The 57,671-nt window shown below is 72.3% G+C and carries 49 protein-coding genes (1 of these 49 running past the window's edge); 33 read left to right on the top strand and 16 right to left on the bottom strand.

Annotation, left to right across the window (positions count from 1 at the left end; translation table 11 throughout):
• The 16 genes from IEX37_RS07750 to IEX37_RS16060 form a co-directional block, all read left to right on the top strand.
• Positions 1-1,340, top strand: partial view of an Ig-like domain-containing protein gene (locus IEX37_RS07750; RefSeq protein WP_188755695.1) — the 3' end only. It extends 4,660 nt beyond the left edge of the window; the window shows 1,340 of its 6,000 coding nt (coding positions 4,661-6,000); the start codon falls outside the window, past its left edge; its stop codon occupies positions 1,338-1,340.
• A 15-nt stretch (positions 1,341-1,355) separates the two neighbouring features.
• Positions 1,356-2,327 (top strand): AAA family ATPase, encoded by a 972-nt coding sequence (locus IEX37_RS07745; RefSeq protein WP_188755694.1) that lies wholly within the window; start codon positions 1,356-1,358, stop codon positions 2,325-2,327.
• The gene (locus tag IEX37_RS07740; protein ID WP_188755693.1) at positions 2,324-3,538 is read left to right on the top strand and encodes a DUF58 domain-containing protein; all 1,215 of its coding nucleotides are present in this window, start codon (positions 2,324-2,326) and stop codon (positions 3,536-3,538) included. The genes IEX37_RS07745 and IEX37_RS07740 overlap by 4 nt, the downstream gene beginning before the upstream one ends.
• Positions 3,539-3,570: 32 nt before the next feature.
• Positions 3,571-5,844 carry a transglutaminase-like domain-containing protein gene (locus IEX37_RS07735; RefSeq protein WP_188755692.1) on the top strand — a complete coding sequence of 758 codons (2,274 nt, stop codon included), beginning with the start codon at positions 3,571-3,573 and terminating at the stop codon, positions 5,842-5,844.
• Entirely contained in the window at positions 5,841-6,653 is an 813-nt protein-coding gene (locus IEX37_RS07730; protein ID WP_188755691.1) for a PP2C family protein-serine/threonine phosphatase, read from the top strand. Before IEX37_RS07735 ends, IEX37_RS07730 begins: the two co-directional genes overlap by 4 nt.
• Entirely contained in the window at positions 6,640-8,142 is a 1,503-nt protein-coding gene (locus IEX37_RS07725; RefSeq protein WP_188755690.1) for an FHA domain-containing protein, read from the top strand. The genes IEX37_RS07730 and IEX37_RS07725 overlap by 14 nt, the downstream gene beginning before the upstream one ends.
• A complete protein-coding gene (locus IEX37_RS07720; RefSeq protein ID WP_188755689.1) occupies positions 8,139-9,716 on the top strand; it encodes a serine/threonine-protein kinase in 1,578 nt (525 codons plus the stop codon). Before IEX37_RS07725 ends, IEX37_RS07720 begins: the two co-directional genes overlap by 4 nt.
• Complete coding sequence (locus IEX37_RS07715) at positions 9,713-10,447, top strand: FHA domain-containing protein (RefSeq protein ID WP_188755688.1); 735 nt, start codon at positions 9,713-9,715, stop codon at positions 10,445-10,447. The genes IEX37_RS07720 and IEX37_RS07715 overlap by 4 nt, the downstream gene beginning before the upstream one ends.
• Entirely contained in the window at positions 10,444-14,868 is a 4,425-nt protein-coding gene (locus IEX37_RS07710; RefSeq protein WP_188755687.1) for a type VII secretion EssC family protein, read from the top strand. Before IEX37_RS07715 ends, IEX37_RS07710 begins: the two co-directional genes overlap by 4 nt.
• A 201-nt stretch (positions 14,869-15,069) precedes the next feature.
• The gene (locus tag IEX37_RS07705) at positions 15,070-15,336 is read left to right on the top strand and encodes a hypothetical protein (protein WP_188755686.1); all 267 of its coding nucleotides are present in this window, start codon (positions 15,070-15,072) and stop codon (positions 15,334-15,336) included.
• Between the two features lie 65 nt (positions 15,337-15,401).
• On the top strand, positions 15,402-16,202 hold the full coding sequence (locus IEX37_RS07700) for a hypothetical protein (RefSeq protein WP_188755685.1): 801 nt from the start codon (positions 15,402-15,404) through the stop codon (positions 16,200-16,202).
• Between the two features lie 57 nt (positions 16,203-16,259).
• The gene (locus IEX37_RS07695; RefSeq protein ID WP_188755684.1) at positions 16,260-16,853 is read left to right on the top strand and encodes a hypothetical protein; all 594 of its coding nucleotides are present in this window, start codon (positions 16,260-16,262) and stop codon (positions 16,851-16,853) included.
• A gap of 50 nt (positions 16,854-16,903) precedes the next feature.
• Positions 16,904-18,082 carry an FHA domain-containing protein gene (locus IEX37_RS07690; protein WP_188755683.1) on the top strand — a complete coding sequence of 393 codons (1,179 nt, stop codon included), beginning with the start codon at positions 16,904-16,906 and terminating at the stop codon, positions 18,080-18,082.
• A gap of 1 nt (position 18,083) precedes the next feature.
• Complete coding sequence (locus IEX37_RS07685; RefSeq protein WP_188755682.1) at positions 18,084-18,680, top strand: variant leucine-rich repeat-containing protein; 597 nt, start codon at positions 18,084-18,086, stop codon at positions 18,678-18,680.
• A gap of 68 nt (positions 18,681-18,748) precedes the next feature.
• A complete protein-coding gene (locus IEX37_RS07680) occupies positions 18,749-20,209 on the top strand; it encodes a variant leucine-rich repeat-containing protein (protein ID WP_188755681.1) in 1,461 nt (486 codons plus the stop codon).
• Positions 20,176-20,310, top strand: coding sequence for a hypothetical protein (locus IEX37_RS16060; protein WP_268236527.1), 135 nt, complete (start codon positions 20,176-20,178; stop codon positions 20,308-20,310). The genes IEX37_RS07680 and IEX37_RS16060 overlap by 34 nt, the downstream gene beginning before the upstream one ends.
• 3 nt (positions 20,311-20,313) lie before the next feature.
• Here IEX37_RS16060 and IEX37_RS07675 read toward each other — a convergent pair whose 3' ends face one another.
• Positions 20,314-21,666: a uracil-xanthine permease family protein gene (locus tag IEX37_RS07675; RefSeq protein WP_188755680.1), complete on the bottom strand. Its 1,353-nt coding sequence runs from the start codon at positions 21,664-21,666 to the stop codon at positions 20,314-20,316.
• A 175-nt stretch (positions 21,667-21,841) separates the two neighbouring features.
• Between IEX37_RS07675 and IEX37_RS07670 the strand changes: the two genes are divergently transcribed.
• Entirely contained in the window at positions 21,842-23,791 is a 1,950-nt protein-coding gene (locus IEX37_RS07670) for a BCCT family transporter (protein WP_188755679.1), read from the top strand.
• A 33-nt stretch (positions 23,792-23,824) separates the two neighbouring features.
• Here the strand turns inward: IEX37_RS07670 and IEX37_RS07665 are convergent, their stop codons facing one another.
• The 4 genes from IEX37_RS07665 to purD form a co-directional block, all read right to left on the bottom strand.
• A complete protein-coding gene (locus IEX37_RS07665) occupies positions 23,825-24,706 on the bottom strand; it encodes a phosphoribosylaminoimidazolesuccinocarboxamide synthase (RefSeq protein ID WP_188755678.1) in 882 nt (293 codons plus the stop codon).
• An 80-nt stretch (positions 24,707-24,786) separates the two neighbouring features.
• Positions 24,787-25,125 (bottom strand): type II toxin-antitoxin system PemK/MazF family toxin, encoded by a 339-nt coding sequence (locus tag IEX37_RS07660; RefSeq protein WP_188755677.1) that lies wholly within the window; start codon positions 25,123-25,125, stop codon positions 24,787-24,789.
• Positions 25,122-25,361 carry a ribbon-helix-helix protein gene (locus IEX37_RS07655; protein ID WP_188755676.1) on the bottom strand — a complete coding sequence of 80 codons (240 nt, stop codon included), beginning with the start codon at positions 25,359-25,361 and terminating at the stop codon, positions 25,122-25,124. The genes IEX37_RS07660 and IEX37_RS07655 overlap by 4 nt, the downstream gene beginning before the upstream one ends.
• A 149-nt stretch (positions 25,362-25,510) precedes the next feature.
• Positions 25,511-26,779: a phosphoribosylamine--glycine ligase gene (gene purD / locus IEX37_RS07650; protein ID WP_188755675.1), complete on the bottom strand. Its 1,269-nt coding sequence runs from the start codon at positions 26,777-26,779 to the stop codon at positions 25,511-25,513.
• A gap of 100 nt (positions 26,780-26,879) precedes the next feature.
• On the opposite strand from purD, the gene IEX37_RS07645 reads away from it, so the two are divergent.
• Entirely contained in the window at positions 26,880-27,251 is a 372-nt protein-coding gene (locus tag IEX37_RS07645; RefSeq protein ID WP_188755674.1) for a sterol carrier family protein, read from the top strand.
• 117 nt (positions 27,252-27,368) lie between these two features.
• Complete coding sequence (locus IEX37_RS07640; RefSeq protein ID WP_188755673.1) at positions 27,369-27,692, top strand: potassium transporter Trk; 324 nt, start codon at positions 27,369-27,371, stop codon at positions 27,690-27,692.
• Positions 27,693-27,701: 9 nt separating this feature from the next.
• Here the strand turns inward: IEX37_RS07640 and IEX37_RS07635 are convergent, their stop codons facing one another.
• A complete protein-coding gene (locus tag IEX37_RS07635; RefSeq protein WP_188755672.1) occupies positions 27,702-28,271 on the bottom strand; it encodes a zinc-binding alcohol dehydrogenase in 570 nt (189 codons plus the stop codon).
• Between the two features lie 93 nt (positions 28,272-28,364).
• On the opposite strand from IEX37_RS07635, the gene purM reads away from it, so the two are divergent.
• Both purM and purF read left to right on the top strand, forming a co-directional pair.
• The gene (purM, locus tag IEX37_RS07630; protein WP_188755671.1) at positions 28,365-29,510 is read left to right on the top strand and encodes a phosphoribosylformylglycinamidine cyclo-ligase; all 1,146 of its coding nucleotides are present in this window, start codon (positions 28,365-28,367) and stop codon (positions 29,508-29,510) included.
• A 24-nt stretch (positions 29,511-29,534) separates the two neighbouring features.
• Entirely contained in the window at positions 29,535-31,025 is a 1,491-nt protein-coding gene (purF, locus tag IEX37_RS07625) for an amidophosphoribosyltransferase (protein WP_188755670.1), read from the top strand.
• Positions 31,026-31,172: 147 nt separating this feature from the next.
• Here the strand turns inward: purF and IEX37_RS07620 are convergent, their stop codons facing one another.
• A complete protein-coding gene (locus IEX37_RS07620) occupies positions 31,173-31,361 on the bottom strand; it encodes a DUF3073 family protein (RefSeq protein ID WP_188755669.1) in 189 nt (62 codons plus the stop codon).
• A 180-nt stretch (positions 31,362-31,541) separates the two neighbouring features.
• On the opposite strand from IEX37_RS07620, the gene IEX37_RS07615 reads away from it, so the two are divergent.
• A complete protein-coding gene (locus IEX37_RS07615) occupies positions 31,542-32,060 on the top strand; it encodes a universal stress protein (protein ID WP_229663158.1) in 519 nt (172 codons plus the stop codon).
• 73 nt (positions 32,061-32,133) lie between these two features.
• Here the strand turns inward: IEX37_RS07615 and IEX37_RS07610 are convergent, their stop codons facing one another.
• A complete protein-coding gene (locus tag IEX37_RS07610) occupies positions 32,134-32,745 on the bottom strand; it encodes a PadR family transcriptional regulator (RefSeq protein ID WP_188755667.1) in 612 nt (203 codons plus the stop codon).
• Positions 32,745-33,623 carry a DUF4097 family beta strand repeat-containing protein gene (locus tag IEX37_RS07605; protein WP_188755666.1) on the bottom strand — a complete coding sequence of 293 codons (879 nt, stop codon included), beginning with the start codon at positions 33,621-33,623 and terminating at the stop codon, positions 32,745-32,747. Before IEX37_RS07605 ends, IEX37_RS07610 begins: the two co-directional genes overlap by 1 nt.
• A gap of 180 nt (positions 33,624-33,803) precedes the next feature.
• Between IEX37_RS07605 and IEX37_RS07600 the strand changes: the two genes are divergently transcribed.
• The 8 genes from IEX37_RS07600 to IEX37_RS07565 all read left to right on the top strand — a co-directional run bounded on the left by IEX37_RS07600 (position 33,804) and on the right by IEX37_RS07565 (position 43,692).
• Entirely contained in the window at positions 33,804-34,562 is a 759-nt protein-coding gene (locus IEX37_RS07600; RefSeq protein WP_188755665.1) for a MerR family transcriptional regulator, read from the top strand.
• Between the two features lie 76 nt (positions 34,563-34,638).
• The gene (locus IEX37_RS07595; protein ID WP_188755664.1) at positions 34,639-35,058 is read left to right on the top strand and encodes a CrcB family protein; all 420 of its coding nucleotides are present in this window, start codon (positions 34,639-34,641) and stop codon (positions 35,056-35,058) included.
• Positions 35,055-35,432: a fluoride efflux transporter FluC gene (locus tag IEX37_RS07590; RefSeq protein ID WP_229663143.1), complete on the top strand. Its 378-nt coding sequence runs from the start codon at positions 35,055-35,057 to the stop codon at positions 35,430-35,432. Before IEX37_RS07595 ends, IEX37_RS07590 begins: the two co-directional genes overlap by 4 nt.
• Before the next feature lie 149 nt (positions 35,433-35,581).
• Positions 35,582-38,878, top strand: a complete 3,297-nt coding sequence (locus tag IEX37_RS07585) for an efflux RND transporter permease subunit (protein WP_188755663.1) — start codon at positions 35,582-35,584, stop codon at positions 38,876-38,878.
• A gap of 10 nt (positions 38,879-38,888) precedes the next feature.
• On the top strand, positions 38,889-39,710 hold the full coding sequence (locus tag IEX37_RS07580; RefSeq protein ID WP_188755662.1) for a glycosyltransferase family 2 protein: 822 nt from the start codon (positions 38,889-38,891) through the stop codon (positions 39,708-39,710).
• A gap of 209 nt (positions 39,711-39,919) precedes the next feature.
• Complete coding sequence (locus IEX37_RS07575; protein WP_188755661.1) at positions 39,920-41,701, top strand: DEAD/DEAH box helicase; 1,782 nt, start codon at positions 39,920-39,922, stop codon at positions 41,699-41,701.
• A 42-nt stretch (positions 41,702-41,743) separates the two neighbouring features.
• Positions 41,744-42,691, top strand: a complete 948-nt coding sequence (locus IEX37_RS07570) for an aldose 1-epimerase family protein (RefSeq protein ID WP_229663142.1) — start codon at positions 41,744-41,746, stop codon at positions 42,689-42,691.
• A gap of 59 nt (positions 42,692-42,750) precedes the next feature.
• The gene (locus IEX37_RS07565) at positions 42,751-43,692 is read left to right on the top strand and encodes a M15 family metallopeptidase (protein ID WP_188755660.1); all 942 of its coding nucleotides are present in this window, start codon (positions 42,751-42,753) and stop codon (positions 43,690-43,692) included.
• 7 nt (positions 43,693-43,699) lie between these two features.
• On the opposite strand, the gene IEX37_RS07560 is transcribed toward IEX37_RS07565, so the two are convergent.
• The 5 genes from IEX37_RS07560 to IEX37_RS07540 form a co-directional block, all read right to left on the bottom strand.
• The gene (locus tag IEX37_RS07560; RefSeq protein ID WP_188755659.1) at positions 43,700-44,776 is read right to left on the bottom strand and encodes an Rv2578c family radical SAM protein; all 1,077 of its coding nucleotides are present in this window, start codon (positions 44,774-44,776) and stop codon (positions 43,700-43,702) included.
• Positions 44,777-44,830: 54 nt separating this feature from the next.
• Positions 44,831-45,394, bottom strand: coding sequence for an ECF transporter S component (locus IEX37_RS07555; RefSeq protein ID WP_188755658.1), 564 nt, complete (start codon positions 45,392-45,394; stop codon positions 44,831-44,833).
• Between the two features lie 76 nt (positions 45,395-45,470).
• The gene (locus tag IEX37_RS07550; RefSeq protein ID WP_188755657.1) at positions 45,471-45,872 is read right to left on the bottom strand and encodes a siderophore-interacting protein; all 402 of its coding nucleotides are present in this window, start codon (positions 45,870-45,872) and stop codon (positions 45,471-45,473) included.
• Between the two features lie 28 nt (positions 45,873-45,900).
• On the bottom strand, positions 45,901-48,477 hold the full coding sequence (locus IEX37_RS16100) for an energy-coupling factor transporter ATPase (RefSeq protein WP_188755656.1): 2,577 nt from the start codon (positions 48,475-48,477) through the stop codon (positions 45,901-45,903).
• A 23-nt stretch (positions 48,478-48,500) separates the two neighbouring features.
• Positions 48,501-49,085 (bottom strand): ECF transporter S component, encoded by a 585-nt coding sequence (locus IEX37_RS07540; protein WP_188755655.1) that lies wholly within the window; start codon positions 49,083-49,085, stop codon positions 48,501-48,503.
• A 207-nt stretch (positions 49,086-49,292) separates the two neighbouring features.
• Here IEX37_RS07540 and IEX37_RS07535 point away from each other — a divergent pair, with 207 nt between their 5' ends.
• A complete protein-coding gene (locus tag IEX37_RS07535) occupies positions 49,293-51,872 on the top strand; it encodes a LamG-like jellyroll fold domain-containing protein (protein WP_229663141.1) in 2,580 nt (859 codons plus the stop codon).
• 93 nt (positions 51,873-51,965) lie between these two features.
• Here IEX37_RS07535 and IEX37_RS07530 read toward each other — a convergent pair whose 3' ends face one another.
• Positions 51,966-52,955 (bottom strand): pirin family protein, encoded by a 990-nt coding sequence (locus IEX37_RS07530; protein ID WP_188755653.1) that lies wholly within the window; start codon positions 52,953-52,955, stop codon positions 51,966-51,968.
• Positions 52,952-53,299 (bottom strand): GNAT family N-acetyltransferase, encoded by a 348-nt coding sequence (locus IEX37_RS07525; protein WP_188755652.1) that lies wholly within the window; start codon positions 53,297-53,299, stop codon positions 52,952-52,954. The genes IEX37_RS07530 and IEX37_RS07525 overlap by 4 nt, the downstream gene beginning before the upstream one ends.
• 149 nt (positions 53,300-53,448) lie before the next feature.
• Between IEX37_RS07525 and recQ the strand changes: the two genes are divergently transcribed.
• The gene (recQ, locus tag IEX37_RS07520; protein WP_188755651.1) at positions 53,449-55,497 is read left to right on the top strand and encodes a DNA helicase RecQ; all 2,049 of its coding nucleotides are present in this window, start codon (positions 53,449-53,451) and stop codon (positions 55,495-55,497) included.
• Positions 55,498-55,840: 343 nt separating this feature from the next.
• Positions 55,841-57,671: choice-of-anchor G family protein (locus IEX37_RS07515; protein ID WP_188755650.1), on the top strand; the 1,831-nt coding region annotated here is incomplete at its 3' end.

Here is a 57,671-nt window from a genome sequence, read left to right as displayed (position 1 = left end):
CGCTCGTGTTCGGCGACCGCAGCGTGGCGGTCTCCTGGACGGTCCCCGGTTCCTCCGGCTCGCCGGTGCTCGGCTACAACCTCGAAATCTCGCCCGCGCCCGCGACAGGACCGATCCAGCGCACGGGCGTGAGCGGCACGAGCATGGTGTGGGACGGTCTCGAGAACGGCGTGGCCTACCAGGTGCGCGTGCAGGCGGTGAACCGCGCGCCCGACCCGTCGGACTGGAGCCCCTACTCGGCCGCGGTCGTGCCCGCCGCCCCGCCGGACGCCCCGGGCCAGCCCACGACGGTGCCTGCCAGCCCCGTCGGCGCCCAGGCGCAGATCGCCGTGTCGTGGGCTCCGCCGGCGAACGACAACGGCGACGCCGTGTCGTCGTACACACTCACCGTCAAGCGAGGCGGCGCGGTGGTCAACACGCTCACGGGCCTGACCACGATGAGTCAGAACGTCGTCGTCGACACGAGCGAGACCGACTACGCCTTCTCGGTGACGGCCCACAACAAGGCGGGGACCTCCGCGCCCAGCCCGGACTCCGCGCCGCGTCGCGCCGCGCTGGCCCCGGCCGCACCCGCATCGGTGACCGTGACGCCCGGCGACGGCAGCATCGTCGTCGCGTTCGAACCGGGGCCGCTCAACGGCAATCGCGCGGACGAGGTGACCTATCACTACCGCGTGAACCAGACGGGGGCCCAGGGGACGCTGCCGCGAGAGGGCGGCAGGATCACGGGCCTGGCGAACGGATCACGCTACAGCGTCAACGTCTGGGCCACATCGGCCGTGCAGGGCGTCGCACCGGGCTCCGAGGCCGGGTCCAACGAGGCCGTGCCGTTCGGACGGCCCATCATCACCCTTCAGGGCATCGAACGCCTCGACAACGCCGTGCGTTTCCGCTGGCATGTCAACCCCAACGGGCGATCTCTCACGCACGCGAGCCACGGCGGCGAGGGGAACCACGAGCACACCGTGACCGGTGTGCCGGCGGGTGGGAGCGCGACCCTCGACCTCTCGGTCTCGAACGAGGCCGGCCCCGCCACGGCCCGCTGGGAGGGCCGCGCGAACGATCCGCCGCCGAAGAGCGCGTCTGTACGCAAGACAGGCGCGAACAGCTTCATCCTCACGTACACGAGCTTTCCCCCTGGCACGTACCTGGTGAAGTGCTGGAACCGGGAGGAATACAGGAACGCGACGACACAAGATCCGCGATTCATCGGCACCATCGGTGAGCGCTCGTTTGGGCAGAACGGCAACCTCGAGCTTTCATGCCCCACGACGCCGCCGGGCGGCCCGTTCTCCGTCGAGATCCAGGGCATCTACTGGACTCCGACGATCACCTGGTAGTGCGAAGGAACGATAATGACACTCACGCAAGAGCAGGCGACGTGGTTCGCCGACACGTTCCAGCGACTGGTCGACAACGTCGGCCTGGCGGTGCTGGGCAAGCCGGGGGCGATCCGCCTGGTGCTCACGGCGCTGCTGGCCGAGGGCCACGTGTTGCTCGAGGACGCGCCCGGCACGGGCAAGACGCAGCTCGCGAAAGCGCTCGCCGCGACCGTGCAGGGCACGAACCAGCGCATCCAGTTCACGCCCGATCTGCTGCCGTCAGACGTGACGGGCATCACGATCTACGACCAGCAGGCGCACCGGTTCGAGTTCCACCGCGGTCCGATCTTCGCGTCCATCGTGCTGGCCGACGAGATCAACCGCGCCTCGCCCAAGACGCAGTCGGCGCTGCTGGAGGTGATGGAGGAGGGGCGCGTGACGGTGGACGGCACCTCGCACGAGGTGGGACGGCCCTTCATGGTCATCGCCACGCAGAACCCGATCGAGCAGGCCGGCACCTACAAGCTGCCCGAGGCGCAGCTCGACCGGTTCCTGATCAAGACGAGCATCGGCTACCCGGACCTGCAGGCGGCCGAGGCGATCCTGCTCGGTGACTCGCGCAATCGCGCCGGCGCGCTGTCGCCGGTCATCACGACGTCGGCGGTCGCGGAGATCGCCGAGCTGCTCACGTCCGTGCACGTGGATCCGTCGATCGCGCGCTATGCGGCGCAGCTCGCGGAGGAGACGCGCAGCGACGCGCACACCCGGCTCGGGGTGTCGGTGCGCGGCATGGTCGCCATGATGCGGGCGGCGAAGGTGTGGGCGGCCACGGAGGGGCGCACGTTCGTGCTTCCGGATGACATCAAGGCGCTCGCGCTGTCCGTGTGGGGGCACCGCATCGTGATGGACCCGGAGGCGGAGTTCACGGGCGTCACCGCGACGGCCGTGGTCTCGCGCGTGCTGGCGGACGTGGCCGCCCCGCAGGTCAAGGCCCTCGTCGGATGAGCCGTACCGCCCCTGCCGCACGTCGCGCCCCCGTGACGCCCCGGCACGTCCTCGCGGCGGCGGAGCGGGCGCTGCGCATCGGGTCGCGGCTGGGGTGGGCGGTGGTGGCGGTGGCGGTCGTCGCCGCGGTGGTGGCCGGGGCGCTCGGTTGGGCGGAGTTCCTCGCGATCGCGGTCACCGGAGGCGCGGCGATCGTGCTCGCGGTGGCGTTCGTGATCGGCCGGGCCGTCTACCGCGTCGACGTGGACCTCGCCTCCGCCCGGGTTGTGGTGGGAGAGCAGGCCGTCGGCCGGCTGCGCGTGCGCAACATCGCCCGCCGGGCTTCGCCGGCCACCCGCATCGAGCTGCCGGTCGGCAGGGGCACCGCCCACTTCCGGGTGTCGCGGCTCGCGCCCGACCAGGAGCAGGAGGAGCTCTTCACGATCCCCACCGCCCGCCGCGCCGTGCTGACGGTCGGACCCGTCACGTCGGTGCGGACCGACCCGCTCGGCCTGCTGCGCCGCGAGGTCACGTGGACACGGCCGCGTGACCTTTACGTGCACCCGCGGACCGTCGCGCTCGCCAACGACACGATCGGCCTGCTGCGCGATCTCGAGGGGCTCGAGACGCGCGAGCTCGCGAACGACGACGTCTCGTTCCACGCGCTGCGCGAGTACGCGCCCGGCGATGATCTGCGGCACGTGCACTGGAAGTCGACCGCGCGCACGCAGACGATGATGATCCGTCAGTTCGAGCAGACACGTCGTTCGCACCTCGTCGTCGCGCTGTCGACGTCTGCGGCGGAGTACGCCGGAGAGGACGAGTTCGAGCTCGCGGTCTCGGCGACGGGATCGATCGGGGTCGGGGCGCTGCGGGACGGCACGACGCTGTCGATGCTCGCGGCTGGGGCGGAGCTGCCGTCGCCGACACGCTCCCGCCTGCTCGACGGCCTCTCCGGCATCGAGCAGTCCGGCGCGGGGATCGACGCGGTCGCCCGGTCGGTCGCGACCCTGGCCGCGACGGCGTCCGTCGTCGTGCTCGTGACCGGCTCGGGGGCGAGCTTGGCAGACGTCCGCGGCGCCGCGCTCCGTGTGCCGCCCACGGCGCGCACGGTCTGCGTCCGGGCCGCGGACGGCGGTGAGCTGCGCCGCCGCATGATCGGCGACGTCGTGACCGTGGACGTTCCCGAGCTGTCGGCTCTGCGGGCGGCCATGAGGGCGGTGGCGTCGTGACCGTGGTGAGAGCGGCAGGCAACGCGGCCGCCATGGCTGTGCTGGTCGGCCTGGGCCTCAGTCCTCTGTACGCCGCATATCAGAGCGCCGACTTCTGGGTCGCCGGGATCGGCGGCACCATGTTGGGCACCGCGATCGCGCTGGTCGCGTGGCGGGTCCGGGCGCACCCGCTCACCACGGCTGTCCTGGTCGTCGCGGCGTACTTCGCCTTCGGCGGGGCGCTGGCGCTCCGGTCCGCTTCCCCGCTCGGCTTCGTGCCCACCCTCGAGGTCCTCGCGGCCCTCGCGGTCGGCGCCGTGCACGTATGGAAGCAGGCGCTCACGCTGCCCGACCCGCTCGTGGGCTTCGAGCAGCTCACGATCGCCCCTTTCGCGCTCGGGCTCGTGGGATCGGCGGTCGCGGTCAGCCTCGCGGTGCGCCTGCGCTCCTCCGGCTGGGCGTTGATGACTCCGGGGGCGGTGCTGGCGATCGGTGTCGCGTTCAGCACGTACCTCGGTTTCGTCCCGTCGGCCGTCGGGGCGGCATTCGCGGCCGTGGCGCTCGCGTGGGCCGCCTGGCGCGCCCGCGCGCGGCGGGCGGGCTCCGTTGCCGGACCGGAGACCGGGGCGGTCGACTCCGCACGTGGCCGCGGGCTGAGGGCGGGCGCGATCGCGGCGGCCGGCGTCGTCATCGCCTCGTGCATTGTCGGGGGTGTCACCGCGGCGGCGGCTGGCGGCGCCCTGACGCGGGACGTCCTGCGCGATCGCATCGTGCCGCCGCTGGAGCTGCACGACTTCGCGACACCGTTGACCTCCTTCCGCCGCATGGTCACGCAGGGCGAGGAGGCGAGACTCTTCACCGTCACCGGAGTGCCGGCGGGCACCCGCATCCGCCTGGCCACGCTCGACGCGTACGACGGCACGGTGTACCTCGTCTCCGGCAGCGGGGGAGCGGGATCCGGTGTCTTCTCCCGGGTCGGGCGGCAGATCGACAACGACGTCGCGGGAGAGTCCGTCCGCGCGACCGTCGAGGTGCACGACCTGGAGGGCGTATGGGCTCCCACCGTGGGATACCTCGATGCGATCAGGTTCGAGGGTGGAGGCGCGGCCACACGCGCCGAGGCACTGCACTACAACCGGGCGTCGGGGACCGCGGTGGTGACCACCGGGCTGACGCCGGGCGAGACGTACGTGCTCGACGCCGTGATCCCCGACACCCCGTCCGAGGAGCAGCTCGCGACCGCGGAGCTGGCCGCCGTCCGCACGCCGACGCCCGACCTCGTTCCAGACGGGGTGCTGCTCGCGCTCGATGAGGCGACCACGGATGCGGGCACGCCGATCGAGCAGGTGCGCGCGGTGGAGGCGTATCTGCAGACGAACGGGTTCTTCAGCCACGGCCTCGAAGGACAGGTGGCGTCCCGCTCGGGGCACACGGTCAGCAGGCTCGACGACCTGCTGCGGGGCACCCAGATGATCGGCGACGACGAGCAGTACGCCACGGCGATGGCTCTCATGGTCGCGCAGCTGGGCATCCCGGTGCGGGTCGTGATGGGTTTCATCCCCTCGGCGGAAGCCGGTGAGGGTCCGGTGACGGTGACCGGCGAGGACGCGCACGTGTGGGTGGAGGTGCCGTTCCGGGATCTCGGGTGGGTGCCGTTCTGGCCCACTCCGGCCGAGGACAAGGTGCCCCAGGAACAGACTCCCGAGCAGCGGCAGAAGCCGCGCGTGCAGGTCGCGCAGCCGCCGGATGTGCCGCAGGAGCCCGCCGAGCTGCCGCCCCCTCCGCCCGTGGAGGAGGCCGTGGACGACGAGACGCCTCCGGAGGAGGAATGGCTCTGGTTCGCGCTCAGCATCGCGGGGGCGTCGCTGCTGATCCTGCTGATCCTCCTGGGGCCGTCGATCGCGCTCGGGATCGTGCGCGGCGTCCGTCGCCGCCGCCGGCGGTCCGCGGAACGTCTGGCGGATCGCGTGCACGGGGGATGGGCCGAGCTGCTGGACGAAGCGTCGGACGTCGGAGCGGCCGTCCCGGTCGGCGCGACGCGGCGGGAGCAGGCGCTGGCGCTGGACGCGCAGCACCCGATCGCGCGGGTCGCGGAACTCGCCGCGCGCGCCGACGTGGCCGTGTTCGGTGCGCACGAGCCCACCGCGGAAGAGGTCGAGCGCTACTGGGCCGATGTCGCGACCGCCCGGCGGGGGCTGCGGTCCGGCGTTCCCTGGCATCGGCGCCTGCGCGCCCGCCTGTTTCCCGCGTCCGTGCTGCGCGGCATGCGGCGTCCCGCACGGCGGCCCGCTCGAGCGGAACTGCCTCGGCGGGGAGGAGCAGCATGAGTGAACAGGTGGTGCTCTCGTGGGGAGCCGGGACCGACCGCGGCCTTCGGCGCGCGACGAATCAGGACGCCTACCTGGCCGAGCCGCCGGTGTTCCTTGTCGCCGACGGCATGGGCGGGCACGACGGGGGCGCCGAGGCCAGCCGCGCCGCGATCGACGGCTTCCGGCCGCTCATCGGGCGACGCGCCGTCACGGTAGCGGATGTGGAGGCCGCGTTCGCGAGTGCGCTCGGCGCCGTCGAGGCCGTCGGCGTTGAAGGGCTCGCGGCGGGAACGACACTCGCCGGGGCGGCGATCTGCGAGGAGGCCGGCGCGACGTACTGGCTCATCCTCAACGTGGGCGACTCACGGACCTATCGGCTCGTCGACGGCGTCCTCGAGCAGGTGAGTGTGGACCACTCGGCCGTGCAGGCGCTCGTTGAGCGCGGCGAGATCGATGCGGCAGCGGCGGCGCGGCACCCGCACCGCAACGTCGTCACACGGGCGCTGGGCGCCGGCTCCTCCGCCGTCCCCGACTACTGGCTGCTGCCCGCGGAGGCGGGAGACCGGATCCTCGTGTGCTCGGACGGGCTGACGAAGGACCTCGCAGACGCCCGGATCGAGGAGATCCTGCGTGCGGAGTCGTCGGCGCAGGCGGCGGCGACGCGCCTCGTGCACGAGGCGCTGCTGCACGGCGGGCACGACAACGTCACGGCGGTCGTGGCCGACCTGCACGCGCTGGCGGACGCCGACGAGCATCCGACGAGCCCGGCCGACGCGGACACGGTGCCGCGCGCACCGGAGGAAGGGGAGCGAGTTGCTCAGCTATAGCACCGGCGACTGGCTGGTCGTCGCGACGCCGCGAGGCGTGGCGCTGCTGGCCGCGGACGTCCCCGCGCCGACGGGCGCCGCGGTCTGGGAGGGCATGGCCTCGGGCGACGCGATCGCCGCCGCGATCGAGGGTCTGGTGGGCGAGTTCGGCACGAGCCTGACGGCCCTCCCGGCGTTCGCGGTGCTGTCCTACGACGAGGAGGGCCGCCCCGGCCGGCTGGTCGTGCGCGGACCCGTCCATGCGCGCACGACGGACCGCGACGGCGGCACGGAGCAGATCTCGGGCCTCGGCGTGACCACATGGAACGAGCGCTCGCTCGACAGCGCCGTGGCCGTGGAGCTGTCGGTGGTGTCGGGAGCGGAGACGCTGCCGCTGCGCGACGGCGTCGTGCGCGGCGGTGCGGTCCGGTGGGCCGCCGCCGACGCTCCCGCCTCCGCGGCGAGCGCGTCCCCGGCCGCTCCTGCCGCGGTGCCGCCCTCGGCCGCGGTGCCGCCTCCGGGTCCGGAGGGCGAGCAGGCCGGTATCGCGCAGCCCGAGACCCCGCCGCTCCCACCCCTGCCGCCCCTGCCCGCGGCGCCCGTCGCTGGCGTGCCCGCCGTTGCCGTCCCGTCCCCGCCCGTTCCGCCCGCGCCCGTCCCGTCCGTGGCAGTCCCGCCCGTGCCCCATCCCTCCGTGTCCGATCCCTCCGTGTCCGATCCCTCCGTGCCCGCGGACGCGGCACGCGCGACGCCGGTGCCGGACGAGCCCGCGGGGTCCGCGCCCGGCGCGCCGTCCGGGGCGCACGACACGCGCGTGCCCGACCCGGGCAACACTCTGGCGAGTCCGGACATCGCCGATCCGGAGGGCGACGCCGGGTACGACGACTTCGTGTTCGGCGAGACCCGGATGTCGTCGGTCGAGGACGCGGCGGTGCGCGTGCTCGGCGATGAGGGCGACGGCCTGCCGCCGGTCTCGGCGGGCGCCGTGCCGCGCCCGGGAAGCAGCGAGACCGGACCGGCGGTCGCGATGCCACCGGCCGGCGGCGACCACGACGGAGAGACGATCTCGGCCGAGCAGCTTGCGGCACTGCAGGCGCGGCTCGCGGGAGGGGAGTTCGGGCAGCACCCCGCCCCGGCCGTCCCGCCGCTGCCCGTCGCCGAGGCGCCACGGGCGGTCCCGACGCTGGTGCTGTCCACGGGCGAGCGCATCGCGCTGGACCGCGGCGCGATCGTCGGACGGAGACCGCGCGCCGTCCGGGCCAACGGGGCCCTCCCGCATCTGGTGACCGTGCCGAGCCCCAACCAGGACATCTCCCGCAGCCACGTGGAGATCCGCGTCGAGGGGCGGGACGTGATGGTCGTCGACCTCAACACGATGAACGGCACGCGGCTGCTGCGCGTGGGGGCCGAGCCCGTGCGGCTGCACCCGGGCGTGAGCACGCTCGTCGTGCGCGGCGATCGTCTCGACATCGGCGAGGACGTCATCCTGTCCTTCGAGGCGCTGCTATGAGCGGGCGCACCATCTCCCCGCCCCCGAGCATTCCGGGCCTCGACCATGTCCGGCCGCTGGGGAAGGGCGGGTTCGCGGACGTCTACCTCTACCAGCAGCAGCACCCCCGCCGGGAGGTGGCGGTGAAGGCGCTGCTGAAGGAGCGGCTGGACAGCTCGACGGTCGGACGGTTCGCGGAGGAAGCGAACCTGATGGCGATGCTGGCGAGCCATCCCTCGATCGTGTCGATCTACGGGGCCGGCGTCGCGGACGACGGACGCCCCTACCTCGTGATGGAGTACTGCTCGCGGCCGAACCTGCAGGTGCGGCACCAGCGGGAGCGGTTCTCGGAGGCCGAGACGCTGCGCATCGGTGTGCAGATCGCCGGCGCGGTCGAGACAGCCCACCGGGCGGGCGTGCTGCACCGCGACATCAAGCCGGCGAACATCCTCGTCACCGCGTACGGCACCCCCGCGCTGACGGATTTCGGCATCTCCGCCACGACGGCGGGCGAGCAGAGCGGGCTCAGCGTCCCCTGGGCCCCGCCCGAGGCGTTCCGCGACCCGCCCCAGGGCGATGAGACCTCGGACGTGTACTCGCTGGCCGCGACGCTCTACACGCTGCTGACCAATCGCACCCCGTTCCACATCCCCGGCGCGTCGAACACCGAGTTCGACATCATGTCGCGCATCCAGACCATGGCGCTGCCGCCCACCGGCCGCTCGGACGTGTCGCCGTCGCTGGAGGCGGTGCTGCGGCGCGCGATGACGAAGGCGCCGGCGGAACGGTACGCGAGTGCGATGGAGTTCGCGCGCGCGCTCCAGCGGGTGCAGATCGAGCTCGGCATGCAGGAGACACGGATCGATGTCGTCGAGGACGAGCTGGCGCTGGCCGAGGAGGAGGACGACGACGACGGCCGCACCCGCTTCCGTGCGATCACGAGCATCGACGCCCAGCCTGCGCCCGCCCCCGCCGCGCCTCCCGCTCGCGCTGTGCTGCCCGCATCCTCGGACGCCGCCGCGGCGTCCGGCCTCGACCAGACACAGCGGCGCCCCTCCGCCCGGGTGCCCGTCGCGGGGCCCGTGGCGCCCGAGCCGCCGACGGCTGCCGACACGCTGCTGCGCAGCCCCGCGCGGGAGCCCGACGCGGCTCCGGAGCTCGCGCCCGCGACGCCGCGGGGGCGCCGCTGGGTCGCCTGGGCGAGCGGCATCGCCGTCGGTGTCGTGGCGATCGGCGTCGGGGCGGCGGTGATCCTGGCCCCCCAGGGGGTCGGCGAGGTCACGGCGCCCATCGACCGGCCGGCCGCGCCCGTGGACCCGATCGGCGACACGGAGCTGCCTCCGCAGATCACCGGGCTCGCGGGGCAGCCGGAGGGCGGGGAGGTCGCCTTCACCTGGAGCAATCCCGATCCGCGCGAGGGTGACACGTACCTGTGGCGCCCGGTCGTCGCCGGAGAGTCCCACACGTTCGAAGAGACCGCGGAGCCGACCGCGGTCGTCGCAGCGGACGCCTCGGGACGGGCCTGCATCGAGGTGGTGCTGCGCCGCGCGAACGGAACCTCCGCCCCCGAGGGCGTCGAAGGGTGCGCGCCATGACGGCGATCGCGGCGGCGCAGGGGCCGCGCGACGCGGCGGACGAGCCGGTGCAGGTGGAGTACTGCGGCGAGTCGTTCGGTGTCGCGCCGGACGACCGGTTCACGATCGGCCGCGACGCCGATCTGTCGATCGACGACAACCCGTTCCTGCACCGACGCCTCCTGGAAGTGAGCCGCTTCGAAGGACTGTGGCTGCTCAGCAACGTCGGCAGCCGCCTGGCGGTCACCGTGAGCGACGGAGGCGGACGGCTGCAGTCCTGGCTCGCACCCGGCGCCCGCCTCCCGCTCGTCTTCGGGCGCACCACCGTCGTCTTCACCGCCGGCCCCACGACGTACGAGCTGTCGATCCACGTCGCAGAGCCGCTGTTCACGGAGACCTCCTCCTCGCCGGCGGATGGGGTCACGACCGTCGGCGAAGTCACGCTGATCCACTCCCAGAGGCTCATGATCCTCGCCCTGGCCGAGCCGATGCTGCAGCGCGAGGGCAGCGGCATGGGCGAGATCCCGACCAGCGCGCAGGCGGCGGCCCGGCTCGGATGGGGGATCACCCGGTTCAACCGCAAGCTCGACAACGTCTGCGACAAGCTCGACCGCATCGGCGTCCGCGGTCTGCGCGGCGGGCTGCGGGCCCACGCCACCAACCGCCGGATCCGGCTGGTGGAGTACGCGATCGCCGCGCGGATCGTGACGCGCGACGACCTGCCGCTTCTGGATGAGGGAGGCGACCCGTGAGGATCAAGCTGACGCTGCGACGCGCCGAACGGCCCGTCGATCTCGTCGTCACGGCGGACGCGACTGCCACGGTGGGTGACGTCGCACGTGCGCTGCACGACGCGGACCCGCTCTCGAGCGCGCCGACGGGCGAGGCACTGACGCTGACGGTGTCCGACGCGGGCGCCGGTCCCGCAGCGGCCCGCGTGCTCGACCCGGCCACGACGCTCGCCGAATCCGGGCTGCTGTCCGGAGCGAGTGTGGCCCTGTCGCGGAGCGTCAGCCACATCGCTCGCGGCAGCCGGCCCGCAGTGGCCCAGCTGCGCGTGACCTCCGGGCCCGACGCGGGCCGCGAGTTCGCTCTCCCCGCCGGGGCGACCGTGATCGGTCGGGATCACGACGCCGACGTGCGCCTGTCGGACCCCATGGTGTCCAAGCGCCACGCACGGCTGAACGTCGCCGAGACGATCGAGATCATCGACCTCAACTCCGCCAACGGCGTCATCGTGGGAGGCGACCTCGTCGGGCGGGCGCCGTTGTCGGCCAGCGACATCGTCGTGCTGGGCGACACGTCCCTGTGCGTGGTCCCGCTGCAGCAGCCGCCGCAGAGCGCGAGCACTCCGCAGATCGAGCACGTGCGCTCCCCGCGCGTCGTGCCGCACTACCCCGGCGTCGAGATCCTCGCCCCCACACCGCCGCGCGTGCCGCAGCGGCAGCGGTTCCCGCTGGTGGCGCTGCTGGCGCCGCTCGTGATGGGCGCCGTGCTCTGGGCGCTCATGCAGCAGCTGGTCGGCGTCGTGATGATGGCGATGAGCCCGCTGCTGCTCATCGCCGGCTTCGTGGATCAGGGGCTGACCAGCCGCCGTGAGCTGAAGGCGCAGCGCAAGGTCTTCGCCGAGTCGATGCTGCGCACTCAGGAGTCGCTCGAGAAGGCACGCGACGAGGAGCGGCGCGCGCGGCTCGCCGAGCTGCCGACCTGCGCCGAGCTGCAGGAAGACGCACGACGGCTGGGGTCGCTGCTGTGGACCGAACGACCGGAGCTGCCGGCCTTCCTGGCTCTCAACCTCGGCAACGGCACCGTCGCCTCGCGCAACGAGCTCGTCCTGCCCGCGACCCAGGACACCCTGCCCGAGTACTGGGAGCAGCTCACGGGACTGCAGCAGGCCTACGCGTCGATCGACCGCGTGCCGGTCGTCGTCGAGCTGCGTAGCGTCGGCTCGCTCGGCGTAGCCGGCCCCGCCGCGGCGGCCTGGTCCGTGGCCCGTTCGGCCGTGTTCCAGGTCGCCGCACGGCACTCTCCCGCCGAGGTCGTGCTCGCGGGCATCGTCGGGCCGACGGCCCGGGACGAGTGGGAGTGGCTGAAGTGGCTCCCCCACACCAGCTCGCCGCACAGCCCGCTCGATGCGGCGCACCTCGCCGACAGCCGCGGCGCGGCATCGACCCTTTTGGCGCAGATCGAGGGGCTCATCGACGCCCGGCTCGACGGCGCGCCCGCACCCCGGGGTCCGTTCGACACCCGGTCGAACGAGGACACCCCGGATCCCGTCGTCCCCTCGGTCGTCCTGGTCGTCGACAGCGCGACCGTGGCGGATCGGGCCCGCCTGACGCGTGTGGCCGAGCGAGGACCGGACGCGGGCGTCCACGTGATCTGGTGCGCCCCCCGCGTCGAACAGTTGCCGGGCGCCTGCCGCGCGTTCGTGCTCGCCGACGCCCCCGCGGCGGACGGCGTCGTGGGTCAGGTCCGGCAGGGCGCCAGGACGGCTCCGGTCGCCCTGGAGACGCTCGACGCGGCTACCGCCGAACGACTGGCGCGCCACCTGGCTCCGGTCGTGGACGCGGGGGTGCCCGTCGCTGACGACTCCGACCTGCCCCGCTCCGTGTCCTACCCCTCGCTCGCGGGGCTCGAACTGCTCGAGTCGGCCGAGAGCGTCCTGGAACGGTGGCGTCAGAACAACTCGCTCGCGCCCCGCGACGGGTCCCCGCGTCCGCGTCGCAAGGCGGGAAACCTGCGCGCCGTGGTGGGACACGCGGGAACGGAGCCGTTCACGCTCGACCTGCGCTCGGACGGTCCGCACGCGCTCGTGGGCGGGACCACCGGGTCGGGCAAGTCGGAGTTCCTGCAGTCCTGGGTGCTGGGCATGGCGGCCGCCCACAGCCCCGAGCGCGTCACGTTCCTGTTCGTCGACTACAAGGGCGGCGCGGCGTTCGCCGATTGCGTGGACCTGCCGCACAGCGTCGGCCTGGTCACCGACCTCTCGCCGCATCTCGTGCGCCGCGCCCTCACGTCGCTGCGCGCCGAACTGCGCCACCGTGAGCACCTGCTGAACCAGAAGGGCGCCAAGGATCTCATCACGCTCGAGAAGACGGGGGACCCCGACTGCCCCCCGAGCCTCGTGATCGTCGTCGACGAGTTCGCCGCGCTTGTGCAGGAGGTGCCCGAGTTCGTCGACGGCGTCGTCGACGTCGCGCAGCGGGGGCGCTCCCTGGGCCTGCACCTCGTGCTCGCGACGCAGCGCCCCGCGGGAGTCATCCGCGAGAACCTGCGCGCCAACACCAACCTGCGGATCGCGCTGAGGATGGCCGACGAGGACGACTCCACGGACATCCTCGGCGACCGGATGGCGGCCTACTTCGACTCGTCGGTGCCCGGGCGGGGAGCCGCCAAGCGCGGGCCCGGGCGGATCACATCGTTCCAGACCGGCTACGTCGGAGGCCGCACGACCGGTGAGCCGCCCAAGCCGCGGATCGACATCGCCGAACTCGACTTCGGCGGGCACGCGGCGTGGGAGATCCCCCAGGTGGAGTCGCATGAGGATGCCGACACGGGGCCGAGCGACATCGAGCGGATCGTGTCGACGGTGCGCCGCGCGGCCGGCGACGCGCAGGTCGACGCCCCCCGCAGACCATGGCTCGAGTCCCTCGCGCCCATCTACAACCTGCGCCGGCTTCCGAACCCGCGCACGGACGAGCGTCTGCCGCTCGGAGTGCTCGACGAGCCCGAGCGGCAGGAGCAGCCGACCGCGTTTTACGAGCCCGATCGGGACGGCAACCTGGCCATCTTCGGCACGGGCGGATCCGGCAAGAGCACGGCGCTGCGCTCCCTCGTGGTGGCGGCTGCGGCGACGACCCGCAACGGCGGGCCTACGCACGTCTACGGGCTCGACTTCAGCTCCCGCGGGCTGGCGATGCTGGACGGGCTCCCGCACGTCGGGGCGGTGGTCGCGGGCGACGATGAGGAGCGCGTGATCCGGACCATCCGTATGCTGCGTGACATCGTCGACGAGCGCGCCGTCCGCTACGCCGCCGTGCGGGCCGGCTCGATCGGCGAGTACCGCACGCTGGCGAACGCGCCGGACGAGCCGCGGATCCTGTTGCTCGTGGACGGGATCGGGGCGTTCAAGGAGCAGTACGAGTTCGGCCCGGCCAACCTCTCGCCGTGGTTCACCGCGTTCGCGCAGATCGCGGCGGACGGTCGGCCGCGCGGCGTCCACGTCGTCGTGACCGCGGACCGCCCGAACGCGCTACCCACCTCGATCGCCTCGACTGTCCAGCGCCGGATCGTGCTGCGCATGGCGCACGAGGACGAGTATCTGATGCTCGGTGTCCCGAAGGATGTCCTGGGCCCCGCATCGCCCCCGGGTCGCGGTGTGCTCGACGACAACGAACTGCAGATCGCGATCCTCGGTGAATCGGGGAACGTGGCCGTACAGGCCCGCGAGCTGCAGCAGCTGGGCGCGTCGCTCGAGCGGCGCGGCATCGTCCGCCCGGCACCCGTCCGCCGCCTGCCGGAGCGGGTCGGCCTCGCGGAGCTGCCGGTCGGGGCACCGGGGGCGCCGGTGGTCGGGCTCGACGACGTCACGCTGGGGGCGGCCGTCCTGCGCGCTCGCGGGACACTGCTCGTGGCGGGCCCGCCCCAGAGCGGGCGCACCACGGCGCTCGCCACGATCGCCGGCGCTCTCGAGCGGAGCGACCCGGAGACGCGGCTGGTCCTGCTCGCGGCGCGCCGCTCCACGCTCTCGCGGCTACGGTGGCACGCGGTCGCGGAGGGTCCTGGCGCCGCGCTCGTGCTCGCACAGGAGCTCACCGGCCGGATCGAGGCGGGCGAGGGCGGACGGTACGCGATCCTGATCGACGGCCTCGCCGACTTCTCCGCCACCGAGGCCGAGACCGACCTCGACCGGCTTGTCCGCACAGCGGCCCGGGAGGAGCACTTCGTCGTCGCGGAGAGCGAGACGTCGACGTGGGCGCAGGCCTACCTGCTCTCGCAGCCGTTCCGCGCGGGACGCAGCGGCATCCTGCTTGCTCCCGGCGAGCTGGATGGCGACACGCTGCTGGGCACGCCGCTCGGACGGTTGCGGCGTGCCGACTTCCCGCCGGGACGCGGGTTCCTCATCGGTGGCGGCCGCGCTGTGAAAGCGCAACTGGCGGTGGCGGAATGGTGAGGGAAATGCGAAGCACCGGAAACGTGCGCGCCCGATGGAGATTCATCCCCATCGACGTTAGGCCGGGGGCGCGCATAGCTTTCTCGCAGGGGAATTCCCGCCGGGGATTTCCCCTCCACGACTTGGTCCCGCGAACGAGCGGGACGAAGGGAATCCGGAACGCGGATTCCGATCATCACAAAGAAAAGCAGGGAGAGATAAATGGCCGTTTGGGGTCTTGACGTCCAGCAGGTCCGCCAGCTCAGCGCGCAGCTCAACGCCCGCGCGAGCGATATCGAGAACATCCTCGCGACGCTGACGAGCGCGCTCAATGCGACGCAGTGGGAGGGGCCCGACGCCACGCAGTTCCGCAACGACTGGAGCGGGCAGCACACGGCGGCGCTCCGCAACGTCGCGTCGGCGCTGAAGGATGCCGCCGCCCGGGCGCAGCAGAACGCCGCCCAGCAGGAGCAGACGTCCAACTCCTGAGGGTGAGGGGCGCGTCGCCCCTCACCGGCGGGCCCGGACCGGCGAGCACGTGACCGAGGAGAACCATGAGCGGAATGTACGGGGCGGATGTCGCCCAGTTGCGCCAGTTGGCGGGGCACTTCAGCAGCGCGGCGGACCGGCTGGACGCCGATCGCATGACGGTCGGCAACGCCATCCGCATCCAGGCGTGGTTCGGCCCGGTTGCCGTGCGATTCCGCGCCCAGTGGGACTCGGAGCACAGCGTGAAGCTCAAGGTGGCCGCCGCGAGACTGCGTGACGCGGCGGCCGCCCTGCGCCGCAACGCCGACGAACAGGAACGCGCGAGCGCCGTCGACAGCGGCCGGGGCTTTGCCGGTGCGGGCGGCGGCGGTGGCGGTGGACCTCTCCCGCCCGGTCTTATTGCAACCACACTGCCGGTACCGATCCCATGGCTGCGTCTGTTCGACCTCCCAGGACTGGTCCGGCTTATTCGCGGGGGAACAGTCTTCGGGATACCCGCCTGGGATGCGATCAGCGCCGTGGTCAAGGGCCTGAAATGGGCGGACATCGGCAAGGTCCCCGGCTTCTCGAAGCTCGGCCTGGGAATGAGCATGGTGACATGGCTCGACCGCATCGCGCAGGGGACCTTCAACGGGCACGATGCGGCGGACATCGTCTCCCGCATCCTGAAAAGCACCAAGAACCCTGTGCTCGCGATCGCCGGCGTGGGGGTGAAGGCCGGTTCGGAGGCTGTCGCGGGGTTCATCGCCGCAGACTTCGGCGCGGAGCAGTGGGAGCGCAACATGCGCTATATCCAGCAGAATCCCGGCGCGCTCCTTGAAGAACTCTACAAGGCCGGCGTGAAGGCCATCTCCTGGCTGCCCTGATCCGCCGAGATGACGCGGCGTGGACCATAGCGACAACGAAGAGAGACAGCAGATCTGATGAATGACGTAGTGCGATTGACCGACGACGAGATCATTGCCGCCGCCGTCGAGCTGGGAGGGGAGTGGAAAGGCGTCCTCCCGACGGTCGACGTCGAGGACCGCGGGGAGTTGGAACGTGCCGCTGCGCGCGGCGTGCGGTCGTTCATGGTCAGGCAGCTCATCGACGAGGGACCGGACGGGCTGCCGAGCGAAGACGTGCGCCGGCTCGTACGGCCGGGTGTAGGTGCGGTCGCCCGCGCCGTCCTGTTCCCATCGGAGCAGGAGGACCCCCTCAAGGCTGGGGGGGCGTGGCTCACGGTATTCGCCGCGGACGAGCACTCCCGCGCGGTCGTCGTCACTTCGTCGGCCGGCATCAGCGAACTCCAGCTCGTCGACGCCGACCACGCGCGACGCGTCGTCGCCGGGTTCATCGAGCTTCGAGCACCAGCGGTCACGCTGCTGATGCCCTCCTCGCCCGAGCGCGGGAATTACGCGATCGTGGCGGGAGACCTCACCGACGTAGGCGATTACGCGCACGGGCAGCTGGAACCGCCCCGCGACGCGCGTCGCCCGCTTGGGGACGTCCTGCCGGCCATGCTGGCGGACCTGTGACCCAGTCGCGGACGGATCGCCGCCGGTCCCCGAGAGATTGACCGAGTCCGATGGCTAAGCCGCACAAGTTCGCGTGGAACGGCGTCGACATCGAGACGGCGCTCTCCGTGGAGCAGGTCGCCAATATGGCGCAGCGGGCCGCGCACGAGAGCACCGGCGATCTGTGGAAGGGGAAGCAGCGCATCGTCTCGACGCGCTCGAGCGACCGCGAGATCGAGTTCCGTGTCAACGACTTCCTGATCTCGTTCAAGAAGTACATGGTGTTCCTGCTGACCTTCACGGTGCAGAACGGGCGGACCTACGCGACCACCAGCATCGAGTGGTACCTGACGAGCCAGCCGACCGTGGGCGGGTTCGTGCCGGTGGGCGGCAAGAGCATGGTGGCCCACCACACCTACATGCAGTTCGCCGAGAACCTCGCCGGACAGGTCCGCGCCGCCGACGCGACGGCCCGGATCGGATTGCGCACCGGCGTGCAGACCGGTGCTCCCGCCGCCCCCGCGCCGCCCGTGCCCTCCGTGCCGCCCGTCCATCCCGCGTCCGGGCCGCCGTTCATCGGCGCGCCGCCGTCGCCGCCGCCTCCACTTCCGGATTCGCCTCCGCCTCCGCCTCCGCCTCCGCCCCCGCGTCCGTCGTCTCCGCCGCGGGAGGAGCGTCCTGCGGTGCCTGCGCCCGCGATGGCGCAGTCGGCCGCGCCACCTGGGCCTGCGCTCGCAGGATTGATCACCGGGTTGCCGGGTGCCGAAAGAACGGTCTTACCGCCGGCGGGGCCCACAGCGGTACCGTCGCCGCCCGTGCCGCCGTCGATCCCCGGCGCGACTCCGCTGGCTGCCCAGCAGTTCGCCGAGGACGACGACCTGGAGGCGACCCGCGCGTCGCAGAGCGGGTCGGCCCCGCGCCCCTGGACGCTGCACTTCTCGGACGGCCAGAGGATCGCCGCAGACGCCCCGCTCGTCTTCGGTCGCGCCCCCGTCGCGCCGGAATCGCATCCGCAGGCGCGGGCTCTCCCCGTGAACGACCCGTGGAAGTCGATCTCCAAGACCCACGCCCTGCTCGACGTCCGGGGCGGGATGCTCTGGGTGACCGACCTGCAGTCGACCAACGGGACCTCGGTCACGAACCTCGTGGGTGAGGCGACCGAGTGCCCGGCGGGAGTCGCCATGCCGGTGGGCGACGGCTGGGCCGTCACCGCCGGCCAGATCACGATCACGGCACGACTGGGGACCTGACATGTACTGGAGCTTCTTCGACACGCTCGTGCTGCTGACGGGGATCATCAGCGCGGCGATCGCCGCCATCCCCATATCCACGATCCCCGCGCGGACGAGGATGATCGCCGTGCTCGTGGGCGGGGGGCTCGTCGTGGCGGCCCTCGTGATCGGCAACATGCCGTCATTCCGGTATCCGAGCGTGGTGCTCGCGGGGCCCGTGCTCGCGCTGCTGGCCGCCGGCGCCATCGTCCGGACCGCGCTCAACGAGCAGAAGCGGCAGGCGCTGCAGGGCGGACCGGCGCACACGCAGTACGACGAGTCGTTCCATGGAGCGGCCGGACCCGCCGCCGCTGCAGCGGGGCAGGGGCCCGCAGCCGCACCGTGGGAGCACGCTCAGGGCGCGCCCGCTCCCGCCGAGCCGCACAGCCCCGTGGCCGCGCCCGATCCGCGCCAGGCCGCGTGGGCCGAGGTGCACGACCCGAGCACGTCGGCGTCCCGACTGGCCGAGATCGCGGCCGCGCACCCGGAGTTCGCGGCCGCGATCGCGGCGCACCCGGCGGCCTATCCGGAGCTGCGGGCGTGGGCCCACGCCATCACGGGCGAACCACAGGCCTGACAGCGACCGTGCCGCGGATGCGTGTCGAGAAACGCGGTCGAGATTCGATCCGAGAAGAAGGAGCCACTGTGACCACGTCGCCCGAGCAAGGCGCTTCCCCTCTCCCGCCGACGATGGCGGGAGAGGAACTCGCTCGGCTTGTCGTCGAGCGCCCTGACCTCGGAGCGCAGGTCGCCCTTCATCCTCATGCCTACGAAGGGCTGCTCGATTGGCTCGCGCGCTATGGCGACGCGAGCGCGCAGGAGGCCGTCTCCCGGCGGCGCACTCCACCCCCTCCGCCGCCGGCGCCCGACATCAGCGCCGCCGGACGGGTCCTGCACGAGAACCCGTCGACGGAAGCGCCGGTCGCGCCGCCGCACCATCCGTCGACCTCACGGCGTCCCCGCAGCCTCGTGATCGGCCTCATCGCGGCCGGCGTCGTCTCGGTGCTGATCGGCGGAGCCGCCGTGGTCTGGGTCGCCATGCGCCCTTCGGGGGCATCGTCGCCCACGGCCGCCGTCGAGAGAACGCTCGACGCGGTGGCGGCGCGGGACATGCTCGACCTGTTCGCGTCACTCGCCCCGAGTGAGACCACCGGTCTCATCGACGTCTACCACTCGGTCAGGGAGGCGTCGTTGGGCGAGGCGAACTACGGCGATCTGCTGGATGCCCTGGCCGCCAGCGTGACGATCACGACGACCGCGCTCGAGTTCGAGGAGCGCGAACTGGCGGACGGCGTCGTCAGGGTGAGCGTCGTCGCCGGCGCGGTCACCGTCGCTGCCGACGCGGAAGAGCTGGCCGATGCTCTGCGCGCCTTCTCCGACCCTCTCACCGCATCAGGTATGGAGGCTTCGGGATACCGCAGCGACGACATCGCCGCGACTCTGGACGGCACCCGCGCCGCGCTCGCCTCCGGGATTGCGGAGATGCTCCCGCAGACGTGGGACATCGGCACCCTCCGACAGGAGTGGGCAGGAGGTGTCGGGGGCGTGTGGCCCTACTCGCTCGTCACCGTGGAGGAAACGGGTTGGTACGTCAGTCCGCTGCTGACCCTCGCGGACGGATATGCCGCCGCCGCACTCGGTCTCGAGCGCGACCGAATCGTCGGTGGCCGAGTCCCGGAACCGCACGTGGCAACCGATCCTGACGGAGCTTTGCGGAGCTTCCTGGACGGGTTGTCGGCCTTCGTGCGCACGGGAGATACGGAATCGCTGGCTCGGACCCTCCCCCTCCCGGAGCGGCGTCTGGTGGCGGTATACGGCGCTGTCGTGCTCCCGTCCCACAGTGAACTGCGGTTCGGTGACGCCCGCGCGGAGTGGGCGCGCGACGGGGACCGGGCGTCCGCGCCCATCGAGCGCGTCGAGGGAACCTATCAGGGATACGCGGAGTTCGACACGACGACGTTCCGTCTCGAGGGGGGTGCCTCGATTTGTCGAAGAGTGACGGGTCGAGCTCCTCAGGCTGCTCGGCGTCGTGGGCTCCGGCTCGCACGCTTGGCCTCGATCGGCCGGCGGCCGTGGCGGTGCGCACGGACGGCGGCTGGCAGCTGAGCCCGCTCCAGACGCTGTATCGTGCGCTGGCGCGCGGCGTCGACGGCTATGCCGACGCGGCGCAGGACGGGGACCTGGCCGAGCTGTGGAGGACGCCGTGAGCGTCAGTCCCGCGGGTCTCCGCCGAGCGGGCCGACCGCGGGGATGGGGCCGCCGTCGTCCGCGCCGGAGCGGCGGGCGCGGGCGATGAGGTTGCCCACGTGGTAGATCACCAGCGCGGCCACCGTGCCCAGCACGATGCCGCCGAACTCGAAGCCCTCCCACTGCATCGTGAAGCCCGCGATGCCGATCACGAGCGCGACAGCCGCGGTGTACTGGTTGACGGGGCGTGAGAAGTCGACGCGGTTGTCGACCCAGATCTTGATGCCGATGATGCCGATGAGCCCGTAGAGCGCGGTCGTCACACCGCCGAGGACGCCCGCGGGGATGGAGTTGAAGACGGCGCCGATCTTGGGAGAGAAGGCGAGGAGGATCGCGACGGATCCGGCGATCCAGTAGACCGCCGTCGAGTACACGCGCGTGGCGGCCATGACGCCGATGTTCTCGCCGTACGTGGTGGTGCCCGAGCCTCCGCCGGCGCCCGCCAGCGTGGTGGCGAGGCCGTCGGCGAGCAGCGCCCGGCCCGTGTGGCGGTTGACCGACGGATCCGTCATGGTCGCCACCCCGCGCACGTGACCGACGTTCTCGGCGACCAGCACCAGCACGACCGGCAGGAACATGGCGATGGCCGACCATGTGCCGGGGGAGACGAAGTCCGGGACGTGGAACTCGGGGAGGCCGAGCCACGGCGCCTCCGCGATCACCTCGGCGGGGGTCTTGCCGGTCTGGGGGTCCGCGGTGCCGAAGTACCCGCGCACGGCCGCGAACGCATAGCCCACGAGCACGCCGAGGAAGATCGAGATCCGTCCCAGGAAGCCCTTGAACAGCACGGCGAAGAGGATCACCGCGGCGAGCGTGACCGTGGCGGTCACGGCGTCGACCGCGAAGCTGTCCCACGCGACGGGTGCGAGGTTGAATCCGATCAGTGCGACGATCGCGCCGGCCACGACGGGAGGCATGAGCCGGTCGACCCAGCCGAGCCCCGCGAACTGCACCAGCAGGCCGACCAGCGCCAGCAGCACGCCGACCGCGACGATGCCGGCGAGGGCGGAGCCCATGCCGGCCGACGCGGTCGCCGCGGTCACGGGCGCGATGAACGCGAAGGACGACCCGAGGTAGCTGGGCAGCTTGTTGCGCGTCACCACGAGGAACAGCAGTGTGCCGAGGCCGCTGAACAGCAGGGTGGTCGAGACGGGGAAGCCCGTGATGGTCGGCACGAGGAACGTCGCGCCGAACATCGCGACGACGTGCTGGACGCCCATCGCGAATGTGGCGGGCCAGTTCAGGCGCTCGCCCGGCGCGACGACGCGGCCGGGCTCGACGGTGCGGCCGTTTCCGTGGACTGACCACAGGGGCATAGGGGGCTCCTTCGCGGAGGAATCGCGACGCAGTCGCGAGGGGGCATGAATCGATCAACGATACTGCCCGGAGCGGTGCGTCCCGGCAGGGGATTGTGCTGCTGCGCGGCTCGGTGGCTAGCCTGGAGCGCGGCGAAGGGGCCAGACTGCGAGAACGCACGACGAGAGAGAGTCCATGGACGATCAGCCGAAACGCGAACGCACGACCCGGACCGGGGCATCCGGCCGGGGCCCCGACGGCGGCGAGAAGACCGACCGGGACGACCGCAACAAGCCGGTCACCAAGCTCGTCCGGGAGGTGACCCACCCCGCGCTCATCCCCGGCATCGGAGTCGAGGACACCGGGCGCACGTTCTCGACGAACTGGCTCGTGTTCGGCATCGCCGGGGTGCTGGTCTTCGGCGTCGTGCTGTGGGCGTTTCTGGCCCCCGGGAACATCCGCGACGTCGGCGCGACGTCTCTCGGCTGGGTCATGCAGAACTTCGGATGGCTGTTCTCCCTCCTGGCGATCGTGACGCTCGTGTTCATGCTCATCGTGGGCTACGGCCGCACGGGCGGCGTGCGGCTGGGCGCAGACGACGAGGAGCCGGAGTTCTCGACCGGATCCTGGATCGCCATGCTGTTCTCGGCCGGCATGGGCATCGGCCTGCTGTTCTGGGGCCCCGCCGAGCCGCTGACCTACTTCCTGTCCGTCCCGCCCGGTTTCGAGGTCGAGGCCGAGACGCGCGAGGCGATGCATGTGGCCCTGGCGCAGGCCATCATGCACTGGGGCCCCATGGCCTGGGGCTTCTACGCGCTCGTCGGCGGGGCGATCGCCTACGCCGCCTACCGCCGCGGCCGAGCCCCCCTCATCTCCGCGATCTTCGCGCCCATCTTCAAGGAGCGCACGGAAGGCCCCGCCGGGGCCTTCATCGACATCTTCGCGATCATCGTGACGCTGTTCGGCACGGGCGTCACGCTCGGCATGGGCGCCCTGCAGATCACGCGCGGCGTCGAATACCTGACGGGCGCGGGGCCCTTCGGCAATGCGGCCCTCATCGTGGTCGTGACCGTGCTGACCGGCGCCTTCGTCGTGTCGGCCGTGTCCGGCATCAAGCGCGGAATCCGCGCGCTCTCGAACATCAACATGGTCATCGCGCTCGTCATCGGCATCGTCATCTTCATCGGCGGACCCACGTTGCTGCTGCTGAACATGGTGCCCGCCTCGGTCGCGGCGTTCTTCGACGAGCTGTGGGCCATGCTGATGCGCAACCCGTCGCAGGGCGAGGACGCGGCCGAGTTCGTTGCGGCGTGGACCAACAACTACTGGGCCTGGTGGATCTCGTGGACGCCCTTCGTGGGGATGTTCATCGCGAAGATCTCGCGCGGTCGGACGCTGCGGGAGTTCGTCACGGTCGTGATCGTGGTGCCCTCGATCGTGTGCGTCGTGTGGTTCGGCATCATGGGCGGCACGACGATGTACTTCCAGGAGGTGACGGGTGCCATCGGCGACGCGATGGCCGAAGGCGGGACGGAGGCCGTGCTGTTCGCGGTGTTCGACAACCTGCCCTTCGCGGCCGTGCTGTCGGTGCTCGCGGTGCTGTCGATCATCCTCTTCTTCGTCACCTCGGCCGACTCGGCCGCGATCGTCATGGGCTCGATGAGCCAGCGCGGCAAGCCGGAGCCGTCGACGTGGGTGACGCTCACGTGGGGTGTTCTGCTGGGTGCGGCGGCCCTCGCGCTACTGCTGGTCGGTGGTCAGACCGCGCTGTCGGGTCTGCAGTCGATCATGGTGGTCACGGCGCTGCCGTTCGCGGTGATCGTGATCGGGGTCATGATCGCGTGGGCGCGCGAGCTGGGCACGGACCCGTACATCCTGCGCCGACGCTTCGCGCGTGCCGCGATCGCCCAGGGCGTGCGGCGCGGTATCGAGGAGCACGGCGACGACTTCGTGTTCGGCGCGACCGAGGTGGCGGCCGAGCAGGGGGCGGGCGCGCGCATCGACACGGACGACCCGGCGCTCACCGAGTGGTACGAGTCGGCGACCGAGCAGATCGCGGTGGTGACGACCGAGGAGGTCAAGCGCGTCCTCGACACGGGCCCCATCCGGAGCGAGGACGAGCGCCCCGGCGGCGCCGCGTCCTGACCGTCCGGAGCGAGGACGTCCGGCGCGCGGGCGTCAGGCGCCGAGCAGGTCCAGGAGCTCGCGGTAGCGCGCGAGCGTGCGCTCGACGATCTCGTCGGGGAGGGCGGGCGGCTCGCCCGTGCGGTCCCAGTTCGCCGCGAGCCAGTCGCGCACGATCTGCTTGTCGAAGCTCGCCATGCGCTCCTTCGGGGTCGCGCCCGTGCGCCAGGCCTCGGCGTCCCAGTAGCGGGAGGAGTCGCTCGTGAGCACCTCGTCGGCGATCCGCAGCACGCCGTCCCCGTCCACCCCGAACTCGAACTTGGTGTCGGCGAGGATCAGGCCCCGGGCCTCGGCCGTCGTCGCCGCCCGCCGGTAGATCGCCAGGGACGACTCGCGCAGCTGCACGGCGAGGTCGTCGCCGACCAGCTCGACGGTGCGTTCGAACGAGATATTCTCGTCGTGCTGGCCCGCGGGGGCCTTCCACGCGGGGGTGTAGATCGGTTCGGGCAGCCGATCGCCGTCCTGCAGTCCGGCCGGCAGCGGGATGCCGCACACCGTGCCCTGCTCGCGGTACTCCGCCCAGCCCGACCCGGTGAGGTAGCCCCGCACGACGCACTCCACGGGCAGCATGTCCAGCGCCCGCACGATCATGGCGCGCCCCGCGACGGTGTCCGGCACCGCCTCGCCCGTGAGGTGGTGGGGCACGGGCTCGCCGCCGTCGGCCCCCGACAGCTGCTCGAACCACCACAGGCTCAGGCGCGTCAGCAGCGCCCCCTTGCCCGGGATGCCCGGCTCGAGCACGTGGTCGAACGCGCTCACGCGGTCGCTCGCCACGACGAGCATGCGCGAGGCGTCCCCATCGGCGGGGGCGTACAGGTCGCGGACCTTGCCCGAGTAGGTGTGCGTCCAACCGGGGATCTCGAGTGCCTCGCTCACCGCACCATCATCCCACCCGCCCCGCGCAGCCGATGATCGGGCGTGGCCGAGAATGCGTGCGCCCGGTGAGGAAGGGCGGATCAATCGTTCAGGAAGTCGTTGATCCACATCCTGACCGCGGCCAGCGTCGCCGGAGCGACCACGCCTCCGTACGAGCGCACGCGGGAGCGCGCGATGGTGCGCACCTGCTCCGTCATCGCGAAGGACTCCCGGGGGAGGCCCACCGCGGGCTCGATGCGGACGTGATTCGACCAGCCGCGATCGCGCGACGTGATCGGGACGACCGTGACGAGCAGGGTGACGGTGTCCAGGTGGTCCTGGCTCGAGACGACCAGCAGCGGGCGGCGGCCGCCCTGCTCCCGGCCCTCTACGGGATCCAGATCACCCCACACCACACGCCCGGGGAGCAGTTCGCTCACTCGAGACCGCTCGATGCGAGCGCCGCGTCGAGCTCCGCGGTCTCCCGCGCGTAACTGGCGAGGGCGTCCGGTGACGCGGCCGCGATCTCAGCGCGCAGACGCGCCATCCGCAACCGGCGCTCCTCGCGCTGGACCAGGCGCTCGATGTGCTCGCCCAGGCTGAGTCCCTCGCTCGCGGCCTGCGCCTTGAGCCGGTCGCGCAGCGCGGTGTCCACCTTGATCGTCGTGGCGGTCATACTCCGAGTATACCGGGCGCTTCCCGGAGACAGAGCGGGGCGAGGCAGCTCCGCGAATCGGCTGCCGTCGCCCCGCCGCGTCTGGCGATCAGTCGTTCAGGTGCTGGATCGCCGGCGCCGGTCGGGTGAGACGGACGGCCCGGCGCGCGTCAGTCCGCGACGCGGGCCGCGATGTCGGTGCGGTAGTGCGCGCCCTGCAGGCGGATGCGGCCCATGGCCTCGTACGCGCGGGCACGGGCGGTGCGGAAGTCCGCGGCTGTCGCGACCACGTTGAGCACACGGCCGCCGGTCGCGGAGAGCCCGTCCATCGAGCGCGCTGTCGCGGCGTGTGCCACGTGGACGCCCTCGACGGCCTCGGCGTCGTCGACGCCCGTGAGCGCGCGCCCCGTGGCCGGGCTGTGCGGATAGCCCTCGCTCGCCAGCACGACCGTCACGGCCACGTCGTCCGAGAACTCCGGCTCCGGCCCGTCCTCGAGCGTGCCCGTGGCAGCCGCGAGCAGCAGCAGCGACAGCGGCGTCTGCAGGCGCGGCAGCACGGCCTGGGTCTCGGGGTCGCCGAAGCGCGCGTTGAACTCGATCACGCGCACCCCCGCGTCGGTCAGGATGAGGCCCGCGTACAGCAGCCCGATGAACGGCGTGCCCTCCTCGTCGAGCCGGCGGATCACGGGGAGGGCGATCGTCTCGGTCACATGCGCGACGAACTCCGCCTCGCTCCCGAACCGCTCCGCGAGCCAGGGGAGGGGGGAGTAGGCACCCATCCCGCCCGTGTTCGGGCCCTCGTCGCCGTCGAGGGCGCGCTTGAAGTCCTGAGCGGGGGTCAGCGCGCGCACCGTGTCGCCGTCGCTGACGAAGAAGAGGGAGACCTCCGGGCCGGACAGGAACTCCTCGACCAGCACGGGGCCCGTGGGCAGATAGCTGCTCGCGTGCGCGAGCGCCGCCTCCCGGTCCTCCGTGACGATCACGCCCTTGCCCGCCGCGAGCCCGTCGGCCTTCACGACGTACGGCGCGCCGAACTCGTCGAGGGCCGAGGCGACCTCGTCGGCGGTGCGCGCGTGGACTGCCCGGCCGGTCGGCACTCCCGCGGCCGCCATGATGCGCTTCGCGAAGCTCTTCGATCCCTCCAGCTGCGCCGCCGCGCGACCCGGGCCGAACACGGGGATGCCGCGCTCGCGCAGCTCGTCCGCGACGCCCGCGATGAGCGGCGCCTCGGGCCCGACGACGACCAGGTCCACGGCGTTGTCGATCGCGAAGCCCGCGACGGCGGTGGGATCGAGCATGTCCACGTCGACGATCGTCGCGTCGCGCGCGATGCCGGCGTTGCCGGGGGCCGCCAGCAGCTCGTGGCCGGCGTCCTCCGAACGGAGGGCGAGGACGATGGCGTGCTCGCGCGCGCCGGAACCGAGGACGAGGATTCTCACCCGCCCAGACTATCCGCGCCGGTCTGTCCGCGCCCGTCGCGCCGAACGATCCCCGCCGCGCCGAACGACCCCCGCCGTGCGGCGACCGTAGCCTGAGGAGATGAGCGCACGCAGGATCGAGACGGGGGCCGGACGCGCGGCGCTTGCGGAGGTGGCCGCCGCCGCGGCACAGGGCAGCCCGCCCGCCCGAGCGGCGCACGCGACGGCGGTGCGGTACCTACTGCAGCTCCTGGCGGAGAAGGCGCCGGGCACCAGCGTGGAAGTGCGCGTGCCGCCCTTCGGCGCGGCCCAGGTCGTCCAGGGTCCGCGCCATACGCGCGGCACCCCTCCGAACGTCGTGGAGATGGACCCGCGCACGTGGATCGCGCTGGCCACGGGCGAGCTGGCATGGGTTGAGGCGGTGGCGGCCGGGCGGGTGCGCGCCTCGGGAGTCCGGGCCGATCTGGGACACCTGCTTCCGCTGCGCCCGTGATGCGGACGGACCCTGCGGGCGCGATGTCGTCCCCGGTTCGGGTATCCCGTCCGGGTGCAGGTTTCGCGGGGCCGACGCGCAACCCGCACTCAGGAACGTGGTGAAACAATGGGGGTCATGTCCTCGAGCCCGCAGGTTCCCCTGGAGCAGGTCGTCAAGGTGCGTCGCGCGCCGCGGTACGGCGTGTTCACGGCCCTCGGCGCCGCACTCGGGGTCGTCGCGGCGATGATCCTCGCCACGGTCTTCGACGGCACGTCCGAGGCGAGCCCGTACACGCAGGTCGACTACTCCCTGTCGCAGGCCTTCGGCTTCATCATGCTCTGGTGCGTTCCCGCGGGCATCCTGCTCGCGATGCTGATCGCGCTGCTGCTGGACCGCACGGTCGGACGCCGCTCGCGCGACGTCACCGCTGTCCACGAGCTCGTCGTCGACGAGGGCTGATCCGCGTCGTCAGGCGACGTCGTGCAGGATCGGCTGCATGGCCGCGTCGAACGCCGCGACGTCGCTGCGCAGGGTGTCGGAGACGGCGATCGTGAGCGCTCCGATCCACCACACGCCGCGCTGCGCGAGCGGCAGCACCTGCACGTGGAGCGCGAAACCGTGCGCGCGCCGACCCGCGCGCCGCTCGAACTCCACGACGGCTCCCGCGTATCCGCGATAGGAGCGCCGGGTGCGCTCGTAGCGGTCGACGGCGTCGCGGGCGTACGCGAGCGCGGCCGGCCCGTGCGGCGCGAGCGCATCCCGCAGCGCGCCCGCGTAGGCGGGCAGGGCGACGTGCGTGCCGAATCCGTCGACGAGCTCGAGCGGGACCGGCGAGGGGTGGGCCTGCGGCTCGACCGTCATGTCCCAGTAGCGTCGCCACAGTCGTTCGACCCCGCCGCTCGCCTCCCCGCCGCGTTCCACACCTCGCAGCTGCGGCAGCTCGTCCGGGTAACGCACGCCCAGCGCCTGGCGCAGGTAGAGCGCGACGAGCACCGACGGGCTGCAGTCCTCGCGGACATCCCAGTCGGACACCGTCATGCGCCCATTATCGCCCGGCGCGCGTCGCCGCGCCTCCCGGTGGCCGATGCCGGCACGGACCTCGCCCGGTATTTCGGCGGGTAGTCTGTACAGGTGGTCCCCGAACCCACTTCCCCCGCATCCCCCCGCCATTCCTCCACCTACGCCGAGGCCGGAGTCGACACGGCGGCGGGCGACCTCGCTGTCGAGCTCATGAAGGCATCGGTCAGGGCGACGCACGGCCCCGAGGTGCTGGGCGGGGTGGGGGGTTTCGCCGGTCTGTTCGACGCGAGCGCGCTGCTCGGCTTCACGAAGCCCCTGCTCGCGACCAGCACCGACGGCGTCGGGACGAAGGTCGCGATCGCCCAGGCGATCGACAAGCACGACACGATCGGGCACGACCTGGTCGGCATGGTCGTCGACGACATCGTCGTGGTCGGCGCCAAGCCGCTGTTCATGACTGACTACATCGCGTGCGGCAAGGTCCATCCTCAGCGCATCGCCGACATCGTGCGCGGCATCGCGGAGGCCTGCGCCCTCACCGGAACGGCCCTCGTGGGCGGCGAGACCGCCGAACACCCCGGCCTGCTCGGGCCGGACGACTACGACGTCGCCGGCGCCGCGACGGGCGTGGTCGAGGCCGATGCCGTGCTCGGTGCCGAGCGCGTGCGCGCGGGCGACGCGGTGATCGCACTGGGCTCCAGCGGGCTTCACTCCAACGGGTACTCCCTGGTGCGGCACATCGTCAGCCGCGCAGGCATCTCGTACGCGGACCACGCCGCCGACTTCGGCGCCACGTGGGGCGAGGCGCTGCTCGAGCCGACGCGCCTGTACACGACCCCGCTCCTCGAGCTGATCGCGGCCATCGGCGCGGGCGTGCACTCGCTGAGCCACGTCACGGGTGGCGGCATCGCCGCGAACCTCGCCCGCGTGCTCCCGCGCGGCACGTGGGTCGACGTGGACCGCTCGACGTGGTCGCCGGCGCCCGTCTTCCGCGTGCTGAGCGACATCGCCGGCACCTCGCTGGAGTCGAGCGAGGGGACGTGGAACCTCGGCATCGGATTCCTCGCGGTCGTGTCCGAGAACGTCGCGTCCGACGCGATCGCGCACATCGAGGCGCAGGGGATCCCCGCCTGGCAGGTCGGCGTCGTGGAGGCGGGCGATCCGCCGTCGGCAGACTTCGAGCAGGGGGCCAAGGGCGTCGACGGCGGTGCCGTGAGACTCGTCGGCGCCTACGCGGACGGTTTCCGCGGCCAGTGACAGAACGGATGAAGTAACAACCACATGTGCGGCATCGTCGGAATGGTCGGATCCTCTCCGGTCAACCAGGACATCTACGACGCGCTCCTGCTGCTCCAGCACCGGGGCCAGGATGCCACCGGGATCGCCACGGCCGAGCCGAACGGCGTCATGCACACGCACAAGGCGCGCGGCATGGTGCGGGAGGCCTTCCGCACGCGCGACATGCGCTCCCTGCTCGGCAACGTCGGCCTCGGTCACGTGCGCTACGCCACGAAGGGCACCGCGTCGAGCGAGGAGGAGGCGCAGCCCTTCTACGTGAACTCGCCGTACGGGATCATCCTCATCCACAACGGCAACCTGACCAACACGCGCGAGCTCGCGGCCGACATGGCGCAGCGCGACCGCCGTCATCTCAACTCGTCGAGCGACACGGAGCTGCTGCTCAACGTCCTGGCGAACGAGCTGCAGGCCACCACGAGCCCGATCGACCTGGACCCCGAGCGCATCTTCGAGGCCGTCGCGCGCACGCACCGGCGGGTCGAGGGCGCGTACGCCGTCATCGCGATCATCGCCGGGTACGGCCTGCTCGCGTTCCGCGACCCCTTTGGCATCCGCCCCCTCATCCTGGGCCGGCGCGCGGGCGCCGACCGCGAGGACGGATCGCCCGGCGGCGACGAGTGGGTCGTCACGAGCGAGTCGCTCGTGCTCGAGAACGGCGACTACGAGATCGTCCGCGAGGTCGACCCGGGGGAGGCCGTCTTCATCACGAGCGACGGCGAGCTGTTCTCGAAGCAGTGCGCGGACGACCCGAAGCTGCTGCCCTGCTCGTTCGAGTACGTGTATCTGGCCCGTCCGGACTCCATCATGAACGGCGTGTCGGTGTACGAGGCGCGCCTGCGCATGGGCGCGAAGCTCGCCGCGACCGTCGCGAAGCACACGCCAGAGGGCCTGATCGACGTCGTCATGCCGATCCCGGACTCGGCGCGGCCCGCGGCGATGGAGGTCGCCCGCGTGCTGGGCATCGAGTACCGCGAGGGCTTCTACAAGAACCGCTACGTGGGCCGGACGTTCATCATGCCGGGGCAGGCCGTGCGCAAGAAGAGCGTGCGTCAGAAGCTCAACGCCATGTCGTCGGAGTTCCAGGGCAAGAACGTGCTGCTGATCGACGACTCGATCGTGCGGGGCACCACGAGCCGTCAGATCATCCAGATGGCGCGCGACGCGGGGGCCAAGAGCGTGACGTTCGCCTCCGCCGCACCTCCCGTGCGATACCCGCACGTCTACGGCATCAACATGCCGTCGCGGCACGAGCTCGTCGCGCACGGCCGGACCGTGCCGGAGATCGCGGAAGAGCTCGGCTGCGACCACCTGGTCTATCAGGAGGTCGAGGATCTCAAGCGCGCGATCATCGAGAGCGCCCGGGGCGAGTGCGCGTTCGAGGACCTGGACCTGAGCTGCTTCGACGGACGCTACGTGACGGGCACGGTCACGGACGAGTACCTCGCCTGGCTCGAGGGCACGCAGACGTCCTGAGCACGGTCCGTACGCGCGGATGCCGCGCGGGCTCGCCGACGAACCGCGGGTCGCCGCGTCACGCGCGTCGTCCCGCGGCTGTCAGAGCCGTGCGGTCACGAGTGTCCCCCGCCGCGTCGAGCGCGACGGGGGACGAACGGAACGAGATCAGGCCTGCTGCGCCTGGTACTCGTCCTCGTCCTCGTCGTTGTACTGGTCGGCCCACTTGTCGACGTACTGGTCGTCGTCCGGGTGCGCGAGTTCGCGCTCCAACGCCGCATAGTTCACGGCCGGGCTGTACGACTTCAGTTCGCGGGCGAGCTTGGTGTGCTTCGCCTTCTGACGGCCACGCCCCATGCGCGAGACCCCCTCACGTTGAGCTGCGGGATCGCTGCCCCGATGCGCTTGTCATGAATCCGGCAGGGGAGCCGGGTAAGAGTAGGATTCAGAATACCACGCGGCCTCGGCGCCTCGGCCGGCCGCGGCACCGGGAAGGGGTCGTAAATGACTGACCAGCCGTTCGACAGCACGGACCGGATGGGCTCCGCCGCACCGGCGGACGCCGCCCTGAGGGGCGCGGTGATCGTGGGCGTCATTCCCGATCAATCCCCTCGCGTGCTCAAGGAGGCGGCCAGGTACGCCGCGCTGCTGGGCGTCCCGCTCGCCGTCGTGCACGTCGACGTGACGCGGTTCGTCACATACGAGGACCCCGACGGCTACGTGCACTCGGCGCCCGTCGACATCAATGTCGACGTGGGCGAGGGGGAGCTTCAGGCGGTGCAGCAGGCCGCCGAGACGCACCTGGCGAACGCCGGCGTGACGTGGGAGGTGCGCCAGCTCGTCGGCGACCCCGCGCTCGCGATGAAGACGCTCGCGGAGAAGATCGACGCGTCCCTGCTCGTCGTGGGAACCCGCAAGCGGGGCTTCGGCGAGTCGCTCCGGGAGTTCTTCACGGGTTCGGTCGCGGCGCGCCTGTCCCACCGGCAGCACCGCCCGATCCTCGTCGTGCCGCTGGGTGAGCCGCTCAAGGACGACGAGGACTGGCCCGAGAGCTAGCTCGAGCGCTCGAGACGCGCGAAGGCCGGCCGCCCCTCACGGGACGGCCGGCCTTCGCATCGGAGGGGCGCGGCTACCGGCGCAGCCCGGCCACGGCCGCGGACGCGGCGGCGTCGAGCGCGGCGTGCAGGGCGTCGACGGTCTCCGCCGGCAGCTCGCCCCCGCGCGCGACGTGAGCGCGCAGCTCGCCGCGCACGCGGCCCCGGAAATCGGAGATGATCGCCTCGGCCCGCTGCAGCTGCGCTCGCGAGCGCATCCGCGCGTCCTCCTCGGCCGACGGGGGCGCCGGCGCCGCCTGCGGGGCCTCCGTCGCCGCCGCGGCGAGGTCGGCCCGCAGGCTGCGCATCGCCTCGCGTACGCTCACGCGCACCTCGTCCGCGATGAGGCGGACGGAGTCGGCCAGCCCCGCCTCGATCCCGGCGATGTCATCGGCACGCGATTGCACCTCGGCGCGTCCGGCGTCCGTGATCTCGTACACGGTCTTGCGGCCGTCGGCCGTCTTCGTGACGAGACCCTCCTCCTCGAGCCGGGCCAGGCGCGGGTAGATCGTGCCGGCACTCGGCGTGTACGTCCCGCCGGTGCGCTCCGCAAGCGACTGCATGATGTCGTACCCGTGCCGCGGCGCCTCGGCGAGCAGGTTCAGCAGGTACAGCCGCAGGTCCCCGTGCGAGAAGACGGGGGGCATCAGAGGGTCTCCTCGGCGGGAGGGGTGGGCGCGTCCTCGGGCGCGTCATCCGCGCTCTCGGCGGTCGCGACGCCGGTGCGCCGCAGCACCGTGACGTCGCCCGAGACCGTGTTGGCGCGCACGTCGACGAACGAGCCCGCGAGCTCTCCCGTGGAGCCGGTGTAGGTCGCGGGGCGGCCCGACGAGCGGACGACTCCGTCGATCAGGATCCGGCCGCTCGCCGAGCGCACGACGTAGGAGGCGGCGTATCCCTCGTCGAGGCGCAGCGTGGCGGCCCCGCTCACGGTGTTGAGCGACGCGGCGTCCATGGGGCCCTCCGCGTCGATCAGCGTGGCTCCGGAGACCGAGTCGACCGACGCCCGCCGGAGGCGGCCGGTCGCCGTGACCTCGCCCGAGACCGTGTTCGCGGAGAACGCGCCTTCCAGCCCGCGCGCCTGCACGTCGCCGGACACGGCGTTCGCGGACAGGTCGCCGGTCAGGCCGTCGACGAGGATGTCGCCCGACACGGTGTTCACCCGCGCGCTCTCGGCCAGGCCGGACACGAGCGCGCCCGCGCTCACCACGCCCAGCGTGAGTGCGACCTTGCGGGGCACGGCGACGCTGATCTCGGCGCGGGGACCGGCGGATCCGAAGTTGCGGAACACCTCGAGGAAGTTGTCCCAGCGCAGCTGCGGATGGTCGATCTCGAGCTCGTTGCCCGTCACCTCGATCCGGAGGTCCTTCACGGTGACGCCGTGCACCTCGACGCGGGTGCCGGGCTCGTCGTGCCCGATGATGTCGATCTGCCCCCCTGCGAGGCCCACCTTCAGTCGCCGGACGCCCTCGACGTCGATCACCCGGGTCTGCCCCGGGTGCACGATCCACTTCTCCAGAGTCATGCTCTGCATCCCTTCGCGATGAACTCGAGATATATCTCGATAGCACCAGGAGAACACGATATATCTCGAATGTCCAGTGATTCGCTGCGGATCGGGCGCGATCGGCCCGCGGATCCGGGTTGCGGTTGACGCAGCGTCAATGCGTAGCGTCGATGGCACAGAGAAAAAGGAGGACGACGGATGGAGTGGTCGATCCAGCAGATCGCCAAGCTCGCCGGCACCACGAGCCGCACCCTCCGCTACTACGGCGACCGCGGGCTGCTGCCCGCGTCTCGCGTGGGAGCGGGCGGGTACCGCTACTACGACGAGCAGGCCCTCGTGCGGCTCCAGCGCATCCTGCTGCTGCGGGAGCTCGGCCTCGGGCTCGCCCAGATCGGCGAGATCCTGGAGCGCGAGACCGACGAGCGGCGCGCGCTGGAGACGCACCTGGAGTGGCTTCGCGCCGAGCAGCAGCGGATCGAGCGGCAGATCGCCGCGGTCGCCGGCACCATCCGTGGTCTCGAGGGAGAGGAGCGCCTCATGGCGGAGGACATGTTCGACGGATTCGACCACACGCGATATCGCGAAGAGGTCGAGCAGCGCTGGGGCGCGGACGCGTATGCGCGCGGAGACGCGTGGTGGCGCGGGATGAGCGAGCGCGAGAGGACCGCGTGGCAGGAGCGCGCGGCGAGGCTGGGGCGCGACTGGAGCGCGGCCGCGCAGGCCGGCATCGGGCCGGACTCGATCGAGGCCCAGGACCTCGCGCGGCGCCACGTGGAGTGGCTGTCCGGGATCCCGGGCACGCCCGCGGCCGCGAGTGGCGACGACGTCAAGGGCTACGTGCTCGGCCTGGCCGAGATGTACGTGGCCGACGAGCGATTCGCGCGGAACTACGGCGGTGTCCCCGGCGCGACGTTCGTCCGCGACGCCCTGCGCGTGTACGCCGACGCCCACCTGTGAGGTGCCTCGCCCCGAGCCGTCCCGCTCCCGCGGCGGTGGCTCGGGGCGCCCCGCGCGGCGCGCATAGGCTGTGCGGGTGAGGACGGTGCCGATCCCGTGGGGGCTGCTGCCGCTCGTCGTGGCGGGAGGGGCGGTGGGCGTCGCCGCCCGTCAGGCCCTGCTGCTGCCGTTCGCCGGAGGGCAGGGCTTCTCGTTCGGCGTGCTGGGCGCCACGATCGCGATCAACGCGATCGGCGCGGGCCTGCTCGGGTTCGTCGTGGGCCGCGCCCGCGACGACGATCCGCGGCGGCGCGCGTTCCTGGGCGCGGGCGTGCTCGGCGGCTTCACGACCTACAGCGGGTTCGCCGTGCTGCAGGGGCAGCTGCTGGGCGCCGGGCTCGTGCTGCCGGCGGTCCTGGCGGCGCTCGTCGCGCTGCTCGTGGCGGCAGCGGCGACCGTCCTCGGCCTGCGTGCGGGAGCGCGCTCGCGGCGCGCGCCCGGGGACAGTGCGGGATGACCTCGACCATGACGCCCCTGCTCTTCGCGCTGGTCGCGCTCGCCGGCGGAGCCGGCGCGGGCCTGCGGTGGATCGCGGACGCGGTGCTGTCGCGCGTGCTGCCGGGAGGGTTCCCGTGGGCGATCCTGCTCGTGAACGTCACGGGATCCCTGGCCCTGGGGGTCCTCACCGGCGCGTCCCTCGACCACGTCTGGCTGGCGGTGCTCGGCACGGGTCTGCTCGGCGGTTACACGACGTTCAGCACCGTGGCCGTGGACTCCGAGCTGCTCGCCCGGGAGGGGCGGCGCGGGGCGGCCGGGGCGAACGCGATCGGCACGCTCATCTGCTGCACGGCCGCTGCCATGGCGGGGATCGGCGTGGGCGTGGCCGCCTGACGACTCCCAGCAGAGCCATAGGGTCGGGGCCCGGGGCCCCGATCGTCCGCGTGACACAATGACTGCGGCGGATACAGCAACGTATCGACGGCTCACGCGCGTCGCGGCTGCCGCCGAAGCCCCGCACCGCCCGCGAACGAGGGACGTCCGTGTCGAGACTCGCCGAACTCAGCCTGAGGAACCGTGCGCTCATCGCGCTGGTCACGATCTGCTCCGCCATCTTCGGCGGGCTGGCGCTCACGAACCTCAAGCAGGAGCTGATCCCGGCCATCGAGCTGCCCCAGCTGCTGGTCATGACCACGTACCCGGGCGCCTCGCCCGAGGTCGTCGAGAACGACGTCTCCACGCCCATCGAGACCGCGATCCAGAGCGTCGACGGCCTGGAGCAGACCAGCGCGACCAGCACGACGAACGCCTCCGTGGTGCAGGCGGCCTTCACCTACGGCACGAACCTCGCCACGGCGGAGCAGAAGCTGCAGCAGGCCATCAACCGCATCTCCTCCCAGCTTCCCGAGGACGTCTCGCCGCAGGTGCTGTCGGTCAGCCTCGACGACCTGCCCGTCATCCAGATCGCGGTGTCCGGATTCGAGGACTCCGACACGGCCCAGACGGCGCTCGAGAACGTCGCCGTCCCGCAGCTGGAGGACGTCGAGGGTGTCGCGTCGGCCTCGATCGTCGGAGGCGTGGGGCAGCGGATCACCATCACGCCGGACGACGGGGAGCTGGCGATGCGGGGCCTGTCGTCTCAGGCGATCCGGGATGCGCTCGACCAGAACGGCGTGCTGTTCCCCGGCGGCGAGATCACGCAGGACGGACAGACCTTCACGGTGCAGACCGGGGTGAAGCTGACCTCCGCGGAAGACCTCGCGGCGCTGCCGCTGATCGGAGGATCGGAGCAGACGGATCCGGAGACCGGGATGCCGCTGCCGCCGGACGTCGCGACCATCGGGGACGTCGCCGACGTGGCGCTGACGTCGGATCCGGTGACGTCCATCTCGCGCGTGAACGGCGAGCAGGCGATCTCGATCGCGATCACGAAGCTGCCGGCGGCGAACACCGTCGAGGTCTCGCAGAGCGTCCTCGACGTCGTCGCGGACCTCGGGTCCGTCTTCCCGGGCGCGGAGTTCACGGTCGTGTTCGACCAGGCCCCGTTCATCGTCGATTCCATCGAGACGCTCGCGACCGAGGGCGTGCTCGGCCTGGTCTTCGCGGTGCTCGTGATCCTCGTCTTCCTGCTGTCGGTGAGGTCGACGCTCGTCACCGCGATCTCCATCCCCACGAGCGTGCTGGTCACGTTCATCGGCCTGCAGGCCTTCGGCTACACGATCAACATGCTCACGCTCGGCGCGCTGACGATCGCGATCGGGCGCGTGGTCGACGACTCGATCGTCGTCATCGAGAACATCAAGCGTCACTACGTGGAGGGCGCGGACCGGGGCGCCGCGATCCGCCTGGCCGTGCGCGAGGTGGCGATGGCCATCACGGCCTCCACGCTCACGTCCGTGGCGGTGTTCCTCCCGATCGTCTTCGTGGGCGACATGGTGGGCGAGCTGTTCCGCCCGTTCGCGATGACCATCACGATCGCGATGGCCGCATCCCTGCTCGTCGCGCTCACGATCGTGCCAGTGCTGGCGTACTGGTTCCTGAAGCCCGGCGCGCCGGCGTACGACGCCGCCGGCCAGCGCATCGATCCCGAATCGCCCCACGCGCCGCCGTCGCCGCTGCAGCGCGCGTACCTGCCGATCCTGCGGTGGACGCTCAAGCACTCCTGGGTCACGCTGCTGCTGGCCGTGCTCGTGCTCGGCGGGACGCTCGCGGCGGCTCCCCTGATGAAGGTCAACTTCCTCGGGGACTCCGGCCAGAACACGCTCACGATCACGCAGGAGCTCGAGCCCACCGCGAGCCTCGAGAGCCAGGACGAGGCCGCGCGCAAGGTCGAGGAGGCGCTGGAGGGCGTCGACGGGATCGAGACGGTGCAGGTCTCGATCGGATCGAGCGGCTCCCCGCTCCAGGACGCGTTTTCGGGCGGAGGCAGCGTCACCTACTCCGTCATGACCGCCGGCGGTGCGGACCAGGAGGCCCTGCGCGCCGACATCCAGGAGGCGATCGACGGGCTCGGGGACGTGGGCGAGGTCACCCTACGCGCCGCCGCGGGGCTGGGATCCAGCGACATCCAGATCACCGTGACGGCCCCCGGTCCCGACGCGCTGGAGGAGGCGACCCGTGCCCTCACCTCCTCGCTCGAGGGGCGCGACGGCATCGGCCGGGTGTCGGACGACCTCGCGGCCTCGCTGCCGTACATCGCGGTCGCGGTCGACCGCGCGGCCGCCGCCGAGCGGGGCCTGAGCGAGACCGCGGTGGGGGCCATGGTCTCGGGCGCCATGCGGCCCCAGCAGGTCGGTTCCGTCGAGATCGACGGCACCGGGGTCACGGTGTATCTCGAGGCTGAGAACCCTCCCGCAACGATCGACGAGCTGCGGCAGCTGCCGATCCCGACCGCCGCGGGCGTCGTGGCGCTGGACGAGATCGCGTCCGTCGAGCAGGCCGACAGCCCCACGTCGATCACGACGCAGCAGGGACGCCGCACCGCGACGATCACGGTTCCGCCTGCGGGCGACAACCTCGCCGAGGCGACCGTCGCGGTCGATGCGGCCCTCGCCGACGTGGATCTCCCCGACGGCGTCGCCGCGACGGTGGGAGGCGTGGCGGAGGACCAGGCCGACTCCTTCGAGCAGCTCGGCCTGGCCATGCTGGCGGCCATCCTGATCGTGTACGTGATCATGGTCGCCACGTTCAAGTCGCTGCGGCAGCCGCTGCTGCTGCTGGTCTCCGTGCCGTTCGCGGCCACGGGCGCCGTGCTGCTGCAGATCGTCACGGGGGTGCCGCTGGGCGTGGCCTCTCTGATCGGCGTGCTGATGCTGATCGGCATCGTGGTGACGAACGCGATCGTCCTGGTGGACCTGGTCAACCAGTACCGCGAGAAGGGGCTCTCGGCGCACGACGCGACCGTCGCGGGGTCCGCGAAGCGCTTGCGGCCGATCCTGATGACGGCGCTCGCGACGATCTTCGCCCTGACGCCCATGGCGCTCGGGATCACGGGCCACGGCGGCTTCATCTCGCAGCCGCTCGCCATCGTGGTCATCGGCGGCCTGCTGTCGTCGACCGTGCTCACGCTCATCGTGCTCCCGACGCTCTACAACCTCGTCGAGGGCGCGCGGGAGCGGCGCGCGAGCCGGCGAGCCGGCGGGGGAGGCGCGCACCCGGCCGATGGGGCCGTGCCGCCCCTGACGCGCCCGGCGGGCCCGGCCGACGCGGCCGTGCCGCCCCTGACGCGCGCGGCGGGTCCCGCCGACGCGGCCGTCCCACCCCTGACCGGCTCGCTCCCGCCCGCGCCGCGCGTCCAGCGGCCGCGGCGCGACGGTGGCGAACGACCGGGCATGCCCTAAGGTCAGAGCTATGGTCGCCGGACCCACGGTCTCGATTGTCATCCCGGCTTTCAACGAGGAGAGCACGATCCGGGCGTGCGTGCTCGCCGCGATCGAGCAGACCGAGCCGGCGGACGAGATCATCGTGGTCGACAACCGCTCGACCGACGCGACCGCCGCGATCGTGCGCGCGATGCAGCGCGAGCATCCGCAGGCGCCGCTCCTGCTGCTGTCTCAGGACGCCGAGCAGGGGCTCATCCCGACGCGCAACCTCGGCCTGGACGCCGCGTCGGGCGAGGTTCTGGGGCGCATCGACGCGGACACGGTGCTCGAGCCGGACTGGGTCGAGCAGGTGCGGCGGATCTTCACGGACCCGTCCGTCGACGCCGCGACCGGTCCGATGATCTACTACGACATGCCCCTGCGCCGCTGGGGCCACCGGGCCGACGACGCGCTGCGGAAGGCCGTGCATCGTCTCGCGCGCGACTTCCACTACATCTTCGGCAGCAACATGGCCCTGCGCGCGAGCGCATGGAGGGAGATCCGCCCGCACGTCTGCCGCGATCTCGCGGACGAGATGCACGAGGACATCGACCTCTCGATCCACCTGCACGCGCGCGGTCACACGGCCGTGTACCGCTCGACGATGGTGGCGGGGATGTCCGCCCGCCGCCTCGACGACAACCCGCGCGACTACTACAGCTACGTGATGCGCTGGGAGCGGACGTATGCCGCCCACGGCATCGACGACGCCAAGCTGCGCGCGCCGATGTGGGTCTTCTCCGCGATCTACCCCCTGCTCAAGGGCGTGCGCTGGTCGGCCAAGCGCCGCCACCAGCGCGTGTTGCGCTGATCCGCGGTCGACCCTCCTGCCCGTTGACTAGCGCTTGTGCCGTTTACTAGCGCGGGGAGCGCTAGTAAGCCGCACCGGCGCTAGTCAACGCGGGCGTTCTCCCAGGCGGGCGCGGTAGCCTGAGGGGTCGGCTTGGGATGTGCCGCGCATGGAGCGCGGGTGATGCGTGTGTCCTGTTGGCCGCTATCACCCGGAGAGGTTCCTTTCGCATGCCCAAGAACAAGAAGCCGGCCGGCGGCCGGCCCGCCCAGAATTTCGATCCCCGCTACGCCAAGAAGAAGACCGGGGGTCCCTTCCGCGGCAACGACGGTCCGCGTGGGCCGCGCCGCGAAGACCGTCCCGCGCGCTTCACCCGTGATGAGCGCGCGGACCGCCCGCGCTTCGAGCGCGATGACCGTCCGCGTCGTTCGACCGACGAGCGTGCCGAGCGCCCCCGCTACTCCCGCGACGACCGTCCGGCGAGGGAGGAGCGGCCCCGCTACGGCCGCGATGAGCGTCCCGCCCGCGCGGAGCGGCCGCGCTTCGAGCGCGACGACCGCCCGCGTCGCGACGCCGGCGACCGGCCCGGTTTCGATCGGCCCCGTGTCGATCGACCTCGTTTCGATCGGGCCCGCTTCGATCGGCCCAGTGTGGATGGGCGGCGTGTCGATGGGCACCGCGTCGAGCGCCCCCGCGGCGAGCGCACGTGGCAGGAGCGGCGGGAGGAGCGCCCCGTGGCGCAGCGATCCCGTGCACAGGAGCAGCACATCGACGTCGTGCACGAGCGGCTCGAGGCACAGGCCGTGCAGGCCGAGGCGGTCGCGGAGACGACCTTCGCCGACCTCGGCTTCGGCGACAACATCGTGCGGGCCCTCGCGGCGCTCGGCGCCGAGCGGCCGTTCCCCATCCAGGCGTCGACCGCTCCGTCGATCATCGCGGGACGCGACGTCCTGGCACGCGGCCGCACCGGCTCGGGCAAGACCATCGCGTTCGGTGCCCCGCTCGTCGAGCGCGTGCTGCGGTCGAAGGCGGGGACGAAGCGCGAGTTCGGCCGCGCGCCGGTCGCGCTCATCATGGCGCCGACGCGTGAGCTGGCGCTCCAGATCGACCGCACGATCCAGCCGATCGCGCGCAGCGTGGGGCTCTTCACGACCCAGATCTACGGCGGCGTGCCCCAGGCCCGCCAGGTGGGCGCGCTGAAGAAGGGCGTCGACATCGTGATCGGCACCCCCGGCCGCATCGGCGACCTGCAGCGTCAGGGCAAGCTCGACCTCTCGCGCATCGCGATCTCGGTGCTCGACGAGGCCGACCACATGTGCGAGCTCGGGTTCCTCGAGCCGGTCCAGGAGATCCTGCGGCTCACCGCCGAGGGCGGTCAGAAGCTGCTGTTCTCGGCGACGCTCGACCGCGAGGTGGCCGCGCTCGTCGACGAGTTCCTCGTCGACCCGCAGGTCTACGAGGTCGCGGGCGAGACGCAGGAGACCGGCACGATCGATCACCGCGTGCTCGTGATCGATCACCGCAGCAAGGCCGAGATCCTGGATGCGCTCGTCGACCGCGACGGCAAGACGCTCGTCTTCACGCGCACCCGGGCGTACGCGGAGATGCTCGCCGAGCAGTTCGACGACGCCGGCATCGACGCGATCGCCCTGCACGGCGACCTCAACCAGGCCAAGCGCACGCGCAACATCGAGCGGTTCTCGAAGGGCCGCGCCCGCGTGCTCGTCGCGACGGACGTGGCCGCGCGCGGCATCCACGTCGACGACATCGACCTGGTCATCCAGGCCGACGCCCCGGACGAGTACAAGACGTACCTGCACCGATCCGGCCGCACCGGCCGCGCGGGACGGGAGGGCCGCGTCGTCACGCTCATCCCGCGCCAGCGACGCCGTCGCATGGCCGAGATGCTGGGCCGCGCCGAGATCGATGCCCCGTTCGACGAGGTGCGCCCCGGCGACGACCTCCTCGACGAGCTCGCCGGCGGCCCGACGCTCAGCGAGCTGACGGCCTGAGGCGCCCGGTCCGGGGCGTTCGCGTGCCCTAGGCTCGTCCACGTGAACGCTCCCAGGCGCATCGATCCCACCGGCACCCAGGTCCACCTCCGGCGCGAGGGCGGCTCGGGCGAGGTGACCGCCCAGCTCGCCCAGGTGGGCGCGGCGCTGCGCGCGCTGACGGTCGGCGGAGTCGACGTCGTCGCCCGCTACCCGCAGGGGACGACGCCTCCCTTCGCGTCGGGGATCGTGCTCGTGCCCTGGCCCAATCGGGTCCGGGACGGGCGGTGGACGCACGTTCCGCCCGGGGGGCAGGGCGATCCTGCCGATCAGCAGCTGGACCTCACGGAGCCGTCGCGCGGGAACGCGATCCACGGGCTGCTGCGCAACACCGGCTACGACATCGACGCGTCCGGAGACCGGGCCACACTGTCGGCGACCGTGTACCCGCAGCACGGCTACCCCTTCGCCCTCGACACGAGCGTCGCCTACGCGCTCACGGACGACGGGATCGAGGTGACCCACGAGCTGGTCAACGTCGGGGAGCGGGACGCGCCCGTGGCCATCGGCGCGCACCCGTTCCTCTGCATCGGCGGCGTGGACACGGCCGACCTCGTGCTGACCGTCCCGGCAGAGACGTGGTTCGAGGTCGACGACCGGATGCTGCCGATCGCGGAGCACCCGGTCCGCGGCGCCGTGGACCTGCGCGGGGGCGTCCGCGTGGCCGACGCCGACCTCGACATGGGCTTCGGGTCGCTCCGGCGGGATGCCGACGGCCTGGCGCGCACGACGCTGGCCGCTCCGGACGGTCGAGTCGTCACGCTCTGGCAGGACGCGGACTTCGAGTACGTGCAGGCGTTCCGCACCGACGCCTACCCGGGCCACCCGCTCGCCGTCGCGGTCGAGCCGATGACCGCACCGGCCGATGCGTTCAACAGCGGTCGGGGCGTGCGCTGGCTCGCTCCGGGCGAACGCTGGCAGGCCCGCTGGGGCATCTCCCTCTCCGCGTGACGCGCCCGCCCGCGCCGGCACCCAGGGATCTCGGACGGAGCGTGGACAGACTGGACGACATGGGTGAGCGCCGACGAGCCGCCGCGCGACGCCGGGCGATGCGACTGCGCCGGACGCGCCGGATGGCCCTCGCCGCCGGCGCCCTGGCCGCCGTGGTCGTGGCGCACCTGTTCGTCGCGCAGCAGATCGCCTCGCGCGACGCCGACGCGCCGTCCGCGCAGAACCGATCCGTCGCGCATCTCGCGCTGCCCGTGCCCCTCATCGAGCAGGTGGAGGCGGCACCCTCGCCGTGCGAATCGCACTCCGTGACCGAGGCGATCGCCGACACCGACCCGACCGCGCTGATCGCGGCGTTCGGCGGCGCCGAGCGGCTGCGGGAGGTCGTCGCGGAGGGGGCGGCGCCATGCGTGCCCCTCGACGACCCGGCCTGGCCGTGGGCGGTCGTCAACAAGCAGCGCCCGCTGGAGCCCGTCGACTACGCGCCCGAGGAGATCGTGGCGCCGCCGTCGCGCGTGGCGGGCGACGGTCTCCGGCCCGAGGCGATCGAGCCCTTCGAGCGGCTGGTCGCGGCGGCCGAGGCCGAGGGAGCGGGGCGGATCGCGAGCTTCAGCGCGTATCGGTCGTATGAGACGCAGGAGTCCACCTACCGGGCGCAGGTGGGGGCGCGCGGGGAGCACGCGGCGGACGAGATCTCGGCCCATCCCGGGTTCAGCGAACATCAGCTGGGCCTCGCGGTCGACGTCGTCGCGTGCGATGCCGGCGGGTGCGGCACGATCTACGAGGTCGGCGAGACGGCGCAGGGTCGCTGGCTCGCGGACAACGCCTGGCGTTTCGGATGGATCGTGCGCTACGAGCCGGGGGAGACCGAGACGACGGGCTACGCGCCCGAGCCCTGGCACCTGCGGTACATCGGCGAGGACCTGGCGGCCGTGTACCGGGACGGCGGCTTCCGCTCCCTCGAGGAGTTCTTCGGCCTGCCCGCCGCGCCCGACTACGGGTGAGGGTCGCTCAGAACAGCCGCGCCGGCTCGTTCCCGGCGGCCCGCTCGGCCGTCCGGCCCCGTGACGTGGTGACGACCCGGGCCGACGTCGCCGGCGTCGCGCGCGGACGCCGCCAGGCATCGCCGTCCGCGTGGCCGTCGAGGCCGTGCGCCCGGATCAGGGGGCGGATGCGCTGCGCGAGCATCGTGCGGTACGCCGCCGGCGCGTTGACGGACGCGCCGGGGTACAGGCCGCGGTAGGCCGGCAGCAGGTCGGGCCGCTCGCGAGACAGCCAGCGCATGAACCACGGCTTGACGCCGGGCCGCAGGTGCAGCGCCCCGTGCACGGCGCGGGCGGCTCCGGCGGCCCGCACGCGCGCGAGCGCCGCGTCGAGCGCCTCGGGCGAATCGGTCAGGTGGGGGAGGACCGGCATCAGGAACACCGACACGGCGAAACCGGCGTCCGCCGCGGCGCGCACGGTGTCGAGGCGCGCCTGCGCCGTCGGGGTGCCCGGTTCGATCGCCTGCTGCAGCTCGTCGTCGTACACGGCGATCGAGAACGCGAGGGAGATGTCGACGTCCCGCCGCAGTCGCGTCAGCAAGGGAAGATCCCGGCGCAGCAGCGACCCCTTCGTGAGGACCGAGAACGGCGTCCCGGACTCGGCCAGCGCGGTCGCGATGCCGGGCATCAGCCGATAGCGGCCCTCCGCCCGCTGGTACGGATCCGTGTTGGTGCCGAGCGCGACGTGCTCGCGTCGCCACGAGGGCCGCGCGAGCTCGCGTCGCAGCACCTCGTCGACGTTGACCTTGACGACGATCTGCGAGTCGAAGTCGCGCCCCGCATCGAGCTCGAGGTACTCGTGCGTACCCCGGGCGAAGCAGTAGACGCAGGCGTGCGTGCAGCCCCGGTAGGGATTGATCGTCCAGTCGAACGGCATGCTGCTCGAGCGGGGGACGTGGTTGAGCGCCGTCTTCGCGGCCACCTCGTGGAAGGTGATCCCGGCGAACTCGGGCGTGGTGACGGAGCGGACGAGTCCGTCCAGCTGCTCCAGGCCCGGGAGTGCGTTCGGGTCGGTCTCGCCGAGCTGCTGCCCTCGCCATCGCATGCCCTCAATCGAACAGACATTCGAATCGGATGTCAAGCGATGCGAACGGGCGTTCTATCCTCCCGGCGTGCGGCGACCCCGCGGCCTCACCGTGGCGGCCACGCCCGCGCGCCGGAGGCGGTCGGCGATCACGATGCCGAGGGCGGTCGCCGCGACGCAGCTCGCGGTGGTGAGCGCGAAGAAGCCGACGCGGGCGACGAGGGTCATCGTCTCCAGTCCGAACGAGGCGCCGGCCGCGAGCGGGTAGACGATGCCGACGGCGATCGCTCCGGCGTAGTGCTGCCACGTCCGCCAGAACCGCCACAGCACGACGAGGAACGCCAGCTCCGGGAACAGCGACCACCACAGGTTCGTGAGCACGCTGGCGAATCCGTAACCGGAGAACGGGACGATCACCAGGCCCGAGATCAGGCCGGTCAGCAGCCCCGCGAGCGGCCGCTGCAAGAGGCGCAGGGCGACCACGGCGGGCAGGATCCACAGACCCGCAATCGCGACCGAGGCGAACGGGGCGGCGGCGAACAGCACGGTCGAGACCCAGTTCGCGGGGGCGAGCAGGAGCCCGCCCGCCACGCCGATCGCGGCGCAGGTCAGCAGGTACGCCGTGGACACGCGCCTCATGCCGTGCCCCCCGCCGCCGCGCGTGCCGATTTCGGTGCGGGGGACGCCGATCCCGCGCGCCAGTACCCGACGAAGCTCACGGCGTTCTTGTCCCAGCCGTGCTCGCCCACGAGGAGGCGGCGCGCCCCCGCAGGACGAAGTCGACGTCGAGCTCGGGCCCGCCCTCCGGGCTGTCCGGACGGTAGTGCCGCACGGTGTAGCTGCGCATCACCGGTCGGACGCCGTCCGGGATGCGCAGATACTTGAGGTACCCGAGGAGCCGGTTGGCCTTCGCGGGGATGCGCTCCAGGCCCTCCTCCCCGCTGAGGGGGAGGAAGATGCGGAACCACTGGTCGTAGCCCATCGGGCGGAAACCGTCGATCTCGCCGCCGCCGAGCGTGACCCTCATCCAGTGCGGCGAGAGCCGTTCCGTGCGCCGCACCGTCAGGCGCAGCAGCTCTTGACGATCGGGCTTGATCAGCCGGCTCGACGCGGCCATGGCGGTGTCCTTTCGGGGAATCAGGGGATCAGGGGAGACGCGCGAAGACGAGAACCGTGACCGCCCAGAAGAGCAGCACGAACACGAGGTCGCGGGCGCGCAGCGGCACGAGGTGCCGCTCCGTGCGCGTGGGATGGGCGCCGAACGCGCGCGCGTCCATCGCGAGCGCGACCCGCTCCGCGTGCCGGATGGCGCTCGCCAGGAGCGGCACGATGTACCCCCAGCCGCGGGACAGGCGGGCGAGGGGGCCCGATCCCGAGCGGTGGCCGCGCACCCGGTGCGCGGAGCGGATGACGTCGAGCTCGTGCCCGAAGCGCGGCACGAAACGGAACGCGGCCAGCGCCGCGTAGCCGATCCGGTACGGCACGCGCAGATGCTGGACGGCCGCGCGCACGAGCTCCGGTCCGTTCGTGGCCGCGCCGCTGAGGACCGCGAGCAGGACGATCGCGGCGAGCCGGAGCGCCGTCGCCATCCCGATCGCGAAAGCCCCGACGTGCAGTGTCCAACCGCCCACGTGCAGCAGCGCCGCGGTGTCGGCGACCTGTGCGGGGTCGACCCACAGCGAGAAGCCGGTGCCCACGGCGGCGATGCCGAGCGGAACGCCGACGAGCAGCCCGAGCGCGAGCCGCCGGGGCAGGCGGGCTCCGATCACGAGGATCGCCGCGGCGATCAGGAGCATCGTCAGCGGCGTGGCCAGATCCCGCGTGAACACCAGCAGCAGCATCGCGGGGGCGACGGCCGCGATCGAGGCGAGCGGGTTCAGGTGGTGCAGGAAGCGCCACGCGGGTGCCGTCGGCCGTTCCGCATAGGGGTCGGGCCTGGTCTCGGGGATGGCTGTCCCGGCCTCCCGCCCTGCCGCCGCGGGGGCGCCGGGCCCGGACGGACCGGGTCCCGCGGGCGCTCCCGCGCCGCCGAGCGCCCGCGCCGGAACCGGCGCACGCAGCGCGCGGTGCACGGGCGGCAGCAGCAGGCCCGCGCGCTCCAGCACGCGCCCGTCGGCGAAGATCTCGGCCGTCGCGCCGGTCGCCGCGATCCGGCCGTCGGCGACCACCACGACGTGCGTCGCGTAGTCGGCGACGAGCTGGAGATCGTGCGTCACGATCACCACGGTGGTGCCGACGGCGTGCAGCTGCCGCAGGAGCCCGAGCAGCTCCGCGGCGCGAGCGCGATCCTGCCCGAACGTCGGCTCGTCGAGGGCCAGGACGTCGGGCTCGGCGATCAGGGCGGTGCCCACGGACAAGCGGCGCTTCTGGCCGCCGGAGAGCAGGAACGGGTGGGCATCGGCGCGGTCGGCGAGCCCGAAGCGGTCCATCATGTCCGTCACGCGCGCCCTCACCTCGGGCTCGGGGACGCCCCGCAGGCGCAGCCCGTGCGCGAGCTCGTCGAACACGGTGTGCGCGACGAACTGGTGCTCGGGGTTCTGGAAGACGAACCCGATGCGCGCCGCGAGGTCGCGGGCCGCCGCGCCGCCCGGGTCCGTCCCCGCCACCAGGACCTTTCCGCGCGGGGGCGGAGCGACGCCGGCGATCGCCTGCACGAGAGTGGTCTTCCCGGCGCCGTTCGGCCCGACGACGGCCGTGAAGGACCCGGCGGGGATGTCGAGATCCACGCCGCGCAGGACGGGCGCGCCCTGCCGCGTCACGGTCAGCCCGCGCACCCGCACGAGCGGCGGCGCGCCGGAGGGAGGCGCGGCCGGCGCCTCCGCGGGACTCAGCAGCAGGGAGGTCGCCCGGTCGGCGTCCGGATCCGCCGCGAGCGCATCCCGCAACTGCGCCGGCGTGAGGGGCAGGGGATCGAGGCGGTGTCCTTCGCCGCGCAGCCGGAGGGCAGCGATCGTCGCCGCGGGCAGCCACACGCCCATCGCGGCGAGCGTCTCCGCGTGGGTGCGCAGCAGCTCCGCGGCCGGGCCGTCGAACACGACCCCTCCGACGGCGTCGAGCACCACCGCCCGCGTCGCGAGGCTCACGGCGGCGTCGAGATTGTGCTCGACGAGCACGATCGCGCGATCGCCCTGCGCGACCACGTCGGCGAGCGCTTCGTACACGTCCTCGATCCCGACGGGGTCCAGGTTGGCGGTGGGCTCGTCCAGCACGAGCAGCGGCGATCCCATCGCGAGCGCGCACGCGATCGCCAGCCGCTGACGGCCGCCGCCCGACAGCCGATCCGGGTTCCACGAGCGGCGGTCCCACAGCCCCATGCGGCGCAGCGCCGCCTCGGTGCGGGAGAGCACCTCGTCGACCGGCAGCCTCAGGTTCTCGAGTGCGAAGGCGACCTCGTCGAGCACGGTGCCGGTCACGAGCTGCGCGTCCGGATCCTGGAAGACCATGGCCACGCGCGTGCTGAGCTCGGGCACCGTGCTGTCCGCCGTGTCGATCCCGTCCACCGAGATCGTGCCGTCGAGCTTGGCGGGGAGGGCGTGGGGGATCAGCCCGTCGAGCGCGAGTGCGAGGGTGGACTTGCCGGAGCCGCTCGGGCCGAGCAGGAGCACGACCTCGCCCGGATGCACCTCGAGCGAGACGTCGCGCGGCGTCGGCCGGACGGCGTCGGGGTGCGTGAGCGAGACGGCGTCCAGGCGAAGCAGGGCGGGCGCGTCGACCGGGGGCACGCGCCTAACCTAGTACGAGCGACTTAGGATCGCCTCACCTTCCCGCCCGGATTCGGGCGGTGGGAGGGAAGCGGCTCGCCGACCCCGGCGCGGCGAAGGGCGGCTGCGATCGCCATTCCGGCGATGCTCCACGACACCGGTCCGGCGACCGCGAGCACGAGGTAGACGGCCTGCGCCCACGGCGCCATCCGCTCCAGGTCCGCCGCGAACGCGACCACGACCGCGACCAGGGCTCCGATGGCCACGGCGGTGAGGACGAGCCGCACCACCGACCACGAGCGGTAGCGCCCGAGGGCCGCCGAAGCCTCCTGGATGCCGCCGAACAGCAGCGCCGTACCGAGGAACTGCCACACGTAGACGGGGGCGAACGCGCTCGAGACGAGCGCGGCCAGCACGTGCGTGACGAGCGCGACGCCCGGGCGCCGCAGGATGCACTGCGCGACGACTCCCGGGAGCACGTGGGAGCCGAGGACGAAGCCGTACGCGATCGGCACCGCCGCCAGCACGGCCAGTGTCATCCAGCCCGCCGCCGCTCCGAGGAGGCCCGTGGCGACGCCGATGGCGGCGCACACCAGCAGGGTGCGGGTGTCGAGCCGCGTGCGCGCCATGCGCCGAGCCTAGGGCATCTCGCGACGCGCGGCGCGGGCGGCCGGTCGTTCCCCGGGTGATCCTACCGAGCGCCGTTCGGCCACCCGACATCCGCCGGACGGCTACGCGTTACCTCGGCGACATCAGCGGGAGGGAGCGTGCGAGTGCACCCGAGCGCCGACGCAGGACTCGCTGTGCCGGCCTCTCCCACCCCGAGATGGAGCAAAGTGGAAACCAAGTCCCACACCTGGCGACGCATTCTGCGTCGCAGCGTCGCCGCCACGGCGACGGCCGGCCTCACGGCCGGGCTGCTCGCCGCAGGCGCGGTCTCCGCGTCCGCCGAACCGACGCCGTCGGCCGCCGACAGCGACCTCGCGTCGCGGTTCACCCTCGCCGTTCTGCCCGACACCCAGTTCTACGCGCGCTATTCCCCGGACCAGTTCGTCCCCCGCTACGGCACCGACCCGTTCGCCGTGCAGACCGCATGGCTGGCGGAGAACGCCGAGGCCCTGCACATCCCGTTCGTCGCGCACCTCGGCGACATCGTCGACCGCGCGGGCACGCGCCACGAGTGGGAGGCGGCCGACCGGGCGATGAAGACGCTCGACGACGCGCCGCTGCCGTACTCGATCCTCCCCGGCAACCACGACGTGACCAACAGCGGCGTGCTGGACACGCAGCTCAACCCGGCGAACGAGCCGTTCAACCAGTGGTTCGGTCCCACGCGCGCCGCCAAGCAGTCGACCTACCGCGGCAGCGACCCGACCGGCCTCAGCCAATACCACATCTTCGAGGCCGAGGGACAGCAGTTCATGTCGCTGGCCATCGCGTGGAACTCCTCGGACGCGACGCTGGCCTGGGCGCAGAGCGTGATCGACGCGCACCCGACGGTGCCCGTGATCCTGTCGACGCACGCCCTGCTCGGCATCGGCGCGGACCAGGTGTCGCCGGTCGAGTCGCGCGAGAGCGAGCGGATGTGGGACAAGCTCATCCGCGGCAACGACCAGATCTTCCTGACTCTCAACGGGCACTTCCACGGGGCCACCCGCCAGGTCAAGAAGAACGACTTCGGGCACGACGTGCACCAGGTCCTGATCGACTACCAGATGGCCTACGAGGGCGGGAACGGATACCTCGGCCTGTTCGAGTTCGACCTCACGAACAACACGCTCTCGCTCGAGACGGGTTCGCCCTGGGTCGTCTTCAAACCGCGGGAGACCCTCACCAGCTACGACCAGCCGCTGCTCGACGGCCAGCACCAGCGGTTCACCCTGGACCTGGACTTCCGTGAGCGTTTCTCGGGATTCGCCCCGGAGTTCACCGCCGGTTCGCCGGACGAGCCGTCGCTGACGCAGCTCGCGCGCGACATCCTGCTGGACGGATTCACCGGTCCCGACCCCATCACGACCGAGGCGCCGGGCAACGTGCTCGACTACCCCGCGGTGGAGGGCACGCTCGCCCACTGGCGCTTCAACGGCCTGGAGGACGTGGTCGGCCCCGACACCGTCGTGCCCGACGTCGTCGGCGGCAACGACCTCACGCGCGTGGCCCCCGCCGACACCAACGCGGTCGGCGCCGTCTGGGAGGACGTCACGATCGAGAAGGCCGGCGTGCACGGGTTCTCCTCGGACGCCGCGGCGGTGTGCTTCGACAACTCGTCCGGCTCGCGCTTCAGCTACCTGACCACCGCGGCCGACGCGGCGATCAACGACGCGGATCTCACGCGCGGCTACACGATCGAGACGTTCGTGAAGATGGACGCCGATTGGAACGCGGCCGACAACGGATGGTCGAAGGCGCTGGTCCGCACGGGCAACCGCTCCAAGATCGGCGCTCCGTGGTCGCAGTGGGACTACACCGCGTCCCCGACCGCGCTCGGCATCTCGAACCTGCGCGAGTTCCAGTTCACGAGCATCCCCGCGCAGGCCTCGCGCGGCGACCGCGTGAACTGGTCGGGCGAGATCATGGTCGACTCGTGGTCGCACGTCGCGATCGTGAACGACGCGGATGCCGGCACCACGACCATGTACGTCGACGGGGCGCCGGTGCTGCGCAACGCGATCAACACCGCCGGCATGGCCGCGGACCCCGGCATGCCCTGGATCCTCGGTGCCGACTGGGTCGATGACGCCGCGCGCAACGGCTGGCACGGCTGCATCGGCGAGACGCGCATCATCGACCGCCCGACCACGCCGGACGAGTGGCTGACGCAGCGCGCCGACCTGAGCGGCTTCACGGTCGACGAGGCGCCCGAGGGCACGCTCGCCGCGGATGTGAGCTCCGTCCGCTTCGCCGGCACCGGCTTCCCGGGTGCCGAGGTGCGCCTCGCGCCCGCGGCGTCGGAGACCCGCGTGGCCGCCGACCTCGGCGGTGCTGAGACCGTCGTGCGGGCCGACGGCACGTGGGAGCTCGAGGTGACCGAGGGCCTGCGCGCCGGCTCGCACGAGCTCGAGCTCGTGCAGGCGCTCGGCACGCGGTCGTCCGCCCCCGTGCGGATCGACTTCGCGATCGCCGAGCCTGCGGCGGATCTCGATGTCGCCGTCTCGAGCCAGACGCGGGTGATCGCGGGAACGCAGTACGTGACGGTCGTGTCGACGAACAACTCGCCGGTGCCCGTCGAGCTGACCGTCGTGACGGACTTCGGCACCAAGAGGTTCGCCGCCGTCCGCCCCGGTGCGTCGGCGAGCGTCGCCTTCAACTCGCGCGCGGCGACGGTCGCCGCCGGCACGGCATCGGTCACGGCGACCGGCGTCGTGGACGGCGAGACCGTGACGGTCGTCAAGACGGCCGCCTACCCGGCGTCCTGATCGTCCCTTCCTGACCGTCCCGGGGGTCGTGCCGTCTGGCGCGGCCCCCGGGACGGCGTACGGCGCTACGACGGCGTCGTCGAGAGGCCCGCGTCAGACGCGCCGGCGGCGCGGCGTGAGCCTCACGTGGGGGAGGGGCGGGGCGGGCACGCGCTCATCGCCGTGCGTCACGACATGGCCGAAGCGATCGCTGCCGGCCTCCCACTCCTCCCGGGCGACGACGATCTCGTCGTGATCGCGTCCGACGAAGTTCCACCACATCACGATCTCCTCCTCGAACGGCTCGCCGCCGAGCAGGAAGAACATCGCGCCCTCCGCGGTGGAGACCTCGACGCCGTCGCGGTGCACGCCCAGGTACAGCAGATCCAGGATGTCCAGCGGCGTGGGCTCGCCGTCGCGGCCCGCGTGCACGACGAGATCCCCCTCGACCGCGGCGATGGCGTACTCCCACTCCCGCGTGAACGGCAGGCGCACGCGCGAGCCCGGCGCGAGCACCACCTCCGCGCCGACGATGGGCGTGTGCATCGTCGCGGGCGAGGTCATGCCCGCGAACTCTCCCACCACGACGGTCGCGGTCGCGTCCGCCCCCGCTGCGGCGGGGAGATGGATCGTCGGGAGGTCCGCGTGCCGCTCGAAGTCGGGCTCCCCGTGCCGCCGGCTCTCGGGCAGGACGACCCACAGCTGGAGCGCGTCGAGCGGGGCCGGGTCGTCACCCACCGAGTACTCGGAGTGGGAGATCCCCCGGCCCGAGGTCATGATGTTGAGCACGCCGCGGCTGATCGTCACGTCGCGGTCGATGCTGTCGCGGTGCCGCACCTCCCCGACGAGCGGCCACGTCACCGTCTGCAGCCCGATGTGCGGGTGCGGTTCGACGCGCATGACCGTCTCCTGCGGTCCGAAGCGGTCGAAGAAGCACCAGGCGCCGACCGTGGGGAGGTCGCGCTGCGGCAGCGATCGGTTGACGGCCATGGCGCGGACGCCGCCGAGCGGCACCTCGCGCGGCGGCAGCAGCAGCTCCCGCGGGCCGTCGCACCGCTCGGTCGCGGCGTCCCAGTTCGTGGTGTCGGCGTCGTACCGCGTCATGCCGGCGGTTCGCCCTGGGTGGCCGAGTCGAGCGGCGTGCCGTCGGGCCACTCCACGATCGCGCCCGCGACCTCGTTCTCGCGCAGGTAGGACGCGATGAACGGGCACAGCGGCACGATCGTGTCGCCGCGGCGTGCGACGTCGGCGAGGGCCTCGGACGCGAGCGTCTCCCCGAGGCCCTGCCCCCGGAACGCGGGATCGATCTCGGTGCTCGTGAACCGGACGCGGCCCGAGCCCTGCTCGAAGGCCGCGAAGCCCGCGAGCGTGTCGGTCCTGGTCTCGTCCGACATCCGCAGCTCGTAACGGGCCGCCTCGTCGTTGCGGGTGACCTTCAGATCTGCCATGCGCGGCTCCTTCCGTCGGTGACTTCACGCTACGGCGGTCAGGCCCGGCGCGCCAGCGCCCGGACATCGTTCCCATGGTCGTGCGGGCCTGTCCACATCCGGTCGGGGGCGGCCGCCCCCGTGTCGCGGGCCCCGCCTAGACTCGGTGCGTGCACTCCCGTCCCGCCGACCCCCCGCCGAGCCGGGGGTCGTGGGCGCCGGCCGGAGCCGACGACCAGGGCGGCCCCGGCGACTGGACGCCGTACGACGACGCGTACGGCCCCCCGCCCGAGGACGAGCCTCCCTTCGACCCCTATGAGCCCCCCTTCGACCCCTATGGGGACGTCGCTCCCCCCGGCGAGCGGGCGTTGGCGAGCGCGGCTCCGGCGGCCGGGGTGAGGTCGTCGCGCTACGCGACGCCGCGCGAGGCGCTGAAGACCGTCTACGGCTACGACTCCTTCCGAGGCGACCAGGAGCAGATCGTCGACCACGTCGTCGGCGGCGGCGATGCGGTCGTGCTCATGCCGACCGGCGGCGGCAAGAGCGTGTGCTATCAGGTGCCGGCCCTCGTGAGGGAGGGCACGGGGCTCGTCGTCTCACCGCTCATCGCGCTCATGCACGATCAGGTGGAAGCGCTCGTCGCCAACGGCGTGCGCGCGGCGTTCCTGAACTCCACCCAGTCCCCCGACGAGCGGGCGGGCGTCGAGCGCGCGTACGTCGCCGGCGAGCTCGACCTGCTCTACGTCGCCCCGGAGCGTCTCAGCGGGGAGGCGACGCTGCGGCTGCTCGAGCGCGGCACGCTCAGCGTCATCGCGATCGACGAGGCCCACTGCGTGTCGCAGTGGGGCCACGACTTCCGTCCCGACTACCTGGCCCTCGGGGGCCTCGCCGAGCGATTCCCGGGCGTGCCGCGCCTCGCGCTCACCGCGACGGCCACGCCGGCGACCCACCGCGAGATCACGGAGCGGTTGCGCCTGCCGGCGGCCCGCCATTTCGTTGCGAGCTTCGACCGCCCGAACATCCGCTACCGCATCGACGCGAAGACGGAGCCGCGCGCGCAGCTGCTCTCCTTCATCCGATCCCAGCCGGAGGGATCGGCCGGGATCGTCTATGCCCTCAGCCGGAACTCGGTGGAGCAGACCGCGAGCTACCTCGCCGGGCAGGGGATCGACGCGATCCCGTATCACGCGGGTCTGGACGCGGCGACGCGGTCGCGCCATCAGTCCCGGTTCCTGCGCGAGGACGGCGTCGTGGTCGTTGCCACGATCGCGTTCGGCATGGGCATCGACAAGCCGGACGTCCGCTTCGTCGCACACATCGACCTGCCCAAGTCGGTCGAGGGCTACTACCAGGAGACGGGACGCGCCGGGCGCGACGGTCTTCCCGCGCAGGCCTGGATGGCGTACGGCCTGGCCGATGTCGTCCAGCAGCGGCGGCTCATCCAGCAGGGCGCCGGCGACCGTGCGATCCAGCAGCGCCAGGGCCAGCACCTCGACGCGATGCTCGCGCTGTGCGAGACGGTCGGATGCCGGCGGCAGAACCTGCTGGCGTACTTCGGCCAGCACTCCGAGCCGTGCGGCAACTGCGACACGTGCCTGACGCCGCCCGAGACCTGGGACGGGCTCATCGCGGCGCAGAAGCTCCTCTCGACGATCGTGCGTCTGAAGCGCGAGCGCAACCAGGCGTTCGGGGCGGGCCACCTGATCGACATCCTGCGCGGGGCGTCGACCGAGCGGATCCGCAGGATGGGCCACGACTCCCTCGCGACGTACGGCATCGGCGCCGACCTGTCGGAGCGGGACTGGCGCAGCGTGGTGCGGCAGCTCCTCGCGCGGGGGCTGCTGGTGGCGCAGGGCGAGTACGGCACGCTCGCGCTGAGCGACTCCAGTGCCGGCGTGCTCCGGGGTGAGACCCCCGTGCCGCTGCGTCGCGACACCATGGGACGCGGCTCGCGCGCGAGCGCGCCCCGCAAGCAGGCCGCGGCCGAGACACTCGCGCCCGAGCATCGGCCGCTGTTCGAGGCGCTGCGGGCCTGGCGGGCGGAGCAGGCGCGCGAGCAGGGGGTGCCCGCCTACATCGTCTTCGGCGATGCGACCCTGCGCGCCCTCGCGGAGCGGCGACCGGCGTCCCTCGCCGACCTCGACGGGATCACCGGCATCGGGGCGAAGAAGCGCGAGGCCTACGGCGACGCCGTGCTGGCGGTCATCGCCGAGGCTTGACCCGCGACGTCCCCAGGCTTCGGGGGACGCGAGCGCCGCCCGATGACGCACGGGGACGTGCGTGTGCGGCGTCGTGTTGTTTCGCCTGTCGGCTGCGCTGTTGGTCGTTCTCCGAGCGCAAGCCGATCCGGGCGGAATCTCAACATTGAGAGATATCTGCATTTTAGCTGGACGGTAGCTCAGTAGTCCGAGATACTGGCGCGGACGCCGGGGTGCACCCCCGCACCCCGAATGTCGTTTGTTGTCCGCTAACCGATGGGGAGAAATGCACACCACAACGAGAACCGCGCAAGCGGTACCCCCGGGACGCAGAGGTGCGTCGCGGGTCTTCTCTCGCACAGGGGTGACGGCCATCGCCGCCGCCACCACCGCGAGCCTGGTCGCCGGAGGTGCGGCCTACGCCGCGCCCGGCGACTACTCCGAGGCCCAGGCCCAGCTCATCGCCTCCGACCTGCTGCAGGCGGAGCTCCTCGACGCGGTCGGAGCCCAGAGCGGCTTCCCGAGCGACGCCGGTCCCAACTCGAACGCGCTCGACCTGGGTGCACTGAGCGCCCTCGACGTCGAGCTGGGCGCGCTCACGCTCCCGCTCGTCAGCTCGCCCGGCGGCCCCGGCCTGCTGGACCTGGGCGAGGTCGGCGCGCTGAACGCGTTCGCCGCCTCTCCCTCCGCCACGAGCTCCACCGCGAGCGCGGGTGCCGTCGGTGCTGACGGCGCGATAGCGCTCGACCCCGCGAACCCCGGCGCGCTCGGGCCGGCGACGGTCAACCTGACGGACCTGCTCGCGCAGGTCGGGGTCGACGCCGTCACGGACAACATCATCGACAACCTCGCGCTGGAGCTCGGCGCGCTCGCGTCGACCGCGACGTCGACCGCCGGCGTGCCGTCGTCCGAGTACGTGATCGCCGGCGCGGATCTGCGACTCTCGAGCCCGCTCGTGGCGGGCCTGTCCGCTGCGCTTTCGACTCAGCTCAACGGTGTAGCCGGCGCGATCGAGACGACGCTCTCCGGGGGCGGCCTGATCGACCAGATCGTCGACCTCGTCGACCTGGATCTCGGGATAGCGAGCTTGAGCATCGCGGGCGGCACCGTCAATGTCACGGGCGTCGAAGCGGGTATCGCCTCGCTCGTCGACGACGTCCTCGGCGGTCCCGTCACCAGCGGGAACGGGCTGGTCACGGTCGACTTCTCGACGGGCGAGGTGATCGTCCACCTGGAGAACCTCGTCGCGGGCGGCAGCCTCAACGGTCTCGACCCCAACACGCTCCTGCTCGACAGCGGCACGGCCTCGCAGATCACGGGCGCCCTGACCGAGGTGCTCGGCACCGTGGTGGGCCAGCTCGTCACGGGCACGACGGGCCTTCTGAACGACATCACGCTCACGATCGTCCTCCCGGTCGAGGTCAGCTTGGGCATCCCGATCGCGAGCGGCAGCGTCACGATCAGCACCAGCGTGGGCGGACTGCTCGCCGGGACCGCTCCGACGATCGACCCCAGCCTTTCGCTGCTGGGAGGCATCTTCTCGATCGACCGGCTCGCAGGTCTGGTGACCGGTGCGCTCACGACCCCCGTGGGGACGGTCCTGGGCGCGCTCTCGACGCCGTTGACCAACACCCTCGGCACGCTGACGGGCACGCTGAACGGCGTCATCGATCCGCTCCTGGCGTCGCTGAGCCCGGTCTTCGGCGCGCTGAACCAGGTGGTCGAGATCACGATCAACGAGCAGCCCACCCCCGGGTACCTGGGGGCCGAGTCGTTCACCGTGAACGCGCTCAGCCTGGAGCTGCTGCCCGGCCTCGACGCCCTCGACCTGGACCTCGCGTCCTCGACGGTGCGGTCCGCGGCGGCCGAGCCCGTCCTGACCATCGCGGCCGGTGACCCGGTGTACGCGGGTGCCTCCGCTCCGCTGAGCGGCGCGGGCTGGCCCGGCAACGCCACGGTCGAGGTCACGCTCGAGGACGCCGCGGGCGACGTGGTCGCCACGACGACGATCACTACGGACGCGGAGGGCAACGTCCCCGCGACCGCCTCGATCGCGGTGCCTTCGGGCACCCCGGCCGGTACCGACTACGTCCTGACCGGGACGTCGGCGGGTGCGCTGTCTGCGACGGACGACGTGACGGTGTACGCGCCGACGGTGTCGGCTGCGGAGCCGGTGAACCCGGGTGACGACATCG

The sequence above is a fragment of the Microbacterium album genome, from assembly GCF_014643695.1.
GTDB classification, from domain to species: domain Bacteria; phylum Actinomycetota; class Actinomycetes; order Actinomycetales; family Microbacteriaceae; genus Microbacterium; species Microbacterium album.
Note: the sequence above shows the minus strand (reverse complement) of the source record. Positions and strands in the feature narration are given on the sequence as shown.

Bases quoted from the DNA above. Each gene is read 5' to 3' on its own strand.
- IEX37_RS07705 (WP_188755686.1), top strand. From the start codon at position 15,070: ATGGCCGTTTGGGGTCTTGACGTCCAGCAGGTCCGCCAGCTCAGCGCG.
- IEX37_RS07685 (WP_188755682.1), top strand. From the start codon at position 18,084: ATGTACTGGAGCTTCTTCGACACGCTCGTGCTGCTGACGGGGATCATC.
- IEX37_RS07600 (WP_188755665.1), top strand. From the start codon at position 33,804: ATGGAGTGGTCGATCCAGCAGATCGCCAAGCTCGCCGGCACCACGAGC.
- IEX37_RS07530 (WP_188755653.1), bottom strand. From the start codon at position 52,955: ATGACGCGGTACGACGCCGACACCACGAACTGGGACGCCGCGACCGAG.
- IEX37_RS07640 (WP_188755673.1), top strand. From the start codon at position 27,369: ATGTCCTCGAGCCCGCAGGTTCCCCTGGAGCAGGTCGTCAAGGTGCGT.
- IEX37_RS07715 (WP_188755688.1), top strand. From the start codon at position 9,713: ATGACGGCGATCGCGGCGGCGCAGGGGCCGCGCGACGCGGCGGACGAG.
- IEX37_RS07740 (WP_188755693.1), top strand. From the start codon at position 2,324: ATGAGCCGTACCGCCCCTGCCGCACGTCGCGCCCCCGTGACGCCCCGG.
- IEX37_RS07720 (WP_188755689.1), top strand. From the start codon at position 8,139: ATGAGCGGGCGCACCATCTCCCCGCCCCCGAGCATTCCGGGCCTCGAC.
- IEX37_RS07605 (WP_188755666.1), bottom strand. From the start codon at position 33,623: ATGACTCTGGAGAAGTGGATCGTGCACCCGGGGCAGACCCGGGTGATC.
- IEX37_RS07565 (WP_188755660.1), top strand. From the start codon at position 42,751: ATGGGTGAGCGCCGACGAGCCGCCGCGCGACGCCGGGCGATGCGACTG.
- IEX37_RS07730 (WP_188755691.1), top strand. From the start codon at position 5,841: ATGAGTGAACAGGTGGTGCTCTCGTGGGGAGCCGGGACCGACCGCGGC.
- IEX37_RS07620 (WP_188755669.1), bottom strand. From the start codon at position 31,361: ATGGGGCGTGGCCGTCAGAAGGCGAAGCACACCAAGCTCGCCCGCGAA.
- purF (WP_188755670.1), top strand. From the start codon at position 29,535: ATGTGCGGCATCGTCGGAATGGTCGGATCCTCTCCGGTCAACCAGGAC.
- IEX37_RS07590 (WP_229663143.1), top strand. From the start codon at position 35,055: ATGACCTCGACCATGACGCCCCTGCTCTTCGCGCTGGTCGCGCTCGCC.
- IEX37_RS07610 (WP_188755667.1), bottom strand. From the start codon at position 32,745: ATGCCCCCCGTCTTCTCGCACGGGGACCTGCGGCTGTACCTGCTGAAC.
- IEX37_RS07695 (WP_188755684.1), top strand. From the start codon at position 16,260: ATGAATGACGTAGTGCGATTGACCGACGACGAGATCATTGCCGCCGCC.
- IEX37_RS07675 (WP_188755680.1), bottom strand. From the start codon at position 21,666: ATGCCCCTGTGGTCAGTCCACGGAAACGGCCGCACCGTCGAGCCCGGC.
- IEX37_RS07580 (WP_188755662.1), top strand. From the start codon at position 38,889: ATGGTCGCCGGACCCACGGTCTCGATTGTCATCCCGGCTTTCAACGAG.
- IEX37_RS07745 (WP_188755694.1), top strand. From the start codon at position 1,356: ATGACACTCACGCAAGAGCAGGCGACGTGGTTCGCCGACACGTTCCAG.
- IEX37_RS07635 (WP_188755672.1), bottom strand. From the start codon at position 28,271: ATGACGGTGTCCGACTGGGATGTCCGCGAGGACTGCAGCCCGTCGGTG.
- IEX37_RS07540 (WP_188755655.1), bottom strand. From the start codon at position 49,085: ATGGCGCGCACGCGGCTCGACACCCGCACCCTGCTGGTGTGCGCCGCC.
- IEX37_RS07525 (WP_188755652.1), bottom strand. From the start codon at position 53,299: ATGGCAGATCTGAAGGTCACCCGCAACGACGAGGCGGCCCGTTACGAG.
- IEX37_RS07655 (WP_188755676.1), bottom strand. From the start codon at position 25,361: ATGACCGCCACGACGATCAAGGTGGACACCGCGCTGCGCGACCGGCTC.
- IEX37_RS07575 (WP_188755661.1), top strand. From the start codon at position 39,920: ATGCCCAAGAACAAGAAGCCGGCCGGCGGCCGGCCCGCCCAGAATTTC.
- IEX37_RS07735 (WP_188755692.1), top strand. From the start codon at position 3,571: ATGGCTGTGCTGGTCGGCCTGGGCCTCAGTCCTCTGTACGCCGCATAT.
- IEX37_RS07555 (WP_188755658.1), bottom strand. From the start codon at position 45,394: ATGAGGCGCGTGTCCACGGCGTACCTGCTGACCTGCGCCGCGATCGGC.
- IEX37_RS07690 (WP_188755683.1), top strand. From the start codon at position 16,904: ATGGCTAAGCCGCACAAGTTCGCGTGGAACGGCGTCGACATCGAGACG.
- IEX37_RS07645 (WP_188755674.1), top strand. From the start codon at position 26,880: ATGAGCGCACGCAGGATCGAGACGGGGGCCGGACGCGCGGCGCTTGCG.
- IEX37_RS07560 (WP_188755659.1), bottom strand. From the start codon at position 44,776: ATGCGATGGCGAGGGCAGCAGCTCGGCGAGACCGACCCGAACGCACTC.
- IEX37_RS07670 (WP_188755679.1), top strand. From the start codon at position 21,842: ATGGACGATCAGCCGAAACGCGAACGCACGACCCGGACCGGGGCATCC.
- IEX37_RS07550 (WP_188755657.1), bottom strand. From the start codon at position 45,872: ATGGCCGCGTCGAGCCGGCTGATCAAGCCCGATCGTCAAGAGCTGCTG.
- IEX37_RS07700 (WP_188755685.1), top strand. From the start codon at position 15,402: ATGAGCGGAATGTACGGGGCGGATGTCGCCCAGTTGCGCCAGTTGGCG.
- IEX37_RS07615 (WP_229663158.1), top strand. From the start codon at position 31,542: ATGGGCTCCGCCGCACCGGCGGACGCCGCCCTGAGGGGCGCGGTGATC.